The sequence below is a fragment of the Ramlibacter albus genome, from assembly GCF_014297445.1.
Lineage (GTDB): Bacteria > Pseudomonadota > Gammaproteobacteria > Burkholderiales > Burkholderiaceae_C > Ramlibacter > Ramlibacter albus.
Window position 1 is genome coordinate 166,695 of sequence record NZ_JACORU010000010.1, and the last position, 53,148, is coordinate 219,842.

The following is a 53,148-nucleotide window of genomic DNA, read 5'->3' on the forward strand; positions in this document are numbered from 1 at the left end:
TCGCGAAGCAGCGCTGGGACGCCGCACTGAAGGAATCGGCGCCCCAGCTCGACGCCGAGACCAAGAAGAACGCGCAGCACGCCCGTGCCGTGTTCGGCGGCTACTACACCCGCGGCATCGAGCTGTCCGCCGGCGGCGCCACCGTCGCCGTGGACACGGTGGTGCAGGTCGCCCGCACCGCCATCGACCGCGCCGCCGCCTGGAAGCAGGCTCGCGCGTAAGCACTACACTCGCCAGGAACAATACGAGGAGACATCCCCATGGCGATCAGCGTCCCCATCGAGCTGGGCTACGAATTCGAGGTCAAGGGCAAGTACGACGACGTCTTCGGCGTCCTGTCGGACGTGCCCACCTCGGTGTCGCACTTCCCCAAGGTGGACAAGCTCACCGACATGGGCGACGGCGTGTACAAGTGGGAGATGCAGAAGGTGGGCACCGCGCAGGTGAACATCCAGACGGTCTACGCCAGCAAGTACACGAGCGACAAGGCCAAGGGCACCGTCAAGTGGACGCCGGTCAAGGGCGTGGGCAACGCCCTCGTCGGCGGCAGCTGGAAGGTCAGCGACAACAAGGGCAAGTCCACCAAGGTGGTCCTGAAGATCGACGGCACGGTGGACGTGCCGCTGCCGGGGCTGATGAAGATGGTGGTGGAGCCCGTCGTCGCCGGCGAGTTCGAGAAACTCGTCGAGAAGTACATCGACAACCTCGTCAAGAGGTTCGGCGGCGAGGTCTAGGCTTTCAACACGCGATTGAGGAAAGCCTCCAGGTCGCGGATCTCCTCCATGCACACCGAGTGCCCCATCGGGTACTCGTGCCACTCCACGTCGTAGCCGAGCGCGCGCAGCTGGTCGCGCGACTGCAGGCCGCGTTCGAACACCACGATTTCGTCCTGGGTGCCATGCGCGAGGAAGATCGGCGTCTTCGCGTTCGCCGGGCTGCGCTCGGCCGCCGTCTGCGCGGCGAGCGGCAGGTAGCCTGACATTCCCACGATCCCAGCCAGCGCCTGCGCATGGCGCACGCCGGTCATCAGCGCCATCGCGCAACCCTGCGAGAAGCCCGCGACCACGATGCGGTTCGCGGCGATCCCGCGCTCCTTCTCGTGGGCGATCAGCTGCTCCACGATCGCCAGCGATTCACGCAACCCCGCTTCATCCTGCCGGCCCGTACTCTCCGTGCCGAGGATGTCGTACCACGCGCGCATGCGGTAGCCGCCGTTGATCGTCACCGGCCGCACCGGCGCGCTCGGGAACACGTAGCGCACCGGGCCCACGGCCGAGAGGTCCGTCTCCTGCGCAACCGGCACGAAGTCGTTGCCATCCGCGCCCAGGCCGTGGAGGATGATCACCGACGCGGTGGGCGACTCGCCCGTCGCTGCTTCCAGCGTTTCGATCTCTGCCATCCATGGAGCATAAACCTCCCGCGCAAGGGACGTCCGACAACCCAAGGCATCGCGTCCGACTTGCTTTGCAGCCCGGCCGCGCCAAACTGCAAGCAAACACTCCAAGCGAAAGGACGCACCTCATGTACGTCGAAGTCAACACCAGCAACGGCATCGAGAACAAGGAAACCCTGCAGCGCTGGGCCACGGATTACCTGAACGAACACCTCGCGAAGTACGCACAGGACGTGACGACCGTCGAAGTGCAGCTGACGGACGAGAACCACGTCAAGGGCGGCAACGACAAGCGCTGCATGCTGGAAGCGCGCCTGCCCGGCCGCACGCCGGTCGCCGTGACCAACATCGCCGTCAACCAGGACTTGGCCTTCCGCGGCGCCGCCGAGAAGCTCGATCGTGCCCTCGAGCACGCACTGGGCAAGCTCGATCGCGAACACCGCGACCGGGAAAGCATCCGCAAGGACGCGAGCGTGCTCCCGGGCCAGTAAAAGAGTCGCCCGTCCCGGGCTTCGGCGTCTTTTTTGTTGCCGATTGTGAATAAATCGGCGGCAGCCCTCCACAGCCGAGCCTGCTCCTGACAACATGTGCCGGCCGCTTGCGCAGCGGCTTCTCGCTGCGCGGCAAGGCGAACTCAACTTTAAGGAGCAGCGAATGGGATCGATGAAGAAATTCACCTGCCGGGTACTGGTCGTCTCCACGTTGATGTTGTCGTTCACCACCGCGAAGGCGGGGCTGATCGGCGTCGAGCAGGCGGCCGCCAACACGGCGCCCACCGAGCGCGCGATGGTGCTGGCCGCGCTGGACCGCGCCGAAGTCTCCGGCCAGCTGCTGGCCGCGGGCGTGGACCCCAACGCTGCCCGTGCGCGCGTCAACGCCATGACCGACACCGAAGTGCAGGCCATGGTGCAGGACATGCAGAACGCACCGGCGGGCGCCATGTCCGGCTGGGGCTGGGCCGCGGTCATCATCGTGATCGGCCTGATCTGGTACATGTCGATGCGCAAGTAAGCGCCGCCGCATGACGCACGTCACCCGCAGTCCTTCCTGGCGTCGCGTCCTGCGCACCGCCGGCACCCTGCTTGCGGCAGCGGTGCTCGGCGGCTGCGCAGCCCTCAACCCGCTCGTTCCGCAGACGGTGCAGTTGCGCACCGAATGGCCGCAAGGCGTGCCGCAGCAGGTGGAACTGGCGCAGGTGCCCTTCCACGCCCAGGACGATTACCAGTGCGGCCCGGCCTCGCTCGCCATGGCGCTGCAATGGGCCGGCGTGCAGCCGTCGCTGCCGCAGCTGATCGAACAGGTGTGGCTGCCGTCGCGCAAGGGCAGCCTGCAACTGGAGATGCTCGCCACGCCGCGCCGCTACGGCCGCGTGTCGTACCGCCTCTCACCGAGTTATGCCGACCTGCTGCGCGAAGTCGCGGCGGGCAACCCCGTCATCGTGCTTCAGGACGTGGGCACGATGTTCACGCAGTGGCACTACGCCGTCGTGAACGGCTTCGACTACGCCAGTGGCACGGTCTACCTCCGCTCGGGCACGGACCCGCGGCAGGAGATGCCCTTCTCCTACTTCGAGCGCACGTGGATGAAGGGCGGCTACTGGGCCATGGTCGTCATGCCGCCCGACAAGGTGGCCGCCACCGCCACGCCGGAGCGTTGGCTCGAGGCCGTGATCGCGATGTCACGCGTGGGGGACGCGGCCGGCGCAACACGCGCGTACGACGCGATGCTCGCGCGCTGGCCCGACAACCTGGCGGCGTCCATCGGCCTGGCGAACCAGTTGCACGGCGCGGGCAAGCTCGAAGACGCGGCCGTGGTGCTGCGCCGCGCGCTCGCGCGTGACCCGCGCTCGGTGATCTTGCGCAACAACCTCGCGCAGACGCTCTCGGACCTCGGGCAGCACTTCGAGGCGCTCAAGGTGCTGGAGCCGGTGTCGACCGATGCGACCGCGCCCTTCGCGGCCGAAATCAAGGCGACGCGCCAGCTGATCCTCGGGCGCCTGCAGGCTCGCGCGTCATCGTAGGGCGTTGGCAACCCGGGTCACGAAACCGGGCGACCTTGCCGGGTCGATCCACCGCACCACCGCCACCAGGCCGTTCTCCGGGTCGATCCACGTGTAGTGCCCGCCGGCGCCCACCATGAACCAGCTGTCGCGAGAGGCATCCGCGAACATGCGCCCATCGCGATTGAGCCACGTGAGCCAGCCGTAGAACGGCGCGACCTCGCCGGGCTGCTGCATGCGCTGCACCCACTCGCGCGGCACGAGCTGCGTGCCCGCGTGCACGCCGCCATCCAGCAGCAACTGCCCGATGCGCGCCTGGTCGCGCGCGCTGATCGACACGCCCGCGCCCCAGTGCGTGCCACCGGGCACCGACTGCATGCGCTTGCCGTCGATCTCCACCCACGCGTCGTCGTAACCGGCCCAGCGGAAGTTCTCGCCGCCGCCGAGCGGGCGCAGGATCGTCTCGAGGAACACCTCGGGCAGCGGCCTGCGGAACAAATGCAGCAAGGCCAGCGACAGCTGGTTGATGCGCACGTCGTTGTATTCCCAGTGCGTGCCGGGCTCGTGCAGCTCGCGGCGCTCGCCCTTCTTCCCGGTGGGCGGCTTCGGGTCGTGCGACACGCGCCGGTTGTGCTCCACCTGGTCCGGCATGCCGAGGCAGGTGCCTTCCCACTCGCTCGTCTGCTCCAGCAAGTGCGCCCACGTGATCGCGCGGTTGTGCGGCGAGTCGAAGCCGATGCCGGGCAGGCGTTCGACCACGCGCTCGTCGGGGTCGAGCATGCCGCGCATGTGCGCGACACCGGCGAGCAGCGCGAGGTAGGTCTTCGCGACGCTGAACGTGAGGTCGGCTCGGTCGGGCTCGCCCCATGCCGCGACCTCCTCGCCGTTCAAGCGGATCACACCCGAGACGCCGCCGCGCGGATGCACCGGCCCGCGCAGGCGGTTGAACGGCGGCGGGTCGTCGTGGTGCACGCCCCAGCGCGCGGGTTCGGCCGCGGGGTCGCGCGGCCACGGCACTTCATGCGATTGCGCGTACTCGATGGCTTCACTGAACTGCTTCATGCCTGCATGTTAGCCTTGGGCCATGGAACCGCATGGCGACCCGCTGAACATGCCTGCACTGCCGTCGGCGACGGTGGTGATGCTGCGCGACGGCGGCGCCGGGCTTGAAGTCTTTCTGCTCAAGCGCCACGGCCTTTCGGACGTGCTCGGGGGCGCCTATGTCTTCCCGGGCGGCAAGCTCGACCGCGAAGACGTGGAGCTGGTGGACCGCCTCGACACCGCACCGCAGCAGCTGCACGATGCGCTCGGCGAGCCCGGCCTGCAGGCGGAGGAAGCATCGGGCCTCTTCGTCGCCGCGATGCGCGAAGCCTTCGAGGAAACCGGCGTGCTGTTTGCCGACGTGGATGCCGCGCGAGCCGAAACCGCGTGGCGCTCGCTGCGCGAAGGCTTCCACTTCGCCGACGTGGTGGAGAACCTCGACCTGCGCCTGCTCGCGAGCTGCATCGCGCCGTGGTCGCGCTGGATCACGCCCGTGGTGGGCGGCGTCGTGCGCAAGCGCTTCGACACGCGCTTCTTCGTGGCGGCCGTGCCCGAGGGCCAGCAGCCGCGCCACGACAACCATGAAGCCACCGAAAGCACGTGGCTTTCCCCGCGCGTGGCCCTGCAGCAGTACTGGGACGGCGAGATCCAGCTCGCGCCGCCGCAGATCATGAGCCTGGCGCAGCTCGCACGCCACGCGGACGTCGCAAGCGTGCTCGCCGGTGCGCGCAGCCGCAAGCCGCCGACCATCCAGCCCGAACCCATCGAGACGGGCGATGGCGTGCGCGTGATCTGCTACCCCGGCGACGAGCGCCACTCCGTGCGCGAGCGCGCCCTGCTGGGCCCCACGCGCCTCGCGTGGCGCAACAAGCGCTTCGAGCCCGATGGCGGCTTCGACGCGCTGTTCAGCTGACCGGCCCACAGTTCCGCTCGAACGCAACCTACAGCGGCACGCGCCGCATGCCTGCGGGGCGGCATCGCGCGCTTGCGCACACTCGATCCCAAGCCAGACGGGTGACCGCGCTACGAGACAGGTACCGCTCCGATCCGCCTCCGCAGCGATCGGCACCGGACATTGTCCAGCGGCCCCGGCTGGTGCTCGCGGGCTCTTGGCCGCGAGCCGACCAGGAGTAACCGAATGACCCCGATGATGATGCGCTTCATGGTGCTGGCGGCGGCCCTCGCGATGGCGTCGATGCAGATGAAGGCGCGCGCGGAGGTTGCCTCAGAAGCGACTGCGGCGCATCCCACGCTGTCATGCCGGGCTTGACCCGGCATCCATGCTGGTGCGCCGCGATGGATCCCGGGTCCAGCCCGGGATGACCGCTCGTTAGCCGCGATCGCGCTTGGCCTTCCTGGCCTTCTTCTTCGACTTCCCGCCCGACGCCTTCATCGTCTTGCCGGTGTCCGAACCCGCGGACGCCGTCGGCGTGCTGCCGGTGGTACCCGCGCCCATGCTCGTGCCCGCACCCGTGGTGGTCGAACCACGCGTGGCCGTGCTGCCGCCCGCCGGCGTGCCGGTGGTGCCCATCGGCGTGGCCTGCGAGCTCTGCTGGCCCGCGCCGACCGCGGGGTTGGTCACGTTCGCGTTGGGCGGGTTGCCCTGCGCGAGCGCCACCCCGAACACGGCCGCGAGCGCCGCGGCCAGCGCACCCTTGATGAATTTCGTGCTCATTCTCGAAGCTCCTTTTTGACGGTGATACCGGCCGGCGGACATCGCCGGCTGGAGCCAAGGCTAGGTTGAGCCAGCCACCGCAACGTCGGTGCGCGGCGGCTTGCAATGTGGGACTCGGCTGCCGCCGAGCTGCGTGTGCCTAGAGCCCGCGAAAGAGCTCGGAGATGCGGCTGGATTCGGGCATCACGTAGACCATGCTGCGGCCGGAGCCGAGGTAGCGTTGCACCACCTCCTCGTAGAAGGCCACCGGCACCACGACACAGCCCTCGGAGACGCGCTTGCCGTTGGCGCCCGGCAGCGCCAGGCGGTCCACGCGCGTCTTGAACGCACGGCCGGGGCGCAGCCGGTGGATCGCGAACGCGCTGTCGTAGTCCACCCAGACGACGTGCTCGCCCGTGTTGTTGATCCCGCCGAAGGAGACGAAGCGGCCCGCGGGCGTCGTGCGTTCGTCGGCGCGCACGGCGCCTTGCTGCGCACGCTCGCCGACCCCGGGCACGATGTGGTCGCCCAAGGTGGCGCCGAGCAGGGCCGGCGACGAGCCGACGAGCCGCCCGCTCGAATCGAATACATGGAGTTGCGCTTCGCGCTTGTCGACGATGGCGAACGGCAAGGCGCCGTGGTCGCCGTTGCTGCGGATCCACCGCATCAGGTCCTGCGCGGGCAGCGACATCGCCGAGGCGCCGGCCGCCAGCCAGAAAGAAAGCGCGCAAACAGCCGCGCGTAACATCCGAGTCCCCTCTTGCCCGGCTCACGGCCGGGCTCAAGGGGCGGATGCTAGCGGCTGAGCCTGCGGTGCGTCAACCGGGCGCCCGGGCGGTCTCCGGCGCGCGTTGCGCCATCTGCAGGGGCGAAGTCACGTCGTAGGCCTTGAAGACCTCTTCCACGCTCTTCTTGTCGGGCAGGACGTAGATGATCGCGCCCGTGCTCTTCACCGTCGGCGCGAGCACTTTTTCGTAGAAAGGCTTCGGCAGGTTCACGCAGCCGTTGCTGATGCGGTTGTCGGTGTGCGTGGGGGAAGCCAGGCGTGCCGCGCGGTGCTCGTTGGGCAGGCCCTTGATCACGCGGTGCATCGACACGGCCAGGTCGTAGCTCACCCACACCACGTCCTGGTGGTGCGCGTTCATGCCCATCTCGGCGACGAAGCGGCCGGCGGGCGTGGTCTTCTCCCACTTCTTGAGCTGCGACAGCGGCTTGTCGCCGACGCCGGGCGTACTCTCGTCGCCGACCCATTCACCGAGCAGCGCGGGCGACGATGCCTTCAGCCGGCCCTGCGGGTCGAGCACGTACACGCGCGCCATCTTCTTGTCGATGATGACCATCGAGCGCGCGCCGTTGTCGCGCGTGTGCAGCGCCCAGTTGGCGATCAGCTTCACGTCGGGCGACGGGGTCGTCTTGCCGAAGTCCGCCAGGCGCAGGCCGGGACTCGGCGGGGCCGCGGGTGCCTGCGGCGCCGCGGCCACCGGCGGCTGCGCGGGCGCCTGCTTCGGCGCGGTGACGACCGGGCCGGGCGGCGTGGCCTGCTGCGCATGCCGCTGCTGCACCATGCGCAGCGGCACCACCAGCACCAGGATGCCCGCGCCGAGCAGCAGGCCCTTGCGCAGGGCGTCGAGGAACTCCGATCGTTCGGGGGCGGGTTCGTTGCGTCGTTTCATGATCGCCGGTCTGTCGCACCTCAGTGTGTGGCGCCGGCGGTGGCCACCGTTTCCTGGCACCACTGCTCGATCTGCAGCGCGGGGTCCGCGCACTCGCAGCCGAGCGCGAAGTCGGGGTCTTCGTCCCAACGCGCAGCCGCGTCGGCCAGCAGGACGGGGTTGTTGGCGGCGTGTGTGGGGGGTTGCAGCAGGTCGGGCATCGCTGGCTCCGCTGTGGACAAGTCATGCATTGTTTCGGCGCGTTGCCGCCGGGCGCATCCGAGCGCGCCGCCAAGTCGCGTAGGAGGGTGCCTACGCTTGCGTTTCGGGGCTTGCGGCCTTGCGCTTGAAAGGCAGTGTCGCGGCGAGCACGAGCCCCCCTGCGACCACGCCGACGACACCGCCCAGCAGGAAGGACACGGCGTGCCCGTGCGCCTCCGCGGCGTGCGCAAGCGGCGGGGTGCCGTGCACCAGGATGCCGCCGCCGACGAGGAACATCGCCGCCGTGCCGAAGATCGACAGCGCTTTCATCAGCCAGGGCGCGGCGGCGAGGATCGCGCGGCCGATGCCTTGCGCACCCGCACTCGGGCGGCGCGTGAGGAACAGGCCGAAGTCGTCGAGCTTCACGATGCCGCCGACCAGCCCGTAGACGACGATCGTCATCAGCACCGCCACCGCAGCGAGCACGCCCACTTGCGTGATGAAGGGCTCCTTCGCCACCGTGCCGAGGGTGATCACGATGATCTCGGCCGAGAGGATGAAGTCGGTGCGGATGGCGCCCTTGATCTTGTCCTTCTCGCTCTCGACCGTGACCGGCGCGTGGTGCTCGCCGGCCTTGCGCGAGTGGAAAAGCCGGTGCGCCACCTTCTCGAAGCCCTCGTAGCAGAGGTACGCGCCGCCCAGCATCAGGAGCGGCGTCACGGCCCATGGCGCGATGGCGCTGATGGCGAGTGCAGCGGGCACGAGGATGGCCTTGTTGATCATCGAGCCCTTCGCCACACGCCACACGACGGGCAGCTCGCGGTCCGGCGTGACGCCGGCGACCTGCTGCGCGTTGAGCGCGAGGTCGTCCCCGAGCACGCCGGCCGTCTTGTGCGCGGCCACCTTGGTCATGGCGGACACGTCGTCCAGCAGCGAGGCGATGTCGTCGATGAGGGCGAGGAGGGTCGTGGCCATGGGCTCCTATGATGGGCCATGGCGGACGATGAAGTTGTGGGACGAGGGGAATTCGAGGTACGGATCGAGCCGCAGGGGCTCGTCTTCCGCGCAGCCAGCGGGCAGCCGGTGCTGGTCTCGGCGTACGCGGCCGGCATCGTGATGCCGAGTTCCTGCCGCAACGGCACGTGCCGCGCCTGCATGCGCAGGCTGCGCGCAGGCACGGTCACCTACCGCATCGAGTGGCCCGGCCTGCTGGCCGAGGAAAAGGACGAGGGCTGGATCCTGCCCTGCGTGGCTTACCCGCTGTCCGACCTGGTGCTCGACGGCACGGGGCTTTGAGCTAGTAATTTCCCGTGCGGTACGGGCTGCGCGGCACGTATTTGTGCTCGCCGTCGGGGATGGGTTCGGCGCGCGGGTCGGGGCGGCGGCGCGTGACGTTGGTGCCCTCACCGGGTTCGGCACGCGGCGCGGACCTGTCCTCGCCGGCCTGCGGCTTGGTTCGGTTGCGTCGGAAGAGCTTCATGCGCATTACCTTAATCCGGCTCGCGTGCGCCGCGTGTAGGAGCCCCGCGAGGGGCGCGGCAACAGTTGCAACGCGGTGTGCCGCGTTAGCATCGCGGCATGGCCTTCCGACCCGTCCGCCTCCCTGCCGATGTGCGAGGCGAGCTGTGGCTGTCCTCGATGCCCGGGCGCTTCGAGACCTGGCGCGCGTTCGAGGAGCTGGCCCAGCGGCATCGCCTTCGTTCGGTCGTGTGCCTGACACCGCGCGAAGAAATCGCCGAGCTTTCGCCGCAGTACCACCGCGCCGTCGACGGCGGCAAGCTGCCGTTCCGCTGGCAGCACCTGCCCGTGCGTAACTTCGGCGTGCCTGAAGACCCTGCCGCTTTCCGGCGCGACATCCACGCGATTGCCGATTCGTTGCGCGCCGGTGATGCGGTGATGATCCATTGCGCGGCCGGCATGGGCCGCACCGGCTCGACGGCCGCCTGCGTGCTGAAGGCGCTCGGCCTTGCGACCGAAGACGCCTTGCAGCGCGTCCGCGATGCGGGGTCGAATCCGCAGAACGCCGCGCAGTCGGGGCTGGTGGACTGGTTCTGAGCCGGGTCAATGAGCTGATCGGCCTCAAGAGGCAGGCCCGCCGGCCGACGCAACGCCCCTGACAGGCAACTGCAGCGCAAACGTCGCGCCGCTGCCCGGGCCGTCGCTGTGGACCGTCAGCGAGCCACCCATCTCCATCGCCGCGATGGCGCAGCTGTGCAGGCCGAAGCCGTGTCCGCTCGACTTGGTGGTGAAGCCATGCGAAAAGATCCGGGGAAGGTCTTCGGGGCGGATGCCGCAGCCGTTATCCGACACCTTGACCCATACCCGGTCCTGCTCCTGTCGCACCTGGATCGTCAGAACGCGTTCGCCATCCACCTTCTGGATGGCTTTCATGGCGTCGCGCGCGTTCTCGACCAGCAGCACTTGCATGATCCGCGTCTTGTCCAGCTCGAGCAGTTCCACGGGACCATAGTCCCGCTTCACCGTCACGCCCCCGCTGGCGCTGGACACGTTCTGCAGGCGAAGCGCATCGTCGACGAGCGCCGCGAGGTCCACTGTCTCGAGGAGGCCGCGCGACCCCGCATACGACTGCTGCATCTCGACCACGTTCTTGATGTGATCGACGCTGGCCCGCAGCCGGTCGAGTTCCTGCAGCAGCTCCTCGCGTTCCAGCGCGAGCGCGCGAGCCAGCTCGCCGAAGTACTGGGGAAGCAGGCGCCCCCTGTCGTCACTGGAAAGGAAGTGCCCGAGATCGCCGGCGTGGTCTTCGAGCCATCCGGCGATCTCGGTCATGCGCGCGGATCGCGAGTGGCTGACGATCGTCCTGGCGACCTGCGCCGAGACGTTGACGCTATTGAGCACGTTGCCCACGTTGTGCAGCACGTTGGTGGCGATCTGCGCCATCCCGGCACGGCGTGCGGCGTCGATCAGCTCGCGGGTCTGGTCGCGCACCTGCTGCTCCAGGCGGTCGTAGAGCACCGCATTGCCCAGCGACACGGCCAGTTGCCCGGCGATCATCGAGACGGCTTCCAGGCGGGCGATGGTGAACGCGCCCCGGCTCAGCCGGTTCTCCAGCAGCAGTACGGCGCACAAGCTGCCTTGCTTCATGATCGGCACGACGAGCAGGGCGCAACGGGCCACGCCGGCAAAGTAGGGGTCGCGCGCGAAGCGGTCATCGGCGGTCGCGTCGTCGACGAGCACCGGCTGGCGCGTTCGCACGCAGTAGCGGAAGGCGGACAGGGGCACGAGGCCGCGCGCCGCGGCCTCCTCGACGGGCACGCGCTTTTCGTCTGCGCCGTCCACGTCGAACAGTACCCAGTTGTCGATGCCGGTGTCCAGCAGCGCGAACCCGACTGCCGTGGCACCCGTCAGTGCGCCCATCACCTCGGAGACGCGCAAGCGAAGTCGCGCGAGGCTGGTTTCCAGGCTCAGTGCCTGCGAGGCACGAAGTATCGCGAGGGTGTCGATGGCGTCGATGGATGCCGCCCCCGGCTCGTGCCGCGCAAGGTCGGTCGCAGCGGATGAAACGGCACCGAGGAACCCATGAGCCTGTTGCAGCTGCCGCACCTTGCCCTCGGCGCCCCATGCCCGGTAAAGCTGGCAGGCCCTGCGCATGAAGTGCCGCCCGCTCGAGATGACACCGCTTTCCAGGTAGAACAGCGCCGCCCGCTCCGTGATCAACGCGTGATGCCACGGCCGGCCGAGCACTTCGACAGCCCGGATCGCAGCGTCGTACGACGCCGCCGCCAGGCGGAAATCCCCGGTCGCCCAGGCCCGCTCGGCTTCCACCCAGGTCAGCAAGTGCCGGAAGTTGCCCGGCGCATCCGCGGACCGCCGGGCCAACCAATCGCCGGCGGCGTCCAGCGCGGCCAGCAGCTGCCCCCGTTCGCCCGCTTGTGCGTGCCGCAGGCGCTGTGCCAGCGAGAGGGCGTGCAGCGCCCTCGCCACCGCGACCCGGTAGGTGGTCAGCACTTGCACGTGTTCCATGGCCGCCGTCGACTGCACCTCGAGCTGCGCCCAGTCGCCGCGCAGGGCTGCTCGCAGCGCACCGGTGAATCGAAGGCTGAAATCCACCGCGGGCAGGTCCGTCTGGCGCAGCCGTGACGCGCCGCCGGACGCGTCGGCGCCTTGCGCCGGCGGTTGCCCTGCAAGGTCTTCGAGCAACTGCAGCTCGATCGACATCATCAGGTCGATGTACTCGTGGCGAAGGCGACGGGCGAACGCCAGGCCCGCGCGGGCTTCCTGCGCGCACTCCTGCAATGTCGCCGAACACTCCAGCATCACTGCCGTTGTCGTGCGATACGTGAAGCAGGCGTTCTGCAGCTCGCCATCGCGCAGCATGCTTTCGCGTGCAAGGCGAAGCGGCTGCAGCGTACGTTCCAGAGGCTCGAACCACTGGCTCGCATGGACGGCGAGCAGGTACCGGACTTCGCACGCGCTGGATTCCCAGCCGCGGGATTCGCACACGCCGAGAACGTGGCGCGTGCCGTCATAGCCTGCGCGGTAGTCCCCATTCAGCACGCAGACACCACCGAGCGGGGCCAGTGCGCGCGCCAGCTCCGGCGAGGGTCCGCAGCGCACCCACAAGTCCTGGGCTTGCAGCATCAGCCAGCCCAGCATGCGCGTATCGACGTAGTAGGAAGCGTACGCCACCCGCACGATCAGGCGCCCGGCCGCGGTGGCCTGCCGGTCGCCGGCATACGGCCGGGTGTCGCGGCCCAGCTCGATGCCTTGAACCCAGCGCCCCAGGTCTCCAAGACGCTGGCGCAACTGAGCGGCATCGAAATCCTGCGGGACGGCCAGGCCGATGCGATCGAGGAGGTCCAGGCCGAGGCGAATCGCATCGTGGACGCGCGAGCGGTTGTGCAGGCTGCTGACCTGGGCACATGCCGCATCGATCCATCCCTCGACGGGCGCCTGGCGGCGGGCAAGCAGGACGTAGACGGCATCGGCCTGCTCATACAGGCCGAGGTTGCACAAGACCACGTGATGATCGACCTCCATCCGGGTCTGCAGTTCGGCGTCAGCTGCATCCAGCGGGCCCGCGCGCGCGAGCAGCGAGCGTCCCGCGGCCAGCAGTCGCTGCGCAACTTCGAAGTTCGCCGCGCTCCTGAAGCGCAATGCCGATGCATGGAGGGACCGGGCGACCTGCCGGCACTCCCCGGGATCGTCGACGTCGTCCAGAGCCGGCAGGTACTGCTGCACCGCGACACCACTGTAGTTGGGTATGGCGGCCAGCCGCCTTGCCATGCCCAGGTGCAGGGCGCGACGGCGATCCTGCTGCATCGTCCCGAAGATGGCTTGCTGCACGCGGTCATGGCGCATTCGCAACGCGCCGTCTTCGCCGGGGTCGACCACCAGGAGGCCATCTTCCAGCGGTGCGAGCAGCTGTTCCTCCAGGTCGATGGGTGAGGTTGCGGTGGCGGCACAAAGAAGGCCCCGGCGAATGTCGCCGCCCAGGCACGCCATGGCTTCAAGGAGGTGGCGGCTTGGCGACGGCAGCCCCTCGATCCGGCGAGCGATCAGGTCGAGGACGCTACCGTGACCCACATGGCGCCGCAGCCGCGCCGCGTCCCAGGCCCATCCAGCGGGCCCGGTGCGCAGGATGCCGTCGCGCCGCAGCGCACTGAGCAGTTCGACCGTGTCGTACGGGTTGCCGGCGGTGTGCCGGCCCACCGCCCGGGCGAGGGCGCCGGCGCGGTCTCGCGGCAGCCGCATCATTTCGGCAACCATCTGCTCCTGGTCTTCCGGCGGAAGATTGGACAGTTGCATCTCGATCGGCGCCGGGCCCTGTGCCCTCCGGCGCGAGAGCATCGTTGCGAGCGGATGGGTGGCGTCGATTTCCGAATTCCGGTACGCCCCCACCAGGAGCAAGCCCGTCAGGTCCTGCGCATCAAGCACGGCCTCGATGAACCGGATGGACAACGTACCCGACCATTGCAGGTCGTCGAGAACCACCACGAGCGGCCGCTTCGCCGAGGCGACGGCTCGCAGGAGGCTTACCGCTGTCGTCAGCAGCCTGTCTTGCGCCGATGCCCCGTCGACCGTGATGACATCAGGCTGGGGTCCGAGCAGCAGGGCGAACTCGGGCGTGTTGCACATCAGGCCGGCGTTCGGGCCCAGTGCGTCCAGGATCCGCTTGCGCTCGGCTGCGAGTTCCTCCCTGGGTTCGGCGAGCAACAGGCGGCCGAGCGCGGCGAACGCTTGCGCGGGAGCGCTGACGGTGTCGTGCCGGAACTGGTCGAACTTCCCGCCGATGTACCAGCCTCGCAGCGCAGTCACCATGGGCCTGAGTTCGTTGAGCAGCGAAGTCTTCCCGACGCCCGGCTCTCCCCCTACCAGCAGGACACCGGGGGTGCCCTCGATCGCATCGTGCAGGGCCCGCCGCAATGCGGCTGTCTCCACCTGCCTTCCGACAAGCCCGGCGGGCGCCGAAAGCCGCACCGGATAGTCCTGCGCGCCAAGCTGGATCGGGGCAAGCTCGCCCCTTGCCAGGTTGTCCCGCGTGCGTTCGAGGTCATTGGCCAGGCCCTCGGCGCTCTGGTAACGGCGTTCCGGTTCCTTTTCGAGCAGCCGCATGATGATCCGGCACACATCGGCAGGCAACTCGCCGCGCACCTGCGAAGGCTCGGGCGGCACGCGTGCCAGGATGTCGCGCAGCAGTTGCAGCGGATCATCCGACTCGAACGGAGGGCGGCCCGTCGCCGCCTGGTACAGCGTCGCGCCCAGGCCGTACAGGTCGGAGCGCTGGTCGACGGTGCGGCCGGTACGCCCGGTCTGTTCGGGCGCAAGGTAGGCCAGGTTCCCGCGAATCTCGCGATGGTGCGTGAATGCCGGCTGCTTCTGCGCGAATGTCGTCGCATCCTCGAAGCCCACCAGCATCACGCAGCAATCCCGGCCGTCGAAGACGATGTGGTCGGGGTTGATGTGCAGGTGCAGGACGCCCCTGCCGTGCACTGCCGCCAGCGTCCCGGCGAGTTTCAGCGCAAGCTGCATGAACTCGGGAACCGGCAGCGGACCGGACGACAGCACGCGGGACAGCAGTGAAGGATAGCGGCGGTCCAACGAGCCAACGCCGTCCTGCAGCTCGGGGGCGAGGCTGGATATTCCTTCGACACCGGCGAGGCGCTCGATGAGCCGCGTCGCATACGTGCGGCGCAGAGCATTCGCTGTTGGTTTCACGTCTTCGATGGATGATGCGGCACTGGCCACGCGTACCGGTTCCGGTCAAGGACTTTCGTAGCCGTAGACGACTTTCCACCTTCCGTCCTGGAGTTGCGACATTCGCGCCGTGTCGTTGCCCAGCCTCTTGCGCTGGCCGAACCGCAGCTCCGGCGTCCCGAACATGTTGGGCGGAACAACGATCGTCTCCATCGCCTTGACGAACCCGTCCGCCGTGAGCTCGGCGCCAGCCTTGCTCGCGGCGGCGGCAAACGCATCGATGATCTCGTACCCATACACCGAGGTCACGGACGGGTCCTCGGAGAACCGCGTCCGGTACTTGTTGGCCCAGAAGCGGATATTCGGGGATGCGTCGTCCAGGTAGGGGTGCGCCGCCATATGGGTGGCATACAGGCCATCCACGGCTTTCCCGCCGAGCCGTGGTATCAGGTCCGTGTAGATGGCGTGCGTGCCCAGAAAGAGCGGCTCGAAGCCGATCCTGCGGGACTCCGTCATCACGCCCACGGTCTCCCGGATGACGGTGCCGACCACGACCAGATCGCAGGCCGATGCCTTGAGCCTCGCCACCTGCGAGGAAAAGTCGGTGGCGCCGCGCTTGTAGGTCGTCCTCTCGTGAAAGTCCATGTTCAGCGACTTGAGGGCCGTCTCCGCGGCACGCATCACGTCGTGGCCGTACTCGTCGTCCTGGTACAGCACGCAGACCCTGTTCAGGCGCTTGTCCTTCACGAGCCTGGCAAGAGGACCGCGCAGCTGGCCCTCATTGGTCGCGAAGTATGCGAATTTCAGGCGATGGAAGGGCTCGAACATCGACCGCGTCGCGGTGCCGGGGAAGAAATTGATCACACCCTTGTCGAACAGCACCGGCATGGTCGCCAGGTTGCTGGCCGCGCCGAGGTGGCCCACCAGCGCGAAGATCCGGTCCTGGTCGACGAGCTTCTGCGCGGCGAGCACGGCTCTCTTGGGGTCGTACGCCGAGTCTTCGAAGATCAGCCTGAGCTTGCGGCCGTGGATGCCGCCTTGCTCGTTGATCTCGTCCACGCGCAGCATCATTCCCATGCGCAGCTGCTTGCCGTACAGGGCGATCGGCCCCGACAGGTCCTGGATCGAGCCCAGCACGATCTCATGGGCGGTGACGCCTTGCACCCTGCCCTGGGCAGCGGCCAGGCCGCAAGCCAGGACGAGGGAGCACAGGAAGGTCGATGCCTGAAACCAGGGTCTCATGTCGGCTCCTCGACGATGTGCACGCGGGCATGTTGTGCTCCGTCCGCAGCAGTGTCAAGGCGCTCGCCGCCTCCGGCGGGCCTTGCCCTGTCGTCTGGATACGTTAAGATATTCGATAAGCTTTCTGTTAACGGAGTTGTAGTGGGCATTCGTGCGGCTGATGTCGTTCCAATCAGTGAGGCGAGGGCCCGGCTCACCGAACTTGCGGAGGACGTCGTGGACCACGGCAGCGAGAAAGTGCTCACGAAGAACGGCGCCAGTTACGTCGCGCTGATCGATGCGCGAAAGCTCGATTACTACCATGCGCTCGAGGAAGAGTATGCGAACCTCGTCCTTGCGCAGGCGGCGCTGGATGGCCTGGAAGATGTTGCGGCAGGGAGAATCCTCAGCGACAAGGAACTCGACGAGTTGCTGTCAACTCCGGCACGCAAGGCCCGCAAGAAGGCCTGAGCCGCATTGCCGATTCCGGCCGACGCCCATGTGCGGGCCGCGCGATCGTTCGCGCGGAGCCTCAGGCCCTATGTCGTGCTCTACGCGCACGGCGACGGCCACGTTGTCCTGCTCTCCTTGAAGCATTCGCGCCAACTCGCATTCGAGCTCGATTGACGAACTACTTCGCGAACGGGTTCGCGAAGACGAACATCATCGCGACGCCGACGCCGATCAGGAAGTTGGCGTCGATGAGGCCGGCGAGCAGGAACATCTTGGTCTGCAGCGGCTCCATCATCTCGGGCTGCCGCGACGAGCCTTCGAGGAAGCGGCTGCCCATGGTGCCGATGCCGATGCAGGCGCCGATGGCGCCCAGGCCGATGATGAGGCCGCACGCGACGGCAATGAGTCCGGTGTCAGTCATGGTGGTTCTCTCCTTGGTTGCCTCCATGATGCGGACCGCCCGTCATGCCGCCAATTACCTCGCGGGTAATGCGCTGGTCCGAAACGCGTTCGAGCTGTTCCGGTGCGACAAGGCGCGGCGCGATTTCGGCAAGCGGGACGAGGACGAACGCACGCTCGAACATCCGCGGGTGCGGAACAGTGAGCGTGGGAGAGTCGATGCGCTCGTTGCCGTAGAGGAGCACGTCGAGGTCCAGCGTTCGAGGTGCGTTGCGGTACGGGCGCTCGCGGCCGGCGGCGAGTTCGATGCGTTGCAGCGCCGCGAGCAGGTCGTGCGCCGAGAGCGAAGTGTCGATCTCGATGACGGCATTGAAGTAATCGGGTCCACCGGCGTCGACCGGAGCAGTCCGGTACAGCGAGGACCGGCGCACGACCGAAGTGCCCGGCAGCTTGCCGATGGCATTGACCGCATCCAGCACCGCACGCGCAACGTCGCCCAGGTTCGCGCCGAGGCCGACGTACGCGGTCGTCATGCCGTTACTCGCCGGCGACGCCGATGCGCGAAGCCGCCATGGCGCTAGTCGGCCGGCGGCGGCGCCCCGCCTTCGCCGCGCTGGCCCGCGGGCTTGCGCCGGCGGCGGCGGCGCTTGCGCGGCGCATCGGACGCGCCTTCGCCGTCGGACCCTGCCCCTTCTTGGGCGGGTGCGCCGGAATCCGCACGACGCGTGCCCGCGTCAGCGTCCTCGCGCGGGGCCCGCGTCTCGCCCTGCCCCGCCGGCGTCGCAGGCGGCCTTGAAACGCGCACGCGGCGCGCATGCTTCTGCTGCTCCTCGCGCAGCTGCAGCACGAGGTCCTCGCGCACGGCGTCGCTCGCCTGGCTGAATTCCTGCCACCAGTCCGCGAGCACGACATCCACCTCGCCCGCATCCGCGCGCAGGCGCATGAAGTCGAAGCCGGCCCGGAAGCGCGGCTGCTCCACCAGCGAGAACGGCGTGTTGCCGCTGCGCTTCTCGAAGCGCGGCTGCATCATCCAGATCTCGCGCATGTCGGCGCCCAGCTTGCCGCGGCCCGACACGTCGCCGATCTTCGCGTTGAAAACGTCGTCGATCGCGTCCTGCAGCGCCGGGAAGGGATGCTGCTTCTGTGCAAGGCGCTGCGCCCAGCCGTCGCGCACGTCGGGCCAGAGCACGCACGCGAGCAAAAAGCTCGGGGCGACTGGCTTGCCCTCGCCGACCCGCCGGTCGGTGTCCGAGAGCGCGGCTTTCACGAGCGGCTGGTCGGCACGGTCCACCACGAGGTCCAGCAGCGGGTAGATCCCGCGCAGGCCCAGCGCCTTGAGCTGCTCGATGCTCGCGAGCGCATGGCCCGTCTGCAGCAGCTTGAGCATCTCGTCGAACAAGCGGCTTTGCGGCACGTCCGACAGCAGCTTCAGGCTGGAGGCGAGCGGCGAGCCGGTCTTCGGGTCCAGCTTGAAGCCCAGGCCCGCGAGCTTGGCCGCGAAACGCACGGCGCGGATGATGCGCACCGGGTCCTCGCGGTAGCGCGCCACCGGGTCGCCGATCATCTTGATCACGCGCTTCTTCGCGTCCTTGATGCCGCCGTGGTAGTCCACCACGATGCGCCGCTCCGGGTCGTAGTACAGCGCGTTGATCGTGAAGTCGCGCCGCGCCGCATCTTCTTCCTGCGGGCCCCACACGTTGTCGCGCAGCACGCGGCCGGACGCGTCCACGGCATGCTTCATCCCGGCGAGCTCGGTCTTGCTCGTGCGCTCGTTGCCGCTCACCGCCTCGGCTTCCGCCGCAACCATGTAGGCGCGGAAGGTGGAGACCTCGATCACTTCATGCTCGCGCCCGCGCCCGTACACCACGTGCACGATGCGAAAGCGCCGGCCGATGATGAACGCGCGGCGGAAGAGCGACTTCACCTCCTCCGGCGTGGCGTTGGTGGCGACGTCGAAGTCCTTGGGCCGCAGGCCGAGCAGCAGGTCGCGCACGGCGCCGCCGACGATGTAGGCCTCGAAGCCCGCCTCCTTGAGCGTGTGCACGACGTTGAGCGCGCGGTCGTCCACGAGCGACGGGTCGATGGCGTGCTCTTCGGGGCCGACCTCCTGGCGCTTGCCGAACTTCGGCCGGGCCGTGCCGCCCAGGAGCTTGTCGATGAATCGCTTGATCATTCTTGTTCTGTGAAGAGGTCGAGTATGCGCCAGCCCCGCTCGAGGGCGACGGTGCGCAGCCGCGCGTCCGGGTTGGTGGCCACGGGGTGGTCCACCTTCTCCAGCAGCGGCAGGTCGTTCATGGAGTCGGAATAGAAGGTCGAGTCGATGTCCAGCCAGTCCAGGCCGCGCGATTCCAGCCATTGGCCGACCCGCACGACCTTGCCCTCGCGCATCGAAGGCACGCCGGCGATCTCGCCGGTGATCCAGCCGTCGCTGCCCCGCTCCAGCTCGACCGCGATGAGATGGGCCACGCCCAGCTCGCGGGCGATCGGCGCGGTGACGAACTCGTTGGTGGCGGTGACGATCAGCACCTCGTCGTCCGAATCGAGGTGCTTGCGGACCAGCTCGAGGGCGGCGGGCCGCACCGCCGGGCGGATCACCTCGCGCATGAAGCGCTCGTGCGCCTCGGCGGCGGCCTGCGGCCCGCGGCGGCGCACGGCTTCGGTGGCGAAGCGCACGTAGTCGTGCACGTCCAGCGTACCGGCCTGGTAGTGGGCGAAGAACTCGTCGTTGCGGCGCTTGAACTCGCCGCGGTCGCACCAGCCGATCGCCTGGGTGAACTCGCCCCAGGCGTAGTCGGAATCGATCGGCAGGAGGGTGTGGTCGAGGTCGAAAAAGGTGATCCTGGGGCGGCCGACTCGGGTCATTGCCCCCCGATTCTAGGAGGCCGGGTGGGCCTGCTCCCTTTCGATGCCGTCCAGCAGCGCCGCCAGCTCACCCTCGCCGGGCAGGTGGCGCAGCGCCCGGCGGGCGCTCTCGGCGGCGGCGTCCAGCTCGCCCATGCGCCGCTGCAGCTCGATCAGGTTGCGCCAGGCGGGCAGGTGGCCGGGCTTGTCGACCGTGACGAGGGCGAAGTGCGACAGCGCGATCAGCGGCCGGCCCAGCTCGACCATCAGCTGGGCCAGGCAGAACCGGGCGGCGTAAAGGCGCGGGTCCTGGCGCAGGGCGAATTCGTAGCTGTCGGCGGCGTCCTCGGCCAGGCCCATGCGCTGCTGCAGGTTGCCGTAGTGGAACCAATTGGAAGCCTGCGTCTCGTCGAGCAGCAGCGCCAACTCGTAGCAGCGCAGTGCCTGCGGGTACTCGCCGCGCGCGGCATGCGTGGCCGCCTGCCGCACGAGGTCCTTCGCGTCTTCGGTGTCCGGCTCGCTCACCATGCTTCGGCCGGGCCCGGGCCCGTACAACGTGATCATCGAACTGCTCCCGCGGCCAGCGGCCGCCCCAGTGCTGCCAATCTAGGCGGGGGGTGTGAGCGGGCCAATACTGCAAAGGCAGGAGAAGGCGACGATCAGGCAGGGTCGTAATAACCCTGCTGCACGGCGTACGCCGTGATCTCCGCCGCGTTGCGCAGCTTGAATTTCTCCATGAAGTTCTGGCGGTGCGTGCGCACCGTGGTGATGCTCAGGGACAACAGTTCGGCGATCTCGCGGTTGGAAAGGCCCCGTGCAACGAGCGACATGATCTCCTGCTCGCGCGGCGTCGGCACGGGCTGCGGCGCGTCGCCCGCCTCGGGCTTGAACACCTGCGCGATGCGGCGGCTGACGTACTGGCGGCCGGCGAGCACGGCGGTGACCGCATCCACCAGTTCGGCCGTGTCCTCGCTCTTGTGCATGTAGCCGTCCGCGCCCGCGGCGAGAGCCTGCCGCACGGAGCTGGCGGAGAGGTCGCCGGTGAGGACGAGCACCTTCACCGCGTCGCCCTCGGCCGCCTTCACTGCCGATGCGACTTCCACGCCATGCTTGCCGGGCAGGCCCAGGTCCAGCACCAGCAGCCCGGCGCCCGTTTCGCGCACCAGGCGCTCCACCTCGCGGCCGTCGCCCGTCTCGCCTGCGACCTCGATGCCGGGTTGCGTCGCCAGCAGCATCTTGAGCCCCTCGCGCAGGAGAACATGGTCCTCGGCGATGACGATGCGGATGGGCATTCGGAAACCTCCGGCTGCGCCTGCGGTATGCCGCCTTCGGGCGGCCGTGCGGCGGCATGAGCCATACTACCCATGACTGCCGAGCTGCGCCAATGCCGCATTTCCTCCGCGCTGCCCTCGTGGGCTTGCTGTTCGCCTCCGGTGCGGTGCGCGCGGACGTGGAGATCTCGTTCTACTACCCCATCGCCGTCGGCGGGCCGGTCGCCAGGACGATCTCGCGCATGGTCGAGGCCTTCGAACGCGAGCATCCGGACATCAAGGTCCGCCCGATCTACACCGGCACCTACAAGGACTCGATCGCCAAGGCGCTCACCGCGCACCGCAGCGGCACGCCGCCGGACCTGGCCGTGCTGTTCGCGGTGGACATGTACACGCTGATCGACGCGGACGCGATCGTGCCCTTCGACGACCTCGTGCCCCGGCGCGACCGGGCGTGGCTGGACAGCTTCTACCCCGCCTTCATGGCCAACAGCCGCGCGGCGGGCAAGACGTGGGGCATCCCGTTCCAGCGCTCCACCATCCTGCTGTACTGGAACAAGGCCGCTTTCCGCGAGGCCGGGCTCGACCCCGACAAGCCGCCGCGCGACTGGGCGCAGATGGTGGACTTCGCGCGGCGCCTCACGAAGCGCGACGCGAGCGGCAAGGTCACGCGCTGGGGCCTGCAGATCCCGTCGTCCGGCTTCCCCTACTGGCTGTTCCAGGGCCTCGTCACCGCCAACGGCGGCTCGCTGATGAACGCCAGCGGCACGCGCACGAATTTCGACGACCCGAAGGTGGTCGAGGCGCTGAAGTACTGGGTGGGCCTGTCGCGGCAAGGCGTGCACCCGCCCGGTGTCGTCGAATGGGGCTCGACCCCCACGCAGTTCGTGGACGGCAAGGCCGCGATGATCTGGACCACCAGCGGCAACCTCTCCAACCTGCGCAGGCAAGCCTCGTTCGAGATGGGCGTGGCGATGCTGCCGGCGCACGTGGGCCGCGGCTCGCCCACCGGGGGCGGCAATTTCTACATCTTCCGCAAGAGCCCGCCGGTGCAGCGGCTGGCCGCCCTCACCTTCGTGCGCTGGATGGTGGCGCCGCAGCGCACCGCCCAATGGAGCATCGACTCGGGCTATATCGCCGTGAGCCCGCAGGCGTGGCAGACGCCGGCCATGCAGTCGCACCTTGCGTCCTTCCCGCAGGCAGCCGTGGCGCGCGACCAGCTGCGCGACGCGGTGGCGGAGCTGTCCACGCACGAGAACCAGCGCGTGACGCGCGCGCTGAACAACGGGCTGGCCGCGGCCCTGAACGGCACGAAGACTCCGGAGCAGGCCATGCGCGACGCGCAGGCGGAAGCGATGCTCATCCTGCTGCCCTACCAGCGATGACGATCCATCGTCGAACCTCGTGGCGCGAGCGGCTGGTGATGTGGCTGCTGCCGCTGGCCGTGCTCGCGGCGGCGGCTGCGGCGTCGTGGACGGTCTGGGACCGCGAGCGGCACGAGATCGAGCGCGAGCTGCAGGCCGAGTTCGACACGCGCGTGCGCGAGACGGTCGGCCTGTTCCGCGAACGCATGCTCGCTTACGAGCAGGCGCTGCACGCGACGCACGGGCTCTTCGCCAGCTCGCCGCGCGTGGAGCGCGGCGACTTCCAGGCCTTCGTCGCCAGCCTGCGCATCGAGACGCACCCCGGCCTGCAAGGCATGGGCTACGCGCTTCGCGTGCCCGCGGGCGAGCGCGAGCGGCACGAGCGCACGGTCCGCGCGCAAGGCTTCCCGGCCTATGCGATCAACCCGCCGGGCGAGCGCGCGGAGCTCACGTCGGCGCTCTACTTCGAGCCTTCGGGCAACACGCTGCTGTCGACGCTGGGCACCGACTACTACGCCGAGCCCTCGCGCCGCCACGCCATGGACGCGGCGCGCGACACCGGCTCCATCGCCATCTCCAACAAGATCAAGCTGCCCGAGGAGGATGCGCAGGCGGTGCAGGCCGGCTACCGCATGTACATGCCCGTTTACGGCGGCGGGCCCGTGCCGCCGACCGTGGAGGAGCGCCGCCAGAAGCTCACGGGCTGGATCTACGCGGCCTTCAGCATGGACGGCCTGATGAGCAACATCCTCGGCGAGCGCACCAGCATCGCGGTGGACGTGTTCGACGGCGGCGTGGGCGGCGGTGACGATGCGGGGCAGGACCTGCTGGTGGACCGCGTGGGCGGCGAGTCGGCCGTGAAGCTGCTCTTCGCGACCCAGCGGCTGCAGGTGGGCGGGTACTCGTGGACGCTCACGGCGCAATCGCTACCCAACTTCGCGACGACGTCCGCCACCAGCAAGCTGCAGCTCGTCGCGGGCGTGGGGATCGCCGCGAGCCTGCTGCTGGCGGTGGCGACGTGGCTGCTGCTGCGGCGGCGCATCCGCATGCGCATCGCGGCGGAGGAGCTGCGCGCCGCCAAGGAGAAAGCGGAGGCGGGCAGCCGCGCGAAGACGCAGTTCCTCGCTGCCGCCAGCCACGACCTGCGCCAGCCCGTGCAGGCACTGGGCCTCTTCACCGCGACGCTGCAGGCGATGGCACGGCGGGCGCAGGTGCCGGGCGAGGAGGTCGGGCAGGTGGCGCACCGGCTGCACCTCACGCTGCAGGGGCTGGGGCGGCTGCTCAATGGCCTTTTCGACCTGTCGGGCCTGGAGAGCGGCACCGTCGCCGTGGCGAAGCGCCCCGTGAACGTCGCGGCGCTGCTGCAGGAGCTGCAGAGCGCTTTCGCCGGCCCCGCCGCCGAGAAGGGCCTGCGGCTGCGCGTGCGCATCCCCAAGGAGGCCCTGTGGGTGGACACCGACCCGCTGATCCTCTCGCGTGTGCTGTCCAACCTGCTGGCGAACGCGCTGCGCTACACGGAGCATGGCCGCGTGCTGGTGGGTTGCCGCCGGCGCGCGGGCGGCCGCATCGAGATCCAGGTGCTGGACACCGGCATCGGCATCCCGCCTGAGGAGCAGGCGCGCATCTTCAGCGATTTCTACCAGGTGGCCGACGTGGACCGCGAGCGCGAGAAAGGCATGGGCCTGGGGCTGGCGATCGCGCAGCGGTCGGCGCAGCTGCTCGGCACGCGCGTCGAGGTGCAGTCGCAGCTGGGGCGAGGCTCGCGCTTCTCGGTGACGCTCTCGACGCTCGCGTCAGGCTGAGTCGAGCATCGACTTCACGAGCGGGATCGTGATCGCGCGCTGCGCCTGCAGTGCGTAGGCGTCGAGGTGCTCCAGCAGCTGCATCAGGCTGCCGAGGTCGCGCGAGAAGCGGGTGAGGATGAAGTCCATCACCTCGTCCGACAGGAAGATGCCGCGCGCATCCGCCGCCTGCCGCAGCACGGCACGGCGCTCCGGCTCCGACAGCACGTGCAGCTGGAACACATGGCCCCAGCCCAGGCGCGTGCGCAGGTCCTCGCGCAGCTTGAGGTCCGAAGGCGGCAGCGTGCCGGCGGCGAGCACGCCGCGCTGCAGCGTCTGCGCGTTGACGAACCAGTTGAACGCCGCGTGCTGCTGCACGGCGGTGTAGAGCTGCACGTCGTCCATCAGCACGACGGCCCAGCGCTCGTCGAAGGCCGGCGGCTCGGCGATCGTGGGGTCGAGCCAGCCGCAGGCAGCGCCCTGCTCGCGCAGCGACTCCTCCACCGCCTTGAGCAAGTGCGTCTTGCCGCTGCCCGAGGCGCCCCAGAGGTACGTCGGCACGGGCGAGCGCGTGGGGCTGCCGGCCCACAGTTGCAGGTGCTTCCACGCGGCCTCGTTGGGCCCGGCCAGGAAGCTCGCGAGCGTGGGCGCGCGCGCCAGGCCGATGTCCAGCGCCAGCTGCTTCATTGGTGTTGGTAAAGGTTCGAGGCCATGTAGCGCTCGCGCGCGCGGCGGATCGCGACCAGCAGCAGGGCGCTGGCCGGCAGCGCGACGAGCACGCCGACGAAACCGAACAGCTGGCCGAAGGCCAGCAGCGCGAAGATCACCGCCAGCGGGTGCAGGCCGATGCGCTCCCCCACCAGCCGCGGCGTGATGAAGAAGCCTTCGATGACCTGGCCGCTGCCGTACACCACGCCCACCATCACCAGCGCCTTGATCGAGGCGAATTCGAGGAAGCCGGCGAGCGTGGCGAGGATCAGGCCGATGCCGAAGCCCACATAGGGCACGAACATCGCAAGCCCGGTGAACACGCCGATGGGCAGTGCGAGGTCCAACCCGAACAGCGCAAGGCCCGTGCTGTAGTAGATCGCCATGATCAGCATCACCAGCAGCTGGCCGCGCAGGTACTGGCCCAGCACGGCATCGGCCTCGGCGGTGAAGGAGTCCACGCCCGGGCGCATGCGCGGCGGCACGAGCTCGATGAGGCGCGCCACGAAGGGCTTCCAGTCCATCAGCAGGTAGAAGAGCGCCACCGGGATCAGCACCACGTTGCCGACGATGGCCAGGGCGACGCTGCCGCCCATCTTCACGGAGGACCACAGCGACGGGAACGCGTCTTCCCAATTCGCCGTGCCGAGGTACTTGAGGAGCTGCGCGCGCAGGCTCGCGATGTCCAGCGACACATGGATGCCGAACTGGGCGAGCCAGGGCGAAAGCGTGTCGTGCAGGCGGTCGAACAGCACCGGCAGCTGCTCGCGCATCAGCGGGATCTCCTTCGCGAGCACCGGCACCACGAGCAGCACGATGCACAGCACCGCGAAGATGAAAGTGAGCTCCACCAGCGCCACCGCCAGCCAGCGCGGCATGCGGCCCTTGCCCACTTCGTCGAGGCGATCCACCACCGGCGTGAGCGCGTAGGCGAGCACCGCCGCCACCACGAAGGGCGTGAGCACCGCGCCGAGCGCGCGCAGGGCCAGAACCGCCACGAAGGCGATGGCGATCCAGGCAAGGGCGCGGCGTTGTGCGGGGGTGAGTTGCATCCCTACCGCAGTTGCAGGTCTTCGTCGCTGAAGCGGATGTTCAGCGGTTCGATGAGAAGCTGCTTCTCGCCCGCTTCAACTCGGCCTGCGAGCGTCCCGGGCACACCCAGCTGCTCCGCGATCTCCAGCGTGCGCACGGCGTCCTCCGGCTTGACGAAAAGCGCGAAGCCCGCGCCCATGTTGAGCGTGCTGTAGGCCTCGCGGTCGTCCTGCTTCGCATGCTGCTGGATGAAGGCCAGCACCGGCGGCACGGGCGGCAGCGTGTCGATGCGGTAGGTGAGCTTGGCCGGATGCCGCAGCAGCTTGCGCCAGCCGTGGCCCGTGACGTTGGCGCAGTAGTGCGGCGTGATGCCGGCCTTGAACAGCGCTTCGGTCACCGGCGAATACAGCACGGTCGGCGCGAGCAAGGCCTCGCCGTACGTGCCGCCGGCCAGCGGCGTGAGGTAGCCCATGGGCAGGCGCTCCACCAGCTTGCGCGCGAGGCTCAGGCCGTTGGCATGGATGCCGCTGGAATGCAGCAGCACGATCGCGTCGCCGGCCGCGAGTTCGTCGCCCACCGAGAGGCGCGACTTCGGGTTGATCAGCCCCGTGCACGAGGCCGCGAGGTCGATGCGCCCGCCTTCCACGATGCCGGCCAGCGCAGGCGTCTCGCCGCCGCCCCAGGCCACGCCGCAGGTGTCGCACGCCGCCTTCCAGCCGGCCACGAGCGCCTGCGAGCGCTGCGCATCGCCGAACCAGTCGGAGCCGCCCGCGGCCCAATAGGCCTGCACCACGAGCGGCGTCGCGCCGACGGTGATGAGGTCGTTGATCGCCATCGCGATCGTGTCCTGCGCGATGCCGTCGTAGAAGCTCCTGCCGGTGAGCTTGTTCATCTCGTCGGCGACGAGCGACTTGGAGCCGAGGCACTCGACGATGGAAGCGAGGTAGAACGGGCCGACGTCCAGCACGTAGGCCGACTCGCCGCGCGATGCCTTCACCTCGCGGAAGCCGTGCGCCCCGAGGTTGCCGGCGGTGGCCGCGGCGGCACGCTGCGCGGCGACTTTCAGGGGATCGATGAGGTCGTAGTTGACGCCTGCTTGCTCGTAGCTCAGTGTGTCCGGCATAGCCCCGAATTATCGCCGCTGACGAGGAGGTGCCTGCCTAGAATCGCCCGATGCCTGCTGCCAAACTGCCCGCGGGGGTGTGGGCGCTCGGCTTCGTCAGCCTGCTGATGGACGTCTCCTCCGAGCTGATCCACAGCCTGCTGCCCGTCTTCATGACCACCGTGCTCGGCGCGAGCATGGTCACGGTCGGCCTGCTCGAGGGCGCGGCCGAGGCGACGGCGCTCATCGTCAAGGTGTTCTCCGGGGCGATCTCCGACTGGTGGGGCCGCCGCAAGCCGCTGGCGGTCATGGGCTACGGGCTGGGCGCGCTCTCCAAGCCGCTCTTCGCGCTGGCGGCGACCACCGGCTGGGTCGTCACGGCGCGGCTGCTGGATCGCGTCGGCAAGGGCATCCGCGGCGCGCCACGCGATGCGCTCGTGGCCGACATCGCGCCGCCCGAAATGCGCGGCGCGGCTTTCGGGCTGCGGCAGTCGCTCGACACGGTCGGCGCCTTCCTCGGGCCGGTGCTCGCCATCGTCTTCATGCTGCTGTGGGCGAACGACATCCGCGCGGTGTTCTGGCTGGCGGTGATCCCCGGCGTGCTGGCGGTCGTGGTCCTGATCTTCGGCGTGCGCGAACCGGCGCGGCCCACGGGCGAGGTCCGCGTCAACCCGATCCGGCGCGAGGCGCTGCGGCAACTCGGGCCCGCGTACTGGTGGGTCGTGGGCATCGGCGCCGTGTTCACGCTGGCGCGCTTCTCGGAAGCCTTCCTCGTGCTGCGCGCGCAGCAGGGCGGCCTCGCGCTTGCGTGGGTGCCGCTGGTGCTGATCGCGATGAACGTGGTCTACGCCGCCGGCGCGTACCCCTTCGGCTGGCTCGCGGACCGCGTGAACCACCGCCTGCTGCTTTGCGCCGGTCTCGCGGTGTTGATCGTTGCCGACGTGCTGCTGGCGCTGGGCGACCGCGGCTTCGTGCTCTGGGCCGGCGTGGCGTTGTGGGGGCTTCACATGGCGATGACGCAAGGCCTGCTGGCGGCCATGGTGGCGGCAGTGGCGCCCGCCCGCTTGCGCGGCACGGCTTTCGGTATGTTCAACCTCGCCGGCGGCGTGGCACTGCTGGCGGCCAGCGGCATCGCGGGGCTGCTGTGGGACCTCTGGGGCGCGCCGGCCACCTTCGCGGCCGGGGCGGTGTTCGGCGCGGTGACGCTCGCCGCGCTTGCCCTGCGCCGGCCGGCAATGTCCTAAACTGTCCGAAACCGGTCCTGCGCGGCGTGGCCCGCGCGGCGGCGGAAGGGAACAATCCGCTCCAACCCAACCCAAGGAGCCCGCCATGAAATCCTGTCTCATCCTGATCGACGCCCAGGAGTCCTTCCGCCAGCGCCCGTACTTCACCGAGCGCGACATGCCCGGCTACCTCGCCGCGCAGAACGCGCTGCTCGAGGGTTGCGCCGGGGCCGGCGTGCCGGTCGTGCGCATCTTCCATGTCGACGGGCCGAAGTCCGCCGACAACCCGTTCGCGCTCGAATCGGGCTACGTGCGGCCGATCGCCGGCCTCGCGCACGCCGAGCCCGCGGCCACGTTCCACAAGTCGCGCCACAGCGCGCTGGTGGGCACGGGGCTGGACGTGTGGCTCACGCAGAACGGCATCGGCCGCCTCGTCGTGAGCGGCATCCGCACCGAGCAGTGCTGCGAGACGACGGCACGGCACGCGTCGGACCTCGGCTTCCAGGTGGACTTCGTGAGCGACGCGACGCTCACGTTCGACATGAAGAACCTCGACGGCTCCACGCTGGCTGCGGCCGACATCAAGACGCGCACGGCGACGGTGCTGGCCAACCGCTTCGCGCGGATCTGCACCGTCGGCGAAGCCCTCGACCGCGCGGTGAGCGGGGCCTGAGGCTTGGTCCCGGTCCTGTTCCTGCTGCTGCCGGGCAGCCTGCTGCTGGACTGGGCCGGGCCGGCCGAGGCATTGCGCATCGCCAACCAGGTGCGCCAGGCGCAGGGGCAGCCGCCGGCTTTCGACCTGCGATTCATCGGGCCGCTTGAACAGCCCGCCACTTCCGTGGGCCCGCGCCTGGCCGGCATCGAGCCGCTGCCCGCAGCGCTGCCCGACGGCGCATGGCTCGTGCTGGTCGGCATGCCCGGCAACCACCTGGACCTGCGAGCACCCGGCGTCAAGCGCGCCATCGACTGGCTGCGCGCGTTGCGGCCCTGGCCGGCCGCCGCTCGCCTGGTGACCGTGTGCGCGGGTTCGCTGCTCGCGGCGCACGCCGGCCTGCTGGACGGCCGGCGGGCCACGACGCACCACAGCCACCTGGACGAACTGCGCGCCGCCGCGCCGCACTGCGACGTCGCCGGCAACCGGGTTTTCGTCATCGACGGGCCGGTGGCCTCGAGTGCGGGCGTGACGACCGGCATCGACCTCGCCCTGCACCTGGTCGCGCAGGAGTGCGGCGCGGTGGTCGCGTCGCGCGTCGCCCAGACCATGGTGCTCGCATTGCGGCGCGGCCCGCAGGACCCGGAGCTGTCGCCCTTCCTCGCGCATCGCAACCACCTGCACGCCGCCTTGCATCGCGTGCAGGACGCGGTGAGTGCCGAGCCCCAGCAGGCGTGGGACGTGCCTGCCATGGCGCGCATCGCGCACACCTCCACGCGGCACCTCACGCGCCTGTTCGTGGAGCACGCAGGCGTGGCGCCGCTCGAATACCTGCGCCGCATCCGCCTCTCGGTCGCGCAGGCGGCTTTGGCCACCGGCCGCAACGTCACGCAGGCGGCGCAGCTGGCGGGCTTCGGCTCCGACACCCAGTTGCGGCGGGCCTGGCGCCAGTTCGGCCTGGCCGGCACGCCGTCGTCCGCGGCCGGTTTGCTACAGAACTCCTAGCGCAAACCCTCGTGCTGCTGGACATTGGCGGGGGTTCGGTCCAAACTGGCCGTCCGTCGTCCGCTGGAGAGTGAGCGCTACCATGCCCGTGATCGCAGTCGTCAACCGCAAAGGTGGCAGCGGGAAAAGCACGATCGCGGCCCACCTGGCCGCGTGGTGCGCCAAGCAGGGCCATGCCGCCATGCTGGGCGACGTGGACCGGCAGCAGTCCAGCCGCGGGTGGCTGCGCCGCCGCGGCGGCGAGCTGCCGCAGATCGCGCCCTGGGCGCTCGACCAGAAGAACGTGCTGCGCGTGCCGACCGGCATCACGCACGTGGTGCTGGATACGCCGGGCGGGCTGCACGGCTTCGAGCTGGCCCGCATCGTGATGTTCGCGGACGCGATCGTGATGCCGGTGTGCCCCTCGGTTTTCGACCGCGAGTCGGCCGCGAGCTGCCATGCCGAGCTGATGACGCTGCCGCGCGTGGCGAACGGCCGCTGCCGTCTCGCTGCAATCGGGATGCGCGTGGATGGCCGCACGAACGCGGCCGATACGCTGAAGAAGTGGTCCGAAGGCGTCGGCGTGCCGCTGCTGGGCGTGCTGCGCGAGACGCAGCTCTACGTCCGCAGCCTCGAAAAAGGCCTGACCATCTTCGACCTGCCGCCCAGCCAGGCTGCAACGGACCTCGCGCAGTGGGAGCCGATCCTGCAGTGGGTGGACCCGATCGTGAACCCGCCGCAGGCGGCCAACGACGGGCCCGGCGCCACCCGCGCGCCCGTGACACGCATCGCGGCGTCACGGCCGCAGGCGCTGATGCCGGCGCAGGAGGCGCTGGTGCATGGGTCGAGGTTGTTGACGGGCGGCAGGCCGCTGAACCCGATGCCCGCGAAGCCGGCGCCCGCGACACGGGAAACGCGCGAGTCGGGGCAGATACCGGGGTTTCTCAGGCGCTAGTGACGCGCGCGACGCAAGTCGGCCACGCGGTCCGCGATGGCATCGATGTCCAGCGCATCCTGCGCATGAACGAGGTAGGTCTCGAGGTCGTCCACGGCCAGTGCGGCATGCCCCTGCTCCGCGTGCGCGAGCCCGCGGTCGCGGTACTCGTTCCACGCGTCCGGCAGCAGCACCAGCAGGCGGTTCTGCACGGCGATCATGCGCTGCCAGTCTTCCTGCGCGCGATGGATCTCCTTCAGGTTGCGCAGCATGCGCGCGATGATGTCGCGCGCCGGCGCCGCCTGCAGGTAGAGGCCGAGCGGCACCTCGAACTCGTCGACGAGCCCGCTGCGCCGCTTGTACGGCTCCAGCCGCTCCGACAGTTCCTCGCGTGACAGCGATTGGCCGGTGAACGGGTCGATGACGACCTGCCCTTTCGGCAAATTCACTTTGACCATGAAGTGCCCCGGGAAGCACACGCCGCGCGCATGCAGGCCGATACCCTGCGCGAGCTCCATCCACAGCACGGCCAGCGAAATCTGGATGCCGCGCCGCGTGCGCAGCACCACGTTGAGGTAGCTGTTGTCGGGGTCGCAGTAGTCGTTGACGTTGCCGCCGAAGCTCAGGTCGCGGAAGAAGAACTGGTTGAGCGTGCGCAGGCGTTGCAGCGGTGCGGCGTCGGCGGGGATGCGGCGCTTCAGGCGGGCGAGCAGCTGGTCCACGTCGCCCATGACCTGTTGGAGATCGAGGTCCGGGTACTCGTCCTGCGCGATGCTGGCCGCCGCTTCGAGCAAAGGAAAGTGCTCATCGCTCTGCACCAGGGTACTGAAGTACTCCAGCGGAGTGGGTGCCGAGAAAGGCAGAGGCATGGATGTTTTGTAATGGACGGCTTGCAGCCCGTCAAGGCAGGGAAAGTCAGCGCGTGACAAACTGCCTGAGCCTGACGCCGGCAGCCGCCAGTGCTGCAAAGTAAATAGCTGCGGCGGCGGCGAGCAGGCCGCCGAGCACCGCGGCGCGCAGGAGTTTCTCGGCGCTCCATGCAAGCCACGGAAATGCGCCCGATGCCCACATCAGGAACACCGCGAGCAGCGCACTGCCCGCGAACACCTGCAGCAGGAACAGGCCCCAGCCCGGCGACGGCTTGTACGTGCCCCGCTTGAGCAGGCCCACGAGGAGCCAGCCCGCATTCACCATCGCGCCCAGCGAGATCGACAACGCGAGCCCCGCGTGGCGCAGCGGCGGCACGAGCACGATGTTGAGCAGTTGCGTCACCACGAGCACGACGATGGCGATGCGCACCGGCGTCTTCATGTCCTGGCTGGCGTAGTAGCCGGGCGCGAGAACCTTGATGGCGACGAGGCCCACGAGGCCAGCCCCGTAACCCGCGAGTGCGATGGCCACCTTGCCGACGTCGCTGTCCTTGAACGCGCCGTAATGGAACAGCGTCGCGACGAGCGGTTTGGCGAACACGAGCAAGGCGACGGCTGCGGGTACGGCCAGCAGCACGACGAGGCGCAACCCCCAGTCGAGCATCGCGGAATAGCGGTCGGCGTCCTGGCTCGCGCGCGCGGAAGCAAGCTGCGGCATCAGCACCACGCCGAGCGCCACGCCGAGCATCGCCGTCGGGAACTCCATCAGGCGGTCGGCATAGAAGAGCCAGGTGACGCTGCCGGTCTCCAGGTGCGAGGCGATCTGCGTGTTGATCAGCAGCGAGACCTGAGCGACCGCCACGCCGAGCAGCGCGGGCGCCATCATGCGCAGCACGTGGCGCACGCCCTCGTCGGCCCACGCAGCCTTCAGCGCGGCGACGGTGAAGCCGATGCGCGGCATCAGCCCGATGCGCTTGAGCGCGGGGAACTGCACCGCCAGCTGCACGATGCCGCCCAGCATCACGCCGCCGGCCATCGCGAGGATCGGCTCCAGCCCCATCGACTTGAACCACGGCGCGCCGAACCACGCGGCGGCGATCATGCACAGGTTCAGCAGCACCGGCGTCGCCGCGGATACCGCGAACCGCTTCCACGTGTTGAGGATGCCCGCCGCCAGCGCCACGAGCGACATGAACCCGATGTAGGGGAACATCCAGCGGGTCATCACCACCGCGGCGTCGAAGGCGCGCGGGTCCTTCTGCAGGCCGCTCGCCAGCGCCCACACGAGCAGCGGCGAGCCGATCACGCCCACGATGCAGGTGACCACCAGCACCCAGAACAGCACCGTGGCCACGTCGTCCACGAGGCGCTTGGTCGCTGCCTCGCCTTCGGTCTCCTTCGTATGGGCGACGGTCGGCACGAACGCCTGGCTGAAGGCACCTTCGGCGAAGAGGCGCCGGAACAGGTTGGGGATGCGGAAGGCGACGTTGAAGGCGTCGGTGAGCGCGCTGGCGCCGAAGATGGCGGCCATCAGCAGGTCCCGGATCAGCCCCGTCACGCGGGAAGCCAAGGTCAGCAGTGAGACGGTGGAGGCGGCTTTGAACAGGGACACCGCAGGGAGTGTAGCGGCTGCGATACAATGGAGGGCTTTGCTGGCAACATCCTCAGACACAAAGGACTAACTCATGGCATCTGGAAAGCCGAAGAAAAAGAACCCGCGTCTCGCGTCGGGCCGCAAGCGCGCCCGCCAGGACGTGAAACTCAACGCCGCGAACACCTCGCTGCGCAGCAAATACCGCACCGCGGTGAAGAACGTCGAGAAGGCCGTCGCCTCGGGTGACAAGGCCAAGGCGACCGAACTCTTCGCCAAGGCCCAATCGATCGTGGACACGGTGGCCGACAAGGGCATCTTCCACAAGAACAAGGCGGCTCGCGACAAGAGCCGCCTGTCGGCCAAGGTCAAGAACCTGGCCGCCGCCGCCTGATTCACTTCAGGTCAGCCCGGAGGCGATCCGCTTCCGCCGTTTGATCAGGGTGCGCTGCCAGCAAAGTAGAAAACCGCCTTCGGGCGGTTTTTCTATTTCCGGTCCTCGGGGAGAAGGCAGGCCTCGCCCACCTCCAGGTTGTTGTCCTTGGCGAAGTTCATGACGAAGTCCCACGCCATGGGCTCGTGGTTGCGCAACTCGCTGTTGACGATCACGACCTTGATGCCGTTCACCACCGTGGGGACGCACCAAGGGGAATAGCTGAGGTGGGTGCCCGGCCGCGCGCCGCCCGGCCGGAAGGGGCTCATGACGCCGGCCAGCCGCTCGGCCCAGTCGCTCGGGCGAAACGTCTTCCCGTCCCGGGTGATGCCCTGGATGAAGAGTTGCTTGGGGGCGGGGGCTGTCATGTGTTGCGGCGCAGCATGCAATTGTACTCTTATATAAGACTTGGGCCCGCGCCCAGCTCATCGGAGTGATGCGGAATCGGCAACCAACGCCCGCAAACGGTGTGCCTACAATCGGCTCTCAACGGCTCACATCGCGTTGAGCCGATTTTTTTTCCAGGAGATGCAGGACATGGCAATCGAGGCCGCTTCGCCCCACACGATGAACACCTACGGGCGCCTGCCCATCGCGCTCGAGCGCGGGGACGGCGCCTACCTGTGGGACGTGAACGGCAAGCGATACCTCGACGCGCTGGCCGGCATCGCCGTCAACACCCTGGGGCACAACCACCCCAAGTTCGTCGCCGCCCTGCAGGACCAGGTGACGAAGATCATCCACAGCAGCAACTACTACCACGTGCCCAACCAGGAGAAGCTGGCCGAGAAGCTGGTGGGCCTGGCGGGCATGACCAACGTGTTCTTCGGCAACACGGGCCTGGAGGCGAACGAGGCCGCGCTCAAGCTGGCGCGCAAGTTCGGGCACGACAAGGGCATCGAGCGCCCCGAGATCGTGGTGTACGAGAAGGCGTTCCACGGCCGCAGCATCGCGACGCTGTCCGCCACGGGCAACGAGAAGGTGCAGAAGGGCTTCGGCCCGCTGGTGGAGGGCTTCATCCGCGTGCCGCTGAACGACATCGCCGCGCTCAAGGCCGCGACCGAAGGCAACAAGAACGTGGTGGCCGTGTTCTTCGAGACGATCCAGGGCGAAGGCGGCATCAACGCGATGCGCGCCGAATACCTCAGGGAGGTCCGCGAGCTGTGCACGGCCAACGACTGGCTGCTGATGATCGACGAGGTGCAGTGCGGCATGGGCCGCACCGGCAAGTGGTTCGCGCACCAGTGGGCCGGCATCGTGCCCGACGTGATGCCGCTCGCCAAGGGCCTGGGCTCCGGCGTGCCGATCGGTGCGGTGGTGGCGGGCCCGAAGGCCGCGAACATCTTCCAGCCGGGCAACCACGGCACGACGTTCGGCGGCAACCCGCTGGCGATGCGCGCCGGTGTGGAGACGATCCGCATCATGGAAGAAGAAGGCCTGCTGGAGAATGCGGCCAAGGTCGGCGCTCACCTCAAGGGCGCGCTGCAGAACGAACTGGGCAAGCTCGCGGGCGTGACCGAGGTGCGCGGCCAGGGCCTGATGATCGGCGTGGAGCTGGCCAAGCCGTGCAACGTGCTGAGCGCGCGCGCGGCCGAAGCCGGGCTGATGATCAGCGTCACCGCCGACAGCGTGATCCGCCTGCTGCCGCCGCTGATCCTCACCCAGGCGCAGGCGGACGAGATCGTCTCGATCCTCTGCCCGCTGGTGAAGGCCTTCCTCGACGAATGACCATGGGCGACAAGATCAAGCACTTCCTGCAGTTCTCCGACCTCACGGCCGACGAGCACGAGTGGGTCTTCCAGCGCGCGGCGGCGATCAAGAAGAAGTTCAAGCAATACGAGAAGTACCACCCGCTCGCGGACCGCACGCTGGCGATGATCTTCGAGAAGGCCTCCACGCGCACGCGCGTGAGCTTCGAGGCCGGCATGTACCAGCTGGGCGGCAGCGTGGTGAACCTCACCACCGGCGACAGCCAGCTCGGGCGCAGCGAGCCGATCGAGGACACCGCGCGCGTGATCAGCCGCATGGTCGACATCGTGATGATCCGCACCTTCGGGCAGGACCGCATCGAGACCTTCGCGGAGTATTCGCGCGTGCCGGTGATCAACGGCCTGACCAACGAGTTCCACCCGTGCCAGATCCTCGCGGACATCTTCACCTACATCGAGCATCGCGGCAGCATCCGCGGCAAGGTGGTCGCGTGGGTGGGTGACGGCAACAACATGGCCAACACGTGGCTGCAGGCGGCGGAGCTGCTCGGCTTCGTCGTGCACGTGAGCACGCCCACCGGCTACGAAGTGGACCAGGCTGTCGCGGGCCTGCGCAGCAACGCGAGCTACAAGGTCTTCAAGGACCCGATGGATGCGTGCCGCGGCGCCGACCTCGTGACCACCGACGTGTGGACCAGCATGGGCTACGAAGCCGAGAACGAGAAGCGCATGCAGGCCTTTGCCGACTGGTGCGTGGACACCGAGATGATGAAGGTGGCCAAGCCGGACGCGCTGTTCATGCACTGCCTGCCCGCGCATCGCGGCGAGGAAGTGGAGGCCGAGGTGATCGACGGCCCGCAGTCGGTGGTGTGGGACGAGGCCGAGAACCGCATGCACGTGCAGAAGGCACTCATGGAGTACCTCCTGCTCGGCAAGGTCTCGTAGCTTCAGCCGTAGCGCCCGCTGCCGGGCGCGGCGATCTTGCCCAGCTTGACGAGCCGCTGCTCGATGCCGAAGCGCGTGCGCCCCAGCGTGTCCGCGAGCTTCTTGACCTCGTCGCCGGACTCGAAACCCGCCACCAGCGTGGCGTCGTCTTCCTCGGACCACGGCTTGCCCGCGTTGACGGGCGGTGCGGCGCGCACGCGCACGGTCGTCGGCGGCCGGGGAGGCGCGGCGTCGAGGGCCTGCGAAACTGCAAACAGGGCACGGATGACGGGCGGGGCGTTGTACGGGCTGTCCTCGGGCATGGCTTCCCCGGTGACGGGGTGGATGCCCTGCGCCAGTGTGTCGATGATCTGGCGCGCGTTCTGCAGTTCCATGGGTCTCTCCTGAGGTGGAATTACTGTATCTGTGTACAGTAAGAACACCAACGCATTACGCGCGGCGCGGGTTGACGCTCAGGCGCCGTTGAAGGCCTCGGCCTCGCGCGTGAGCGCGGCCTCGTGCTGCAGCCACTTGCGGAACGCGGCCACCTTGGGCGCGGCCGCGCAGTCCGGCCGCATGACGATGTAATAGGACTGCGGCACCCTCGCCTCGTGCGCGAACGGCCGCACGAGGCGCCCAGCGGCGAGATCGTCGGCAACGATCACGCTGCGACCGAGCAGCACGCCTCGCCCGTCCACCGCGGCCTGCGCGGCGAGCATCGAGCCGAGGTACAGGCCCTTCGAGCAATCGATGTCGGTGATGCCGCGCTCGGCCATCCAGCTGCGCCACGTCGGCAGCTCGGCCTCGTTCTGCGACGTCGTGTCGTGGATCAGCGGCAGCGTGCGCAGGATGTCCAGCGGCGCCTTCATCGGCTCGTGCGACAGCAGGAAGGGGCTGCACACGGGGAACACGCGCTCCTCGAACAGCAGCTCCGCGAGCAGCCCGGGGTAGTTGCCCTTGCCATAGCGGATGCTCACGTCGACGTTCTCGGAGAAGAAGTCCACCAGCCGCGTCGTCGAATCCAGGTTGACGCACATCGACTCGTGCTCGCGGCTGAAGCGGTGGATGCGGGGCAGCAGCCAGCGCGATGCGAACGAGGGCGAGGTCGACACGCGGACGATGCGATCGAGCTCGCGATGCTGCAGGCCGTGCACGGCGTCGGCCACGCGCTGCAGGCCGTCGCGAATTCCGGGGAAGGCCAGCTGCGCCTCCGGCGTGAGCGACACGCCTTGCGCGCTGCGCACGAAGAGGCGCACGCCCAGGTACTCCTCCAGCGTGCGAATGTGCTGGCTCACCGCCGCAGGCGTGACGCTCAATTCCTCCGCCGCGCCCGCGAAGGTGCCGGTGCGCGCGGCCGCCTCGAACGCCACCCACGCCTGCAGGTGCGAGAGCCTTGCGCGCGGTGCGGCCGGGGGGTTCATGCGGCGCATTCTGCCGCGCGCGCGAAGACCGGGTGGCAACCGCTGCTTTTGGCGCCGATAGCAAGTCTGGTCGCGCGAATCGCGCCCGCGGCCGACCATGGCGACCGCTCCACGAGAGGCCGCCATGTACACATCCAGCCACCTTCCGCCCGTCCAGGACCACAGCGCCTATCGCGCCGTGTTCGCGCCAGACCGCATGACCGTGGGCCTGATGGCCCCGATCGAGTCGTACACGGGCGACACACCCACCATGCGCCGGCACGGCGCGCTGGCGCAAGCCGCGGAAGCCGCGGGCTTTGCCGCGCTGTGGGTGCGCGACGTGCCGCTGCGCGACCCGAACTTCGGTGACGTGGGCCAGGGCTTCGAGACCTTCTCGTACCTCGGCTGGCTCGCCGCGCAGACGAGCACCATCGCGCTCGGCACCGCCGCGACCATCCTGCCGCTGCGCCATCCGCTGCACACCGCCAAGGCGGCGGCGAGCATCGACCAGCTTTCCGGCGGGCGCTTGCTCCTCGGTGTGGCGTCGGGTGACCGCGCGCAGGAATACAGCGCCTTCGGCCGCGACCCCGCGATGCGCGCCGATATGTTCCGCCAGGCCGTGCACTTCATGAAGGCCGCGTGGTCGCGCGACTACCCGGTGGTGGAAAGCGACTGGGGCAGCCTGCACGGCCTGGACCTCGTACCCAAGGCCACGACGCGCACCGTGCCGCTGCTGGTCACCGGCCGCAGCCAGCAGGACCTGCGGTGGATCGCGGAGAACAGCGACGGCTTGTTCAGCTACCCGCGCTCGTGCAACGTGCAGCGCGAGCTCATCGCGCAGTGGCGCGCGGCGGTGACGAAGGCGCGGCCCGGTGAATTCCTGCCCTTCGCGCAATCGCTCTACATCGACCTTGCCGCGAATGCACACGAGCCGCCGAGCCCCATCCACCTCGGCTGGCGCCTCGGTCGCCATGCGCTGCGCGACCTGCTCCAGCAACTGGCAGCGATGGGCGTGAACCACGTTGCGCTGAACCTGAAGTACGGCCGCCGGCCCGCCGCCGACGTGGTCGACGAACTCGCGCAGTTCGTGCTGCCCGAAGTGCCCATTGCCACCCCGGAGGTGCTCGCATGAACCACACGCCCATTCCCGTCAACGTGCCGAAACCGCTCGGCGCGTACGAAGCCGTCGTCGTGCGCGGTGGTGTCGGCAGAGTGTCCGGCCAGTTCCCGATTCGTGACGGCAAGGTCGTGAACGCCGGTGTCGTCGGCCACACCCTCGACCTCGCGCAGGCGCGCGAAGCCGCGCGCATCGCCGCGCTCAACGTGCTGGGCCAGATCCGCAACGCCGTCGGGCTCGACGGCGTCGAACTGCTGCATGTCGACGGCTGCATCGCCGCGGCGCCGGGCTGCGCCGTCCTGCCGCAGGTGCTGGACGGCGCGTCCGAAATCTTCGTCGAACTGCTCGGCGAGGCCGGCCACCACACGCGCGGGCTCATCCCCGTCGCATCGCTTCCCGGCGGCGCAGCCATCGAGTTGCTCGCCACCTTCCACCTTACCCCCAACCCCCCGGAGAAAACCCCGTGAAAGCAGCCCTGTTCCGCGAATTCGGACCCGCCAGCGTCCTCCAATACCAGGACGTCGCGACGCCGAAACCGCAGCCCGGCAACATCCTGATCCAAGTGCTCGCGTCCGGCATCAACCGGCTCGAAGTGTTCCTGCGCAATGGCGACATCCTGCGCGACCTCGCGCTGCCGCACATCCTCGGCTCCGACGCCTCGGGCGTGGTGGCCGAACTCGGCGAAGGCGTCACCGGCTTCAGCGTCGGCGAGCGCGTGATCCCGATGCCCGGCTACCCGCTCGACGCGCGCGACGACCGCTTCGCGCCGCTGTCCGCCGCGCCCACCTACGCCATCGGCGGCATCCTGCGCTGGGGCACCTATGCCGAATACGTGGAAGTGCCGGCGCGGTGGGTCGTGAAGGACCCGACGAACATGGACCCGTCCGAAGTGGCGACGCTGCCCATGGTGCTGGTCACCGGCGTGCGCGCGGTGCGCACCGTCGGCCAGGTGAAGGCCGGCAACCATGTGCTGATCCAGGCCGGCGCCGCGGGCACCAGCAGCTTCAGCATCCAGCTTGCGAAGTCGCTCGGCGCGCACGTGGCGACGACCGTCGACTCCGACGAGAAAGCCGAACTGGTCAAGCGCCTCGGCGCCGACCTCGTGATCGACGTGCGCAAGCAGGACTTCGTCAAGTCCACGCTGGAGTGGACCGAAGGCCGGGGCGTCGACGTCGCCATCGACAACCTCGGCGGCCGCATCCTGCAAGGCAGCATGGACGCCACGCGCGTGGGCGGCACCATCGTCACGATGGGTTTCGTCACGGGTAACGAAGCCACCTTCCGCGTGCGCGAATTCTTCTTCTCGCACAAGACGCTGCGCGGCACGCTGATGGGCGACCTCGACGAGTTCAAGTGGGGCCTGGAGCAGGTCGCCAAGGGCCACATCCAGCCGGTGCTGCACCGCGAGTTCGCGATGTCGGAGGCGGCCGAGGCGCACGAGCTCGTGGGCTCCAACGCGGCCCTCGGCAACGTGGTGCTCGTCAACGCGTAAGGGCAACCGCATGAGCACGCCCCTGCAGGTGCGGCTGCACGCGCGCGACAGCAGCATCTTCGTCGACGGCATCTACCTGATCCGGGGCGTCGCCGGCGCCCTGCTCTGGAAGATGCTCAACGACCACGTGCATGCCGGCCGCAGCGACTTCTGCTACCGCGAGCTGCGGCTCGCGCCCGCGCTGCGGCTGCCCGAGGCCGTGGACAACCTCGCCGCGCGGCTCGTGCTGCTGCAGCGGCGCCTGGCCGACCAGTGCGTCCACCTGCGCCTGGAGAAGGTCGCGCGCGGCCTCGTGCGGCTGCACGTCTCACGGCCGGTGGACCTCGGCGAAATCTGAACAAGAGAAAGAAACGATTCACATGACATCGAAAAAGATCATCGCGGTCTTCGGCGCCACGGGCGCGCAAGGCGGCGGGCTCGTGCGTGCGCTGCTGGCCGACCGCGGCGGCGCCTTCACCGTGCGGGCGCTCACGCGCAAGCCCGGCTCGCCCGCGGCGCAGGCGCTGCGTGAAGCCGGCGCGGAAGTGGTGTATGCCGACCAGGACCAGCCCGATACGCTCGTGGCCGCATTGGCCGGTGCGCACGGCGCGTTCTGCGTCACCAACTTCTGGGAGCACTTCTCGCCCGAGCGCGAGTACGCGCAAGCGAAGGCGATGGCCGAAGCGGCGGCCGCCGCCGGCGTGAAGCACGTCATCTGGTCCACGCTGGAAGACACGCGCCAGTGGGTGGCGCCGGGCAGCGGCCGCATGCCGCTGCTCATGGGCAAGTACAACGTGCCGCACTTCGATGCGAAGGGCGAGGCGGACCTGCTGTTCGATGACCTCGGCGTGCCAACCACGTGGCTGGTGACCTCGTTCTACTGGGAGAACCTGATCCACTTCGGCATGGGGCCCAAGCGCGGTGCCGATGGCCGGTTGAAGTTCACGCTGCCGATGGGCACGAGCAAGCTCCCGGCGATCGCGGCGGGCGACATCGGCGTTTGCGCGCTCGAGCTGTTCTACCAGGGCGAAGCCGTGATCGGCGAGCGCATCGCCATCGCGGGCGAGCACCTGAGCGGCGCGGAGATGGCCGCGCAGTTGTCGGTTGCACTCGGTGAGCCGGTGGACCACCATGCGGCGAGCTGGGACGAATACCGCGCCTACGATTTCCCCGGCGCGGACGACCTGGGCAACATGTTCCAGTTCAACCAGGAGTTCGAGCAGGACTTCCGCGCGGTGCGCGACGTGGAGCGCACGCGGCAATTGCACCCGGGCTTGCAGGACTTCGCGCAGTGGCTGCGGGCGAATGCCGGGGCCATTCCGAAGGGCTGACGCGCAGCGGGTCGCTGCCTGGCAGCCGGGTACGCCCCCATGCCGGACAATCGCCCGGCGCCATGCCCGATCCGAGCCCCCATCCCTGCCTGACCTGCGGCGCCTGCTGCGCCGCCTTCCGCGTCGACTTCGCTGCCGATGAGCTCGAGGAGCACGGCGGCGCGGTGCCGTCCGGGCTGGCGGTGGAAGTGACGGGCACAACCTGCCGCATGCGCGGCACCGACCACTCGCCTCCGCGTTGCGCGGCGCTCACCGGCAAGGTGGGCGAGCGCGCGGCGTGCGGCATCTACGAGTGGCGGCCCAGCCCTTGCCGCGAGCTGGAAGCCGGCAGCGACGCCTGCACGCGGGCGCGCGCCCGCCACGGCCTGCCGCCATTGCCCGGCACGCCGATGCTTTAAGCCTCAACTATTTTTGTGGGGTGTTGGCATTAACCGACACCACGGTTTCGCGGCCCGGCGCAAACTGCGCCGCATGAAGATCTGGGACATTTCGCCGCCCGTGTCGGAGCGCTCGCCGGTGTTCCCCGGCGACACGGCGTACCGGCAGGAATGGGCCGCGACGATCGCGCCGGGCTGCCCGGTGAACGTGAGCAGCATCACGACCACGCCGCATGTCGGCGCGCATGCGGATGCGCCGCTGCACTACGACCCGCAAGGCCGTGCCATCGGCGAGGTCGACCTCGCGCCGTACCTCGGTCCTTGCCGCGTGATCCATGCCATCGGCAAGGGGCCGCTCGTCGAATGGGCGCACATCGAGCATGCGGTGAAGGACCTGCCGCCGCGCGTGCTCGTGCGCACCTATGCGCGCATGCCCGTCGACGCGTGGGACCCGCAACTCGCGGCGTACGCGCCCGCGACCATCGAGCGCCTCGCCGACCTTGGCGTGCGGCTCGTGGGCATCGACACCGCCAGCATCGACCCCGCCGAAAGCAAGACGCTCGACAGCCACCAGGTGATCCGCCGCCGCGATGTGCGCGTGCTGGAGAACCTCGTGCTGGACGAAGTGCCCGAAGGCGACTACGAACTGATCGCCCTGCCCCTGAAACTCGTGACGGCCGATGCATCGCCGGTGCGCGCCGTCCTTCGCCGACCATGAGCCTCACCCTTGAACATTGCCGCGAGCGGGATGCACGCGACCCGCTGCGCCCCTTGCGCGACCTCTTCACGCTGCCCGCGGGCGTGATCTACCTCGACGGCAACTCGCTCGGCCCGATGCCCAAAGCTGCCGCCCCGCGAGTCGCGCAAGCCGTGCAGCAGGAATGGGGCGAGGGCCTGATCCGCTCGTGGAATTCGGCCGGCTGGTTCGAGCTGCCGCAGCGGCTGGGCGACAAGATCGGCACCATCGTCGGCGCGAAGCCGGGCGAGGTGGTGGCGACCGACAGCACGTCGATCAACCTGTTCAAGGTGTTGAGCGCGGCTCTGTCCATCGCAAGCGCCGGTTCGCCGCAGCGCAAGGTGGTGGTCAGCGAGCGCAGCAACTTCCCGACGGACCTCTACATCGCCGAAGCGCTTTGCAAGGAGCGCGGGCTCACGCTCAAGTTGGTCGAGCCGCACGAGATCGCAGCGTCGCTCGATTCCAGCGTCGCCGTGCTGATGCTCACGCACGTCAACTACCGAACCGGCGCGATGCACGACATGCGAGCGGTGACCCGGCGGGCTCACGAATCGGGTGCGCTCACGGTGTGGGACCTCGCGCACAGCGCGGGCGCCGTTGAAGTCGACTTGCACGGCGCCCATGCCGACTTTGCCATCGGCTGCGGCTACAAGTACCTCAATGGCGGCCCCGGCGCGCCGGCCTTCGTGTGGGTGCACCCGCGCCACGCGGACCGCTTCTGGCAGCCGCTCGCCGGGTGGTGGAGCCACGAGGCGCCCTTCGAATTCACGCCGCACTACCGGCCTGCTGCCGGCATCGCGCGCTACCTGTGCGGCACGCAGCCGATCCTGAGCATGACCGCGCTCGAGTGCGGGCTGGACACGGTGCTGGCCGCGCAACCCTTCGGCGGCATGAAGGCGCTGCGCGAAAAATCTCTGGCGCTCACCGACACGTTCATCGCGCTCGTCGAAGAGCGTTGCGCCGGCCACGGCGTGTCCCTCGTCACCCCGCGCGAACATGCGTTGCGCGGCTCGCAGGTGTGCCTCGCGTATGTGGACCCCCACGCTTCGCTGCCCCCCGAGGGGGCGTCGGCCGCCTTGGGGCGGCCCGGCGCCGGCCGCGAAGGCGCCTACGCCATCGTGCAGGCACTCATTGCGCGCGGCGTGATCGGCGACTTCCGCGCGCCCGAGATCCTGCGCTTCGGCTTCACGCCGCTGTACCTCGGCTTCGAAGACGTGTGGAACGCCGTCGAACACCTGCGCGAGGTGCTCGCCACCGCCGAATGGAAGCGGGACGAATTCAACCGCAGGAATGCCGTGACATGAGCGACCGACCCGAAGACGCCAAGCTGGATTTCAGCCGGGACATGAGCTACGGCGACTACCTGCAGCTCGACGCCATCCTCAACGCGCAGAAGCCGCTCTCGCCCGGCCACGACGAGATGCTTTTCATCATCCAGCACCAGACGAGCGAGCTGTGGATGAAGCTGATGCTGCACGAACTCGGCGCGGCCATCTCCAGCGTCGCGAACGACGAGCTCGCGCCCGCCTTCAAGATGCTGGCGCGTGTGTCGCGCATCCTCGAGCAACTGGTGCACGCGTGGGACGTGCTGGCGACGATGACGCCGCCCGAGTACAGCGCGATCCGGCCTTACCTCGGCGCGTCGAGCGGCTTCCAGAGCTGGCAATACCGCTGCGTGGAGTTTCGCCTCGGCAACAAGAGCGCGACAATGCTCAAGCCGCACGAGCACCATGCCGGCCGGCTCGACATCGTGCGCCAGGCCTACGAGTCGCCCTCGCTCTACGACGAAGCCCTGCGCCTGCTCGCGCGCCGCGGCTTGCAGATCCCGCAGGACCATCTGCAGCGCGACTGGACGCAGCCCTACGTCGCGAGCGACGAGGTGGAACAGGCCTGGCTGCAGGTCTACCGGGAGCCGCAGAAGCACTGGGACCTGTACCAGCTGGGCGAGGAGCTCACCGACCTGGAAGACGCCTTTCGCCTCTGGCGCTTCCGCCACGTGACGACGGTGGAGCGCATCATCGGCTTCAAGCGCGGCACGGGCGGCACCGGCGGCGTGAGCTATTTGCGCAGGATGTTGGAGGTGGTGCTCTTCCCGGAAATCTGGAAGCTGCGCACGGACCTGTGATCAGTGGCCGTAGAGCCACGGCAGGTCGAGCAGCTTCTCCCCCAGGACGCGCATCGACAGGTTGCGAGCGATCCGCAGCGGCCCGCCGGCATGGAAGATCGTCGCGTTGCGCAGCGACCGCGCCTGCACGCGCGCGCAGCGCTGCCAGCGGCTGAGCGCATAGCGCTGCAACGCCGTCTCGACGTCGATCACGCGGCCGTCGGCAACGGAGAGGACACGTTGCAGTTCGCGCGCGTCCTCGATCGCCATGCCCGCGCCCTGCGCGAGGTAAGGAAGCATCGGGTGCGCCGCATCACCGAGCAGCGCGACGCGGCCTTTCGCCATCTGCGCGGCACTCGCGACGCGCGGCCTGCCGTTCAGCGGCCACAACCGCCATTGAGCGACGGACTCGAGCTGCCTGCGTACCTCGGAACAGATGCGGCCGAGCGACGAGAACAGCTGCTCGCGCACGCCTTCGTGGTCCCAGCTGCGCGCGTCGCCGCTCGGCTGCGGGCCTTCCACGATGCAGACAACGTTGAGGAACTCGCCACCGGCAACCGGGTACGTGACCATGTGCATGCGCGGGCCCAGCCACGCGGTCACTTGCGCGCTTGCAGCGCCGCCGGCTGCGAACGGGAGCAGGCCGCGATACGCGAGGTGGCCCGTGTAGCGTGGCGCTTCGGAACCGGCAACATGAGCGCGCACCGTGCTCCACAGCCCATCGGCACCCACCAGCGCGTCGCCTTCCGCGTCCGCGCGGCCCGGGCATGTCACGCGGACGCAGTCGCCGGTTTCGAGCAGCGAAGAAACGGCGGTCGCCACGTGCAGGGGCACACCACTTGCGACGGCCGTGCCGAACAACGCGGCGTGCAGGTCCGCCCGGTGGACGGTGAGGTACGGCGCGCCGTAGCGCGCCTCGAAGTCGTCCAGGCGCAATCCGCCGAGCGCGCCGCCGTCGACGGCGTCACAGACCACGAGGCGTTGCGGATGCACCACCCGCTCGGCAAGTGGCCCCTCCAGCAAGCCCCAATCACGCAGGATGCGCGTGGCGTTCGGCCCGAGCTGGATGCCCGCGCCGACCTCCGAAAACGTCTGTGCCTGCTCGAACACGCGCGCGGACCACCCGGCCCGCGTGGCCGCCACTGCCGCCGCCAGCCCGCCGATGCCGCCGCCGGCGATCAACAGCTCATTGCCCATGGCGCCGGATTGTGCGCCAGCGCCTCAGCCTTCCAGCAGTTGCCTCAGAACGTAGGGCAGGATGCCGCCGTGCCGGTAGTAGTCCACCTCGATCGGCGTGTCGATGCGCAGCTTCACCGTCACCTCCTGCTGCGAGCCGTCGCGGCGCTTCACGATCACCTTGGCGTCGCTCTGCGGCGTGAGCTCGGGGTCGGGGATGACGTCGATCGTCTCCTCGCCGGTCAGGCGCAGGGATTGCCACGTGTCACTGCCCTGGAACTGCAGCGGCAGCACGCCCATGCCCACGAGGTTGCTGCGGTGGATGCGCTCGAAACTGCGCGCGACCACCGCCTTGATGCCCAGCAGCTGCGTGCCCTTGGCGGCCCAGTCGCGCGAGGAACCGGTGCCGTATTCCTCGCCGGCGAAGATCACCGTGGGCCGGCCTTCGCCGATGTACTTCATCGCGGCGTCGTAGATCGACATCTTCTCCACGTTGCCGCTCGCGTCGCGGTAGAGCGTGACACCGCCCTCCTCGCGCGAGCCGTCATCACGCGCGGGGATCATCAGGTTCTTGATGCGCACGTTGGCGAAGGTGCCGCGCATCATCACCTCGTGGTTGCCGCGGCGGCTGCCGTAGCTGTTGAAGTCGGGCTTGAGCACGGACTTCGAGATCAGGTACTTGCCCGCGGGGGACGTGTCCTTGATCGAGCCGGCCGGCGAGATGTGGTCCGTGGTGATCGAGTCGCCGAAGAGCGCCATGATGCGCGCGCCCTGCACCGAGACGTCGTCGTCCACCGGCGGCGCGAGCGTGAAGCCCTCGAAGAACGGCGGCTCGGCGATGTACGTGCTCTCGGGCCAGGTATACGTCTCGCCGCTGACGCCATGGATCGACTGCCACAGCGCGCCCGGCTCGCTCTTCACCTTGCCGTAGTTGGCGCGGTACATGCTGCCGGACAGCGCCTTCTTCATCAGCTTGTGGATCTCGTCGGAGCTGGGCCAGATGTCGCCCAGCCACACGTCCTTGCCATCGTGGCCCACGCCCACCGGCTCGGTCATCAGGTCCTTGAGCACCGTGCCCGCGATCGCGTACGCCACCACGAGCGGCGGGCTCGCGAGGAAGTTGGCCTTGATGTTGGGGTGGATGCGCGCCTCGAAGTTGCGGTTGCCCGAGAGCACCGCCGCGCACACGAGGTCGCTCTGCGTGATCGCCTCGTTGATCTCCGGCGCGAGGTCGCCGGAGTTGCCGATGCACGTGGTGCAGCCGTAGCCCACCACGGAGAAGCCGAGTTGCTCCAGGTACGGCAGCAGCCCCGTCTTCTCGAAGTACTCCGTGACGATGCGCGAGCCGGGCGCGAGCGAGGTCTTGATGTGGCGCTTGACGCGCAAGCCCTTCTCCACCGCCTTCTTCGCCAGCAGGCCCGCGGCGAGCAGCACGCCCGGGTTGGACGTGTTGGTGCAGCTCGTGATCGCCGCGATCAGGATGTCGCCGTTGCCGATGGTGATGTCCTGCACCGACGTGCGCGGCGGCTGCGCGAGCGCATGCGCCGAGGGCAGCGTGGGCTTGTTCGCCTCCATCTCCAGCTCGAAGCGCGGCGCCGCGAGCGGCGTGGGCGGGTTGTCGGGCGTGGGGCGGCTCATCTCCTCGCCCAGCTTGAGGAGATGGCGCGTGGCGAGCACATCGGCGCTCTGGTTGAAGCCGTTCTCCGCGATCGGTTTGGAGAACAGCTCCTTGAAGGTCGAAGCCACCTTGCCGATCTCGATGCGGTCCTGCGGGCGCTTGGGGCCCGAGAGGCTCGGCGTGACGCTGCCCAGGTCCAGCTTGAGCGTGGTGGAGTAATCGATGTCGCCCGGCATCGGCACGCCGAACATGCCCTGCGCGCGGAAATAGCCTTCGAGGTAGTCGATCTCCTCGCTGCTGCGGCCCGTGCCCTTGAAGTACTCGATGGTCTTCTCGTCCACCGGGAAGAAGCCCATGGTCGCGCCGTACTCGGGCGCCATGTTGCCGATGGTCGCGCGGTCCGGCACGGCAAGGCTGCGCGTGCCTTCGCCGAAGAACTCGACGAACTTGCCCACCACCTTGTGCTTGCGCAGGATTTCCGTGACGGTCAGCACGAGGTCGGTCGCGGTCACGCCTTCGCGCAAGCGGCCGGTGAGCTCGAACCCCACCACGTCCGGCGTGAGGAAGTACACCGGCTGCCCCAGCATCGCGGCCTCGCCTTCGATACCGCCCACGCCCCACGCAACGACGCCAACACCGTTGATCATGGTGGTGTGGCTGTCGGTGCCCACGAGCGAGTCGAAGTAATAGACGCCGTTCGCGTCCTTGTGCACGCCGCGCGCCAGGTACTCGAGGTTCACCTGGTGCACGATGCCGAAGCCGGGCGGCACCACGCCGAAGGTGCTGAAGGCCTGCATGCCCCACTTCATGAACTGGTAGCGCTCGCGGTTGCGCTGGAACTCCAGCTTCATGTTCAGGTCGAGCGAGTCCTTCGTGCCGTAGTGGTCGACCATGACCGAGTGGTCGACGACAAGGTCCACCGGCACGAGCGGCTCGATCCGCTTCGGGTCCTTGCCCAGCCGCTGCGCGGCGCTTCGCATCGCGGCCAGGTCGGCCAGCAGCGGCACGCCGGTGAAGTCCTGCAGCACGACCCGCGCGACGACGAACGGGATCTCGGTGGTGCGGTCCGCATTGGGGAACCAGTTGGCCACCTGCCGCACGTGCTCATCCGTGACCTTCTTGCCGTCGCAATTGCGCAGCACGCTCTCCAGCACGATCCGCATCGAGACCGGCAGGCGGCTGACCTTGGGGAATTGCTTGGCGAGCGCGGGCAGCGAATAGAACTGCCCGGTTGCGCCCTGGCGCGTCTTGAACTTCTGGAGGGTGGAAGCGAAAGCGTGGGGCATGTTGTTCTTTGCGGGATTCGAGTTGGAATCCCGCAATTCTGCGCCCGGAAGCTACGGCTGTGCAGGCAGGTAGCGCACCCCCAGCACGCCACTGATGTTTCTGATTGCAGCGAGCACGCTGTCGGGGACGGGGCTGTCGACGTCCAGCACGGTGTAGGCCATGTCGCCCCGCGACTTGTTGACCATGTCGTGGATGTTCAGGCCCGCGTTGGCCATGGCGGTGGAGATCTGGCCGATCATGTTCGGCACGTTGGCGTTGGCGATGGCCACGCGCCAGTTCGACTCGCGCGGCATCGCCACGGCCGGGAAGTTCACCGCATTGGTGATGTTGCCGTGCTCCAGGTAGTCGCGCAGCTGCTCGGCCACCATCACGGCGCAGTTGTCCTCCGCCTCGCGCGTGGACGCACCGAGGTGGGGCAACGCGATGATGCGCGGGTGGCGCAGGATGGCGCCGGAGGGGAAGTCGCAGACGTACCAGCCGAGCTGGCGGCCGTCCAGCGCCTGCACCGCGGCCGCTTCGTCCACCACACCCTCGCGCGAGAAGTTGAGCAGCACCGCCTCCGGCTTCATCAGGCGGATGTTGTCGCGGTTGACGAGGTGCTTCGTCGCGTCCACCAGCGGGACATGCAGCGACACGAAAGCGGAGTTCTTGAGCACGTCCTCGACGCTCGTGGCCTTCTTCACCTGCGAGGGCAGGCTCCAGGCCGCATCGACCGTGATGTGCGGATCGAACCCCATCACGTTCATGCCGAGCTTGATGGCGGCATCGGCGACGAGGCAGCCCACCTTGCCCAGGCCGATCACGCCCAGCGTCTGGCCCGCCAGCTCGCTGCCCGCGAAAGCCTTCTTGCCCTCTTCCACCTGCTTGTCGATGTCGTCGGAAGGCGGCAGCTCGTGCACGAAGCGCTGCGCCTGCGGCAGGTTGCGCGCGGCCATCAGCATGCCGGCCAGCACGAGTTCCTTCACGGCGTTGGCATTGCCGCCGGGCGCATTGAACACGGGCACGCCGCGCGCGTTCATCGCCTTGACGGGGATGTTGTTGGTGCCGGCGCCGCAGCGGCCGATCGCGAGCACGGACGCCGGAATGTCCATGCCGTGCATGTCGGCCGAGCGCACGAGTATCGCGTCAGGTTGCGCGATGTCCTTGCCGGTCACGTAGCTACCGGCCGGGAGCCTTTCCAGGCCCTTGCTTGAAATCTGGTTCAGGACGAGGACCTGGAAAGCCATGCTAGCCGTGCTCCTTCTCGAACTCCTTCATGAAATGCACCAAAGCCTGCACGCCTTCGATCGGCATGGCGTTGTAGATCGAGGCCCGCATGCCGCCGACGGACCGGTGGCCCTTGAGCTGGATCATCCCGCGCGCCTGCGCGCCCTGCAGGAAGGTCTCGTCCTTCGAGGGGTCCTTCAGGTGGAAGGGCACGTTCATCAGCGAGCGATCTTCCTTCGCCACCGAGTTGCGGAAGTAGCTGCTCGAATCGAGGAAGTCGTAGAGCACCTTCGCCTTGGCCACGTTGTGCTCGGCCATCGCCGCCATGCCGCCGCGCTCCTTCACGTACTTGCACACCAGCCCGAGGATGTAGATGGCGTACGTGGGCGGCGTGTTGTACATCGAGTCGTTCTCGGCCTGCAGCTTGTAGTTGAAGGCCGAGGGGCACACGGGCAGCGCGTGGCCGAGCAGGTCGTCGCGCACGATCACGACCGTGACCCCCGAGGGACCCATGTTCTTCTGCGCGCCGCCGTAGATCAGGCCGTACTTGGAGACGTCGATGGGGCGCGAGAGGATGTCCGACGACATGTCGGCCACCAGCGGCACCTTGCCGGTGTCGGGCGTCCAGTGGTACTGCACGCCGCCGATGGTTTCGTTGGAGCAGATGTGGACGTACGCGGCGCCGGGGTCGAGCTTCCAGTCGGACTGCTTCGGGATGGCCGTGAACTTGCCGGCTTCACCGGTCGCGGCGATGTTCACCTTGCCGTAAGTGGCGGCTTCCTTCGCGGACTTCTTCGACCAGTCGCCGGTGACGACGTAATCGGCCTTGCCGGTGGCGCCGACCAGGTTGAGCGGCACGATGGCGTTCTCGCCGATGGCGCCGCCCTGCATGAACAGCACCTTGTAGCCGGGCGGGATGTCCAGCAGTTCGCGCAGCAGCGCCTCCGCTTCGGCGTGGATGGAAATGAACTCCTTGCCCCGGTGGCTCATTTCCATCACGGACATGCCGGTGCCGTGCCAGTCGAGCATTTCGTCGGCGGCCTGCCGCAGCACGGGCTCGGGCAGGGTGGCAGGGCCGGGGCTGAAGTTGAAGACGCGGGTCATGGGGAAGCGGTTCCTGTAGCTGCGAATGCGAAAGTTGCAGCATACAAGAACCCCGATCCCCTCATGCCCACCCGGTGACGGGGTAGCGCTTGAGCCCCAGCCATTGCAGCTCGGCCAGCACGAGCACGACCACCACCTGCGCGAACACCCAGGCGGTGCCGAGCGTCGTGGGCGCGATGGCGCCGTTGACGAGCAGCGCGATGCAGATCACCGCCCAGCCGACGTTGCCCGCCGCGAACAGCGCGACCAGTTGGCGCGGGATCGGCTCGCGCGTGCCGACGAAGGCCGCAACGGCCGCGTAGGCCAGGAGGAACAAGCCGGTGCCGAACAGCATGGTCGGATGCAGGTTGAAGAGATCGGACATCGGCGAGGCAAGCAGCACCTGCAGCGCACCGGTGCCCGCGCACGAGGCGGCATCGGCAAGCATCACGTGGCGCAGGAAGCGGGGGGAAGCAGCGAGGGACATGGAACACTCCTTGGGTTGAAGTGCGCGAATGTTCGGAGGCCGATTGCGTCGTGTCGATGACGTCGCAGGTAATGGCCTCACCGCTCCCCTGCCCTACCATGGCGGCCATGGACACGATCACGCTCACCGGCGGCGCGTCGCGCGCCGTTGCGCCGCACTTCGGCGAACACCTGCGCGAGTGGCGGCAACGCCGCCGCATGAGCCAGCTCGACCTCGCGCAGGAAGCCGACATTTCCACGCGCCACCTGAGCTTCGTGGAAACCGGCCGCAGCGCGCCGAGCCGCGAGATGGTGCTGCGCCTCGCGGAGCGCCTGGACGTCCCGCTGCGGGAGCGCAACGCGCTGCTGGTCGCGGCCGGCTTCGCGCCGATGTACCGCGAACGGCCGCTGGACGACCCTGCGCTCGCGGCAGCCCGCCGCGCGGTGGACCTGATCCTCAAGAGCCACGAGCCCTACCCGGCGCTCGCGGTGGACCGGCACTGGAACCTCGTCGCCGCCAACGCGATGATCCCGCACCTGATGGAGGGCGCGGACGCGTCGCTGCTCGCCCCGCCCGTGAACGTGCTGCGCCTGTCGCTGCACCCCAAGGGCCTTGCGCCCCGAATCGTCAACATCGTGCAGTGGCGCACGCACATCTTCGAGCGGCTGCGCCAGCAGGTGCACGCCACCGGCGACGGCACGCTGGCCGCGCTGCTGGCAGAACTGCGCAGCTACCCGGTACCCGAAGGCGCCAGCGAAGCGAAGCTGGAAGGCGAGCTGGTCGGTGTGGCCATGCCCTTCCAGTTCCGTGGCGCGAGCGGCGTGCTGAGCTTCATCAGCACGACGACCGTGTTCGGCACACCGGTCGACGTGACGTTGCAGGAGCTGGCGCTCGAAACCTTTTTCCCCGCCGACGACTTCACGCTGCAGGCGTTGCGGGCGCTGGCTGCCCAGGGTCCTCGGTGATGTGCGCCTCGAAGGCGCGCAGCCGCTTGTAGACGGAGATGAGCTCCACGATCGTGCTCCAGCTCAGCGCGAGGAACTGGAAGGAGTTGGTCACCTGGTCGAACGCGCGCAGCACCTGCTGGATCACGCCGAAGGTGATGACGCCGGCCACCACCGTCGGCCCCAGCGCGATCATCGGCACGATCACGCCGACCTGGATGTACGAGTACTTCGCCACGTCGA

At 68.7% G+C, this 53,148-nt stretch carries 59 protein-coding genes (2 of these 59 running past the window's edge); 29 read left to right on the forward strand and 30 right to left on the reverse strand.

The window, feature by feature from the left end; translation table 11 throughout:
- Positions 1 to 221, forward strand: the 3' portion of a protein-coding gene (locus H8R02_RS23165; protein ID WP_187083871.1) for a hypothetical protein. It extends 112 nt beyond the left edge of the window; 221 of the gene's 333 nt are visible here — the last part of the coding sequence; the start codon falls outside the window, past its left edge; the stop codon is at positions 219 to 221.
- A gap of 39 nt (positions 222 to 260) precedes the next feature.
- Positions 261 to 734: an SRPBCC family protein gene (locus H8R02_RS23170; protein ID WP_187083872.1), complete on the forward strand. Its 474-nt coding sequence runs from the start codon at positions 261 to 263 to the stop codon at positions 732 to 734.
- Here H8R02_RS23170 and H8R02_RS23175 read toward each other — a convergent pair.
- Positions 731 to 1,399: an alpha/beta hydrolase gene (locus tag H8R02_RS23175; RefSeq protein WP_187083873.1), complete on the reverse strand. Its 669-nt coding sequence runs from the start codon at positions 1,397 to 1,399 to the stop codon at positions 731 to 733. The genes H8R02_RS23170 and H8R02_RS23175 overlap by 4 nt on opposite strands.
- 122 nt (positions 1,400 to 1,521) lie before the next feature.
- On the opposite strand from H8R02_RS23175, the gene H8R02_RS23180 reads away from it, so the two are divergent.
- From H8R02_RS23180 to H8R02_RS23190, 3 genes are all read left to right on the forward strand, one after another.
- Positions 1,522 to 1,884: an HPF/RaiA family ribosome-associated protein gene (locus H8R02_RS23180; RefSeq protein ID WP_187083874.1), complete on the forward strand. Its 363-nt coding sequence runs from the start codon at positions 1,522 to 1,524 to the stop codon at positions 1,882 to 1,884.
- A 163-nt stretch (positions 1,885 to 2,047) separates the two neighbouring features.
- A complete protein-coding gene (locus H8R02_RS23185) occupies positions 2,048 to 2,404 on the forward strand; it encodes a PA2779 family protein (protein WP_187083875.1) in 357 nt (118 codons plus the stop codon).
- Between the two features lie 10 nt (positions 2,405 to 2,414).
- Positions 2,415 to 3,413 (forward strand): PA2778 family cysteine peptidase, encoded by a 999-nt coding sequence (locus H8R02_RS23190; protein WP_187083876.1) that lies wholly within the window; start codon positions 2,415 to 2,417, stop codon positions 3,411 to 3,413.
- Here the strand turns inward: H8R02_RS23190 and H8R02_RS23195 are convergent.
- Positions 3,405 to 4,454, reverse strand: a complete 1,050-nt coding sequence (locus H8R02_RS23195) for a serine hydrolase domain-containing protein (RefSeq protein WP_187083877.1) — start codon at positions 4,452 to 4,454, stop codon at positions 3,405 to 3,407. The two genes, H8R02_RS23190 and H8R02_RS23195, sit on opposite strands and share 9 nt — an antisense overlap.
- A 22-nt stretch (positions 4,455 to 4,476) precedes the next feature.
- On the opposite strand from H8R02_RS23195, the gene H8R02_RS23200 reads away from it, so the two are divergent.
- The gene (locus H8R02_RS23200) at positions 4,477 to 5,346 is read left to right on the forward strand and encodes an NUDIX hydrolase (RefSeq protein WP_187083878.1); all 870 of its coding nucleotides are present in this window, start codon (positions 4,477 to 4,479) and stop codon (positions 5,344 to 5,346) included.
- Between the two features lie 225 nt (positions 5,347 to 5,571).
- Positions 5,572 to 5,703 carry a hypothetical protein gene (locus H8R02_RS30525; RefSeq protein ID WP_255429507.1) on the forward strand — a complete coding sequence of 44 codons (132 nt, stop codon included), beginning with the start codon at positions 5,572 to 5,574 and terminating at the stop codon, positions 5,701 to 5,703.
- 60 nt (positions 5,704 to 5,763) lie between these two features.
- Here the strand turns inward: H8R02_RS30525 and H8R02_RS23205 are convergent, their stop codons facing one another.
- The 5 genes from H8R02_RS23205 to H8R02_RS23225 form a co-directional block, all read right to left on the reverse strand.
- Positions 5,764 to 6,108 carry a proteophosphoglycan ppg4 gene (locus tag H8R02_RS23205; protein WP_187083879.1) on the reverse strand — a complete coding sequence of 115 codons (345 nt, stop codon included), beginning with the start codon at positions 6,106 to 6,108 and terminating at the stop codon, positions 5,764 to 5,766.
- 139 nt (positions 6,109 to 6,247) lie between these two features.
- A complete protein-coding gene (locus tag H8R02_RS23210) occupies positions 6,248 to 6,835 on the reverse strand; it encodes a L,D-transpeptidase (RefSeq protein ID WP_187083880.1) in 588 nt (195 codons plus the stop codon).
- Positions 6,836 to 6,905: 70 nt separating this feature from the next.
- Positions 6,906 to 7,760, reverse strand: a complete 855-nt coding sequence (locus tag H8R02_RS23215) for a hypothetical protein (protein WP_255429508.1) — start codon at positions 7,758 to 7,760, stop codon at positions 6,906 to 6,908.
- A gap of 20 nt (positions 7,761 to 7,780) precedes the next feature.
- Positions 7,781 to 7,960 (reverse strand): hypothetical protein, encoded by a 180-nt coding sequence (locus tag H8R02_RS23220; protein WP_187083881.1) that lies wholly within the window; start codon positions 7,958 to 7,960, stop codon positions 7,781 to 7,783.
- Between the two features lie 91 nt (positions 7,961 to 8,051).
- Entirely contained in the window at positions 8,052 to 8,915 is an 864-nt protein-coding gene (locus H8R02_RS23225) for a DUF808 domain-containing protein (RefSeq protein WP_187083882.1), read from the reverse strand.
- Between the two features lie 18 nt (positions 8,916 to 8,933).
- Between H8R02_RS23225 and H8R02_RS23230 the strand changes: the two genes are divergently transcribed.
- Positions 8,934 to 9,236, forward strand: coding sequence for a 2Fe-2S iron-sulfur cluster-binding protein (locus H8R02_RS23230; protein WP_187083883.1), 303 nt, complete (start codon positions 8,934 to 8,936; stop codon positions 9,234 to 9,236).
- Position 9,237: 1 nt separating this feature from the next.
- Here the strand turns inward: H8R02_RS23230 and H8R02_RS23235 are convergent, their stop codons facing one another.
- On the reverse strand, positions 9,238 to 9,420 hold the full coding sequence (locus H8R02_RS23235) for a hypothetical protein (RefSeq protein ID WP_187083884.1): 183 nt from the start codon (positions 9,418 to 9,420) through the stop codon (positions 9,238 to 9,240).
- A 98-nt stretch (positions 9,421 to 9,518) separates the two neighbouring features.
- On the opposite strand from H8R02_RS23235, the gene H8R02_RS23240 reads away from it, so the two are divergent.
- On the forward strand, positions 9,519 to 9,995 hold the full coding sequence (locus H8R02_RS23240) for a protein-tyrosine phosphatase family protein (RefSeq protein WP_187083885.1): 477 nt from the start codon (positions 9,519 to 9,521) through the stop codon (positions 9,993 to 9,995).
- 24 nt (positions 9,996 to 10,019) lie between these two features.
- On the opposite strand, the gene H8R02_RS23245 is transcribed toward H8R02_RS23240, so the two are convergent.
- Both H8R02_RS23245 and H8R02_RS23250 read right to left on the reverse strand, forming a co-directional pair.
- On the reverse strand, positions 10,020 to 15,149 hold the full coding sequence (locus H8R02_RS23245) for a trifunctional serine/threonine-protein kinase/ATP-binding protein/sensor histidine kinase (protein ID WP_187083886.1): 5,130 nt from the start codon (positions 15,147 to 15,149) through the stop codon (positions 10,020 to 10,022).
- A gap of 15 nt (positions 15,150 to 15,164) precedes the next feature.
- The gene (locus H8R02_RS23250) at positions 15,165 to 16,340 is read right to left on the reverse strand and encodes an ABC transporter substrate-binding protein (RefSeq protein ID WP_187083887.1); all 1,176 of its coding nucleotides are present in this window, start codon (positions 16,338 to 16,340) and stop codon (positions 15,165 to 15,167) included.
- A 141-nt stretch (positions 16,341 to 16,481) separates the two neighbouring features.
- Here H8R02_RS23250 and H8R02_RS23255 point away from each other — a divergent pair, with 141 nt between their 5' ends.
- Complete coding sequence (locus tag H8R02_RS23255; RefSeq protein ID WP_187083888.1) at positions 16,482 to 16,790, forward strand: type II toxin-antitoxin system prevent-host-death family antitoxin; 309 nt, start codon at positions 16,482 to 16,484, stop codon at positions 16,788 to 16,790.
- A gap of 160 nt (positions 16,791 to 16,950) precedes the next feature.
- Here H8R02_RS23255 and atpE read toward each other — a convergent pair whose 3' ends face one another.
- From atpE to H8R02_RS23285, 6 genes are all read right to left on the reverse strand, one after another.
- On the reverse strand, positions 16,951 to 17,193 hold the full coding sequence (gene atpE / locus H8R02_RS23260) for a F0F1 ATP synthase subunit C (protein WP_187083889.1): 243 nt from the start codon (positions 17,191 to 17,193) through the stop codon (positions 16,951 to 16,953).
- Complete coding sequence (gene folK / locus H8R02_RS23265; RefSeq protein WP_187083890.1) at positions 17,186 to 17,704, reverse strand: 2-amino-4-hydroxy-6-hydroxymethyldihydropteridine diphosphokinase; 519 nt, start codon at positions 17,702 to 17,704, stop codon at positions 17,186 to 17,188. Before folK ends, atpE begins: the two co-directional genes overlap by 8 nt.
- Before the next feature lie 44 nt (positions 17,705 to 17,748).
- The gene (gene pcnB, locus H8R02_RS23270) at positions 17,749 to 19,344 is read right to left on the reverse strand and encodes a polynucleotide adenylyltransferase PcnB (protein ID WP_187083891.1); all 1,596 of its coding nucleotides are present in this window, start codon (positions 19,342 to 19,344) and stop codon (positions 17,749 to 17,751) included.
- Positions 19,341 to 20,033 (reverse strand): HAD family hydrolase, encoded by a 693-nt coding sequence (locus H8R02_RS23275; protein ID WP_187083892.1) that lies wholly within the window; start codon positions 20,031 to 20,033, stop codon positions 19,341 to 19,343. Before H8R02_RS23275 ends, pcnB begins: the two co-directional genes overlap by 4 nt.
- Before the next feature lie 12 nt (positions 20,034 to 20,045).
- Positions 20,046 to 20,576, reverse strand: coding sequence for a tetratricopeptide repeat protein (locus H8R02_RS23280; protein WP_187083893.1), 531 nt, complete (start codon positions 20,574 to 20,576; stop codon positions 20,046 to 20,048).
- A gap of 95 nt (positions 20,577 to 20,671) precedes the next feature.
- Positions 20,672 to 21,304, reverse strand: a complete 633-nt coding sequence (locus H8R02_RS23285; protein WP_187083894.1) for a response regulator — start codon at positions 21,302 to 21,304, stop codon at positions 20,672 to 20,674.
- 92 nt (positions 21,305 to 21,396) lie between these two features.
- Between H8R02_RS23285 and H8R02_RS23290 the strand changes: the two genes are divergently transcribed.
- Together H8R02_RS23290 and H8R02_RS23295 are read left to right on the forward strand one after the other, a co-directional pair.
- Positions 21,397 to 22,668 carry an ABC transporter substrate-binding protein gene (locus H8R02_RS23290; RefSeq protein ID WP_187083895.1) on the forward strand — a complete coding sequence of 424 codons (1,272 nt, stop codon included), beginning with the start codon at positions 21,397 to 21,399 and terminating at the stop codon, positions 22,666 to 22,668.
- Positions 22,665 to 24,449, forward strand: a complete 1,785-nt coding sequence (locus tag H8R02_RS23295; protein ID WP_187083896.1) for a CHASE domain-containing protein — start codon at positions 22,665 to 22,667, stop codon at positions 24,447 to 24,449. The genes H8R02_RS23290 and H8R02_RS23295 overlap by 4 nt, the downstream gene beginning before the upstream one ends.
- Here H8R02_RS23295 and hda read toward each other — a convergent pair.
- Genes hda through H8R02_RS23310 form a run of 3 tightly spaced genes read right to left on the reverse strand, consistent with a single transcriptional unit; the run spans position 24,441 to position 27,291 of the window.
- Positions 24,441 to 25,115 carry a DnaA regulatory inactivator Hda gene (gene hda, locus H8R02_RS23300; protein WP_187083897.1) on the reverse strand — a complete coding sequence of 225 codons (675 nt, stop codon included), beginning with the start codon at positions 25,113 to 25,115 and terminating at the stop codon, positions 24,441 to 24,443. The genes H8R02_RS23295 and hda overlap by 9 nt on opposite strands.
- The gene (locus H8R02_RS23305; protein ID WP_187083898.1) at positions 25,112 to 26,188 is read right to left on the reverse strand and encodes an AI-2E family transporter; all 1,077 of its coding nucleotides are present in this window, start codon (positions 26,186 to 26,188) and stop codon (positions 25,112 to 25,114) included. Before H8R02_RS23305 ends, hda begins: the two co-directional genes overlap by 4 nt.
- 2 nt (positions 26,189 to 26,190) lie before the next feature.
- On the reverse strand, positions 26,191 to 27,291 hold the full coding sequence (locus tag H8R02_RS23310; RefSeq protein WP_187083899.1) for an AIR synthase related protein: 1,101 nt from the start codon (positions 27,289 to 27,291) through the stop codon (positions 26,191 to 26,193).
- A gap of 50 nt (positions 27,292 to 27,341) precedes the next feature.
- On the opposite strand from H8R02_RS23310, the gene H8R02_RS23315 reads away from it, so the two are divergent.
- From H8R02_RS23315 to H8R02_RS23330, 4 genes are all read left to right on the forward strand, one after another.
- Positions 27,342 to 28,514, forward strand: a complete 1,173-nt coding sequence (locus tag H8R02_RS23315) for an MFS transporter (protein WP_187083900.1) — start codon at positions 27,342 to 27,344, stop codon at positions 28,512 to 28,514.
- An 85-nt stretch (positions 28,515 to 28,599) separates the two neighbouring features.
- On the forward strand, positions 28,600 to 29,166 hold the full coding sequence (locus H8R02_RS23320; protein ID WP_187083901.1) for an isochorismatase family protein: 567 nt from the start codon (positions 28,600 to 28,602) through the stop codon (positions 29,164 to 29,166).
- A 3-nt stretch (positions 29,167 to 29,169) separates the two neighbouring features.
- Entirely contained in the window at positions 29,170 to 30,150 is a 981-nt protein-coding gene (locus H8R02_RS23325; RefSeq protein ID WP_187083902.1) for a GlxA family transcriptional regulator, read from the forward strand.
- Positions 30,151 to 30,232: 82 nt separating this feature from the next.
- Complete coding sequence (locus H8R02_RS23330) at positions 30,233 to 31,084, forward strand: nucleotide-binding protein (RefSeq protein WP_187083903.1); 852 nt, start codon at positions 30,233 to 30,235, stop codon at positions 31,082 to 31,084.
- Here the strand turns inward: H8R02_RS23330 and H8R02_RS23335 are convergent.
- Positions 31,081 to 31,932, reverse strand: a complete 852-nt coding sequence (locus tag H8R02_RS23335) for a SirB1 family protein (RefSeq protein WP_187083904.1) — start codon at positions 31,930 to 31,932, stop codon at positions 31,081 to 31,083. The two genes, H8R02_RS23330 and H8R02_RS23335, sit on opposite strands and share 4 nt — an antisense overlap.
- Before the next feature lie 46 nt (positions 31,933 to 31,978).
- Positions 31,979 to 33,544, reverse strand: coding sequence for a murein biosynthesis integral membrane protein MurJ (gene murJ, locus H8R02_RS23340; protein WP_187083905.1), 1,566 nt, complete (start codon positions 33,542 to 33,544; stop codon positions 31,979 to 31,981).
- Positions 33,545 to 33,617: 73 nt separating this feature from the next.
- Between murJ and rpsT the strand changes: the two genes are divergently transcribed.
- Positions 33,618 to 33,917 (forward strand): 30S ribosomal protein S20, encoded by a 300-nt coding sequence (gene rpsT, locus H8R02_RS23345; RefSeq protein ID WP_187083906.1) that lies wholly within the window; start codon positions 33,618 to 33,620, stop codon positions 33,915 to 33,917.
- Between the two features lie 92 nt (positions 33,918 to 34,009).
- Here the strand turns inward: rpsT and H8R02_RS23350 are convergent, their stop codons facing one another.
- Positions 34,010 to 34,324, reverse strand: a complete 315-nt coding sequence (locus tag H8R02_RS23350; protein WP_187083907.1) for a DUF3579 domain-containing protein — start codon at positions 34,322 to 34,324, stop codon at positions 34,010 to 34,012.
- Positions 34,325 to 34,493: 169 nt separating this feature from the next.
- Here H8R02_RS23350 and H8R02_RS23355 point away from each other — a divergent pair, with 169 nt between their 5' ends.
- Together H8R02_RS23355 and argF are read left to right on the forward strand one after the other, a co-directional pair.
- Positions 34,494 to 35,684: an aspartate aminotransferase family protein gene (locus H8R02_RS23355; protein WP_187083908.1), complete on the forward strand. Its 1,191-nt coding sequence runs from the start codon at positions 34,494 to 34,496 to the stop codon at positions 35,682 to 35,684.
- 2 nt (positions 35,685 to 35,686) lie between these two features.
- Positions 35,687 to 36,610: an ornithine carbamoyltransferase gene (argF, locus tag H8R02_RS23360; RefSeq protein ID WP_435531299.1), complete on the forward strand. Its 924-nt coding sequence runs from the start codon at positions 35,687 to 35,689 to the stop codon at positions 36,608 to 36,610.
- A 2-nt stretch (positions 36,611 to 36,612) separates the two neighbouring features.
- Here argF and H8R02_RS23365 read toward each other — a convergent pair whose 3' ends face one another.
- Together H8R02_RS23365 and gcvA are read right to left on the reverse strand one after the other, a co-directional pair.
- Positions 36,613 to 36,984, reverse strand: a complete 372-nt coding sequence (locus H8R02_RS23365) for a hypothetical protein (protein WP_187083910.1) — start codon at positions 36,982 to 36,984, stop codon at positions 36,613 to 36,615.
- 78 nt (positions 36,985 to 37,062) lie between these two features.
- Positions 37,063 to 38,010 carry a transcriptional regulator GcvA gene (gene gcvA / locus H8R02_RS23370; RefSeq protein WP_187083911.1) on the reverse strand — a complete coding sequence of 316 codons (948 nt, stop codon included), beginning with the start codon at positions 38,008 to 38,010 and terminating at the stop codon, positions 37,063 to 37,065.
- Between the two features lie 124 nt (positions 38,011 to 38,134).
- Here gcvA and H8R02_RS23375 point away from each other — a divergent pair, with 124 nt between their 5' ends.
- The 9 genes from H8R02_RS23375 (at position 38,135) to kynA (ending at position 45,146) form a co-directional block, all read left to right on the forward strand.
- Positions 38,135 to 39,121, forward strand: coding sequence for an LLM class oxidoreductase (locus H8R02_RS23375; protein WP_187083912.1), 987 nt, complete (start codon positions 38,135 to 38,137; stop codon positions 39,119 to 39,121).
- A complete protein-coding gene (locus H8R02_RS23380; RefSeq protein ID WP_187083913.1) occupies positions 39,118 to 39,573 on the forward strand; it encodes a RidA family protein in 456 nt (151 codons plus the stop codon). Before H8R02_RS23375 ends, H8R02_RS23380 begins: the two co-directional genes overlap by 4 nt.
- A complete protein-coding gene (locus H8R02_RS23385; RefSeq protein ID WP_187083914.1) occupies positions 39,570 to 40,598 on the forward strand; it encodes a quinone oxidoreductase family protein in 1,029 nt (342 codons plus the stop codon). Before H8R02_RS23380 ends, H8R02_RS23385 begins: the two co-directional genes overlap by 4 nt.
- A gap of 10 nt (positions 40,599 to 40,608) precedes the next feature.
- Positions 40,609 to 40,935 (forward strand): hypothetical protein, encoded by a 327-nt coding sequence (locus H8R02_RS23390; protein ID WP_187083915.1) that lies wholly within the window; start codon positions 40,609 to 40,611, stop codon positions 40,933 to 40,935.
- A 22-nt stretch (positions 40,936 to 40,957) separates the two neighbouring features.
- Positions 40,958 to 41,908 carry an NmrA/HSCARG family protein gene (locus tag H8R02_RS23395; RefSeq protein WP_187083916.1) on the forward strand — a complete coding sequence of 317 codons (951 nt, stop codon included), beginning with the start codon at positions 40,958 to 40,960 and terminating at the stop codon, positions 41,906 to 41,908.
- 62 nt (positions 41,909 to 41,970) lie between these two features.
- Positions 41,971 to 42,306 (forward strand): YkgJ family cysteine cluster protein, encoded by a 336-nt coding sequence (locus tag H8R02_RS23400; protein ID WP_187083917.1) that lies wholly within the window; start codon positions 41,971 to 41,973, stop codon positions 42,304 to 42,306.
- Between the two features lie 73 nt (positions 42,307 to 42,379).
- The gene (gene kynB / locus H8R02_RS23405; protein WP_187083918.1) at positions 42,380 to 43,003 is read left to right on the forward strand and encodes an arylformamidase; all 624 of its coding nucleotides are present in this window, start codon (positions 42,380 to 42,382) and stop codon (positions 43,001 to 43,003) included.
- Positions 43,000 to 44,325 carry a kynureninase gene (gene kynU, locus H8R02_RS23410; RefSeq protein ID WP_187083919.1) on the forward strand — a complete coding sequence of 442 codons (1,326 nt, stop codon included), beginning with the start codon at positions 43,000 to 43,002 and terminating at the stop codon, positions 44,323 to 44,325. The genes kynB and kynU overlap by 4 nt, the downstream gene beginning before the upstream one ends.
- Entirely contained in the window at positions 44,322 to 45,146 is an 825-nt protein-coding gene (gene kynA / locus H8R02_RS23415) for a tryptophan 2,3-dioxygenase (RefSeq protein WP_187083920.1), read from the forward strand. The genes kynU and kynA overlap by 4 nt, the downstream gene beginning before the upstream one ends.
- Here kynA and H8R02_RS23420 read toward each other — a convergent pair whose 3' ends face one another.
- The 5 genes from H8R02_RS23420 to H8R02_RS23440 form a co-directional block, all read right to left on the reverse strand.
- Positions 45,147 to 46,322 (reverse strand): FAD-dependent monooxygenase, encoded by a 1,176-nt coding sequence (locus H8R02_RS23420; RefSeq protein ID WP_187083921.1) that lies wholly within the window; start codon positions 46,320 to 46,322, stop codon positions 45,147 to 45,149.
- Positions 46,323 to 46,346: 24 nt separating this feature from the next.
- Positions 46,347 to 49,205 (reverse strand): aconitate hydratase, encoded by a 2,859-nt coding sequence (locus H8R02_RS23425; protein WP_187083922.1) that lies wholly within the window; start codon positions 49,203 to 49,205, stop codon positions 46,347 to 46,349.
- Positions 49,206 to 49,256: 51 nt separating this feature from the next.
- On the reverse strand, positions 49,257 to 50,432 hold the full coding sequence (locus H8R02_RS23430) for a phosphoglycerate dehydrogenase (RefSeq protein ID WP_187083923.1): 1,176 nt from the start codon (positions 50,430 to 50,432) through the stop codon (positions 49,257 to 49,259).
- Position 50,433: 1 nt separating this feature from the next.
- Positions 50,434 to 51,516: a 3-phosphoserine/phosphohydroxythreonine transaminase gene (gene serC, locus H8R02_RS23435; protein ID WP_187083924.1), complete on the reverse strand. Its 1,083-nt coding sequence runs from the start codon at positions 51,514 to 51,516 to the stop codon at positions 50,434 to 50,436.
- Positions 51,517 to 51,577: 61 nt separating this feature from the next.
- Complete coding sequence (locus H8R02_RS23440; RefSeq protein WP_187083925.1) at positions 51,578 to 51,982, reverse strand: hypothetical protein; 405 nt, start codon at positions 51,980 to 51,982, stop codon at positions 51,578 to 51,580.
- Positions 51,983 to 52,089: 107 nt separating this feature from the next.
- Between H8R02_RS23440 and H8R02_RS23445 the strand changes: the two genes are divergently transcribed.
- Complete coding sequence (locus H8R02_RS23445) at positions 52,090 to 52,926, forward strand: helix-turn-helix domain-containing protein (RefSeq protein ID WP_255429509.1); 837 nt, start codon at positions 52,090 to 52,092, stop codon at positions 52,924 to 52,926.
- On the opposite strand, the gene sbmA is transcribed toward H8R02_RS23445, so the two are convergent.
- Positions 52,880 to 53,148, reverse strand: partial view of a peptide antibiotic transporter SbmA gene (gene sbmA / locus H8R02_RS23450; RefSeq protein WP_187083927.1) — the 3' end only. 739 nt of this gene lie beyond the right edge of the window; 269 of the gene's 1,008 nt are visible here — the last part of the coding sequence; its start codon lies beyond the right edge, outside the window; it ends in the stop codon at positions 52,880 to 52,882. The genes H8R02_RS23445 and sbmA overlap by 47 nt on opposite strands.

Excerpts from the sequence above, each read along its gene's own strand:
- H8R02_RS23170 (WP_187083872.1), top strand. The coding sequence starts at position 261 with ATGGCGATCAGCGTCCCCATCGAGCTGGGCTACGAATTCGAGGTCAAG.
- H8R02_RS23175 (WP_187083873.1), bottom strand. The coding sequence starts at position 1,399 with ATGGCAGAGATCGAAACGCTGGAAGCAGCGACGGGCGAGTCGCCCACC.
- H8R02_RS23180 (WP_187083874.1), top strand. The coding sequence starts at position 1,522 with ATGTACGTCGAAGTCAACACCAGCAACGGCATCGAGAACAAGGAAACC.
- H8R02_RS23185 (WP_187083875.1), top strand. The coding sequence starts at position 2,048 with ATGGGATCGATGAAGAAATTCACCTGCCGGGTACTGGTCGTCTCCACG.
- H8R02_RS23190 (WP_187083876.1), top strand. The coding sequence starts at position 2,415 with ATGACGCACGTCACCCGCAGTCCTTCCTGGCGTCGCGTCCTGCGCACC.
- H8R02_RS23195 (WP_187083877.1), bottom strand. The coding sequence starts at position 4,454 with ATGAAGCAGTTCAGTGAAGCCATCGAGTACGCGCAATCGCATGAAGTG.
- H8R02_RS23200 (WP_187083878.1), top strand. The coding sequence starts at position 4,477 with ATGGAACCGCATGGCGACCCGCTGAACATGCCTGCACTGCCGTCGGCG.
- H8R02_RS30525 (WP_255429507.1), top strand. The coding sequence starts at position 5,572 with ATGACCCCGATGATGATGCGCTTCATGGTGCTGGCGGCGGCCCTCGCG.
- H8R02_RS23205 (WP_187083879.1), bottom strand. The coding sequence starts at position 6,108 with ATGAGCACGAAATTCATCAAGGGTGCGCTGGCCGCGGCGCTCGCGGCC.
- H8R02_RS23210 (WP_187083880.1), bottom strand. The coding sequence starts at position 6,835 with ATGTTACGCGCGGCTGTTTGCGCGCTTTCTTTCTGGCTGGCGGCCGGC.
- H8R02_RS23215 (WP_255429508.1), bottom strand. The coding sequence starts at position 7,760 with ATGAAACGACGCAACGAACCCGCCCCCGAACGATCGGAGTTCCTCGAC.
- H8R02_RS23220 (WP_187083881.1), bottom strand. The coding sequence starts at position 7,960 with ATGCCCGACCTGCTGCAACCCCCCACACACGCCGCCAACAACCCCGTC.
- H8R02_RS23225 (WP_187083882.1), bottom strand. The coding sequence starts at position 8,915 with ATGGCCACGACCCTCCTCGCCCTCATCGACGACATCGCCTCGCTGCTG.
- H8R02_RS23230 (WP_187083883.1), top strand. The coding sequence starts at position 8,934 with ATGGCGGACGATGAAGTTGTGGGACGAGGGGAATTCGAGGTACGGATC.
- H8R02_RS23235 (WP_187083884.1), bottom strand. The coding sequence starts at position 9,420 with ATGAAGCTCTTCCGACGCAACCGAACCAAGCCGCAGGCCGGCGAGGAC.
- H8R02_RS23240 (WP_187083885.1), top strand. The coding sequence starts at position 9,519 with ATGGCCTTCCGACCCGTCCGCCTCCCTGCCGATGTGCGAGGCGAGCTG.
- H8R02_RS23250 (WP_187083887.1), bottom strand. The coding sequence starts at position 16,340 with ATGAGACCCTGGTTTCAGGCATCGACCTTCCTGTGCTCCCTCGTCCTG.
- atpE (WP_187083889.1), bottom strand. The coding sequence starts at position 17,193 with ATGACTGACACCGGACTCATTGCCGTCGCGTGCGGCCTCATCATCGGC.
- folK (WP_187083890.1), bottom strand. The coding sequence starts at position 17,704 with ATGACGACCGCGTACGTCGGCCTCGGCGCGAACCTGGGCGACGTTGCG.
- pcnB (WP_187083891.1), bottom strand. The coding sequence starts at position 19,344 with ATGATCAAGCGATTCATCGACAAGCTCCTGGGCGGCACGGCCCGGCCG.
- H8R02_RS23275 (WP_187083892.1), bottom strand. The coding sequence starts at position 20,033 with ATGACCCGAGTCGGCCGCCCCAGGATCACCTTTTTCGACCTCGACCAC.
- H8R02_RS23280 (WP_187083893.1), bottom strand. The coding sequence starts at position 20,576 with ATGATCACGTTGTACGGGCCCGGGCCCGGCCGAAGCATGGTGAGCGAG.
- H8R02_RS23285 (WP_187083894.1), bottom strand. The coding sequence starts at position 21,304 with ATGCCCATCCGCATCGTCATCGCCGAGGACCATGTTCTCCTGCGCGAG.
- H8R02_RS23290 (WP_187083895.1), top strand. The coding sequence starts at position 21,397 with ATGCCGCATTTCCTCCGCGCTGCCCTCGTGGGCTTGCTGTTCGCCTCC.
- H8R02_RS23295 (WP_187083896.1), top strand. The coding sequence starts at position 22,665 with ATGACGATCCATCGTCGAACCTCGTGGCGCGAGCGGCTGGTGATGTGG.
- hda (WP_187083897.1), bottom strand. The coding sequence starts at position 25,115 with ATGAAGCAGCTGGCGCTGGACATCGGCCTGGCGCGCGCGCCCACGCTC.
- H8R02_RS23305 (WP_187083898.1), bottom strand. The coding sequence starts at position 26,188 with ATGCAACTCACCCCCGCACAACGCCGCGCCCTTGCCTGGATCGCCATC.
- H8R02_RS23310 (WP_187083899.1), bottom strand. The coding sequence starts at position 27,291 with ATGCCGGACACACTGAGCTACGAGCAAGCAGGCGTCAACTACGACCTC.
- H8R02_RS23315 (WP_187083900.1), top strand. The coding sequence starts at position 27,342 with ATGCCTGCTGCCAAACTGCCCGCGGGGGTGTGGGCGCTCGGCTTCGTC.
- H8R02_RS23320 (WP_187083901.1), top strand. The coding sequence starts at position 28,600 with ATGAAATCCTGTCTCATCCTGATCGACGCCCAGGAGTCCTTCCGCCAG.
- H8R02_RS23330 (WP_187083903.1), top strand. The coding sequence starts at position 30,233 with ATGCCCGTGATCGCAGTCGTCAACCGCAAAGGTGGCAGCGGGAAAAGC.
- H8R02_RS23335 (WP_187083904.1), bottom strand. The coding sequence starts at position 31,932 with ATGCCTCTGCCTTTCTCGGCACCCACTCCGCTGGAGTACTTCAGTACC.
- rpsT (WP_187083906.1), top strand. The coding sequence starts at position 33,618 with ATGGCATCTGGAAAGCCGAAGAAAAAGAACCCGCGTCTCGCGTCGGGC.
- H8R02_RS23350 (WP_187083907.1), bottom strand. The coding sequence starts at position 34,324 with ATGACAGCCCCCGCCCCCAAGCAACTCTTCATCCAGGGCATCACCCGG.
- H8R02_RS23355 (WP_187083908.1), top strand. The coding sequence starts at position 34,494 with ATGGCAATCGAGGCCGCTTCGCCCCACACGATGAACACCTACGGGCGC.
- argF (WP_435531299.1), top strand. The coding sequence starts at position 35,687 with ATGGGCGACAAGATCAAGCACTTCCTGCAGTTCTCCGACCTCACGGCC.
- H8R02_RS23365 (WP_187083910.1), bottom strand. The coding sequence starts at position 36,984 with ATGGAACTGCAGAACGCGCGCCAGATCATCGACACACTGGCGCAGGGC.
- gcvA (WP_187083911.1), bottom strand. The coding sequence starts at position 38,010 with ATGAACCCCCCGGCCGCACCGCGCGCAAGGCTCTCGCACCTGCAGGCG.
- H8R02_RS23375 (WP_187083912.1), top strand. The coding sequence starts at position 38,135 with ATGTACACATCCAGCCACCTTCCGCCCGTCCAGGACCACAGCGCCTAT.
- H8R02_RS23380 (WP_187083913.1), top strand. The coding sequence starts at position 39,118 with ATGAACCACACGCCCATTCCCGTCAACGTGCCGAAACCGCTCGGCGCG.
- H8R02_RS23390 (WP_187083915.1), top strand. The coding sequence starts at position 40,609 with ATGAGCACGCCCCTGCAGGTGCGGCTGCACGCGCGCGACAGCAGCATC.
- H8R02_RS23395 (WP_187083916.1), top strand. The coding sequence starts at position 40,958 with ATGACATCGAAAAAGATCATCGCGGTCTTCGGCGCCACGGGCGCGCAA.
- H8R02_RS23400 (WP_187083917.1), top strand. The coding sequence starts at position 41,971 with ATGCCCGATCCGAGCCCCCATCCCTGCCTGACCTGCGGCGCCTGCTGC.
- kynB (WP_187083918.1), top strand. The coding sequence starts at position 42,380 with ATGAAGATCTGGGACATTTCGCCGCCCGTGTCGGAGCGCTCGCCGGTG.
- kynU (WP_187083919.1), top strand. The coding sequence starts at position 43,000 with ATGAGCCTCACCCTTGAACATTGCCGCGAGCGGGATGCACGCGACCCG.
- kynA (WP_187083920.1), top strand. The coding sequence starts at position 44,322 with ATGAGCGACCGACCCGAAGACGCCAAGCTGGATTTCAGCCGGGACATG.
- H8R02_RS23420 (WP_187083921.1), bottom strand. The coding sequence starts at position 46,322 with ATGGGCAATGAGCTGTTGATCGCCGGCGGCGGCATCGGCGGGCTGGCG.
- H8R02_RS23425 (WP_187083922.1), bottom strand. The coding sequence starts at position 49,205 with ATGCCCCACGCTTTCGCTTCCACCCTCCAGAAGTTCAAGACGCGCCAG.
- H8R02_RS23430 (WP_187083923.1), bottom strand. The coding sequence starts at position 50,432 with ATGGCTTTCCAGGTCCTCGTCCTGAACCAGATTTCAAGCAAGGGCCTG.
- serC (WP_187083924.1), bottom strand. The coding sequence starts at position 51,516 with ATGACCCGCGTCTTCAACTTCAGCCCCGGCCCTGCCACCCTGCCCGAG.
- H8R02_RS23440 (WP_187083925.1), bottom strand. The coding sequence starts at position 51,982 with ATGTCCCTCGCTGCTTCCCCCCGCTTCCTGCGCCACGTGATGCTTGCC.
- H8R02_RS23445 (WP_255429509.1), top strand. The coding sequence starts at position 52,090 with ATGGACACGATCACGCTCACCGGCGGCGCGTCGCGCGCCGTTGCGCCG.